Origin of the sequence: Verrucomicrobium sp. BvORR034, assembly GCF_000739635.1 — a bacterium.
Taxonomy (GTDB): Bacteria; Verrucomicrobiota; Verrucomicrobiia; order Verrucomicrobiales; family Verrucomicrobiaceae; genus Verrucomicrobium.
Genome location: NZ_BATQ01000155.1, coordinates 1 through 57671, shown reverse-complemented (window position 1 = coordinate 57671; position 57671 = coordinate 1). Strand labels below are relative to the sequence as shown.

General features: G+C 62.1%; 39 protein-coding genes and 1 pseudogene (1 of these 40 running past the window's edge). 29 read left to right on the top strand and 11 right to left on the bottom strand.

Annotated elements, in window-relative coordinates:
• Together BV034_RS27600 and BV034_RS27595 are read left to right on the top strand one after the other, a co-directional pair.
• Positions 1-535: the 3' portion of a PQQ-binding-like beta-propeller repeat protein gene (locus BV034_RS27600; protein ID WP_050030181.1), read on the top strand. 716 nt of this gene lie to the left of the window's left edge; 535 of the gene's 1251 nt are visible here — the last part of the coding sequence; the start codon falls outside the window, past its left edge; its stop codon occupies positions 533-535.
• Between the two features lie 93 nt (positions 536-628).
• A complete protein-coding gene (locus tag BV034_RS27595; protein ID WP_050030180.1) occupies positions 629-1912 on the top strand; it encodes a PQQ-binding-like beta-propeller repeat protein in 1284 nt (427 codons plus the stop codon).
• A gap of 359 nt (positions 1913-2271) precedes the next feature.
• Here BV034_RS27595 and BV034_RS27590 read toward each other — a convergent pair whose 3' ends face one another.
• The gene (locus BV034_RS27590; RefSeq protein WP_050030179.1) at positions 2272-3054 is read right to left on the bottom strand and encodes an AraC family transcriptional regulator; all 783 of its coding nucleotides are present in this window, start codon (positions 3052-3054) and stop codon (positions 2272-2274) included.
• Positions 3055-3213: 159 nt separating this feature from the next.
• On the opposite strand from BV034_RS27590, the gene BV034_RS27585 reads away from it, so the two are divergent.
• The 5 genes from BV034_RS27585 (at position 3214) to BV034_RS27565 (ending at position 8433) form a co-directional block, all read left to right on the top strand.
• Positions 3214-4350, top strand: a complete 1137-nt coding sequence (locus BV034_RS27585) for a DegT/DnrJ/EryC1/StrS family aminotransferase (RefSeq protein WP_050030178.1) — start codon at positions 3214-3216, stop codon at positions 4348-4350.
• A complete protein-coding gene (locus BV034_RS27580) occupies positions 4347-5477 on the top strand; it encodes a glycosyltransferase (protein ID WP_081888156.1) in 1131 nt (376 codons plus the stop codon). The genes BV034_RS27585 and BV034_RS27580 overlap by 4 nt, the downstream gene beginning before the upstream one ends.
• Positions 5474-6685, top strand: a complete 1212-nt coding sequence (locus tag BV034_RS27575) for a hypothetical protein (protein WP_050030176.1) — start codon at positions 5474-5476, stop codon at positions 6683-6685. The genes BV034_RS27580 and BV034_RS27575 overlap by 4 nt, the downstream gene beginning before the upstream one ends.
• 4 nt (positions 6686-6689) lie before the next feature.
• Entirely contained in the window at positions 6690-7472 is a 783-nt protein-coding gene (locus tag BV034_RS27570; protein ID WP_050030175.1) for an amidohydrolase family protein, read from the top strand.
• Between the two features lie 547 nt (positions 7473-8019).
• On the top strand, positions 8020-8433 hold the full coding sequence (locus tag BV034_RS27565) for an SMI1/KNR4 family protein (protein ID WP_050030174.1): 414 nt from the start codon (positions 8020-8022) through the stop codon (positions 8431-8433).
• Positions 8434-8972: 539 nt separating this feature from the next.
• Here BV034_RS27565 and BV034_RS27560 read toward each other — a convergent pair.
• The 6 genes from BV034_RS27560 to BV034_RS27535 form a co-directional block, all read right to left on the bottom strand.
• A complete protein-coding gene (locus tag BV034_RS27560) occupies positions 8973-10220 on the bottom strand; it encodes an FAD-dependent oxidoreductase (protein ID WP_050030173.1) in 1248 nt (415 codons plus the stop codon).
• A gap of 36 nt (positions 10221-10256) precedes the next feature.
• Positions 10257-11738 carry a peptide MFS transporter gene (locus tag BV034_RS27555; RefSeq protein ID WP_050030172.1) on the bottom strand — a complete coding sequence of 494 codons (1482 nt, stop codon included), beginning with the start codon at positions 11736-11738 and terminating at the stop codon, positions 10257-10259.
• Positions 11739-11923: 185 nt separating this feature from the next.
• Positions 11924-14251, bottom strand: a complete 2328-nt coding sequence (locus tag BV034_RS27550) for a prolyl oligopeptidase family serine peptidase (RefSeq protein WP_050030171.1) — start codon at positions 14249-14251, stop codon at positions 11924-11926.
• Positions 14252-14365: 114 nt separating this feature from the next.
• Positions 14366-15304: a proline racemase family protein gene (locus tag BV034_RS27545; RefSeq protein WP_050030170.1), complete on the bottom strand. Its 939-nt coding sequence runs from the start codon at positions 15302-15304 to the stop codon at positions 14366-14368.
• Complete coding sequence (locus tag BV034_RS27540) at positions 15301-16614, bottom strand: aminopeptidase P family protein (RefSeq protein WP_050030169.1); 1314 nt, start codon at positions 16612-16614, stop codon at positions 15301-15303. The genes BV034_RS27545 and BV034_RS27540 overlap by 4 nt, the downstream gene beginning before the upstream one ends.
• Positions 16615-16653: 39 nt before the next feature.
• Positions 16654-17562 (bottom strand): dihydrodipicolinate synthase family protein, encoded by a 909-nt coding sequence (locus tag BV034_RS27535; protein ID WP_050030168.1) that lies wholly within the window; start codon positions 17560-17562, stop codon positions 16654-16656.
• Between the two features lie 120 nt (positions 17563-17682).
• Between BV034_RS27535 and BV034_RS27530 the strand changes: the two genes are divergently transcribed.
• Complete coding sequence (locus tag BV034_RS27530) at positions 17683-19062, top strand: L-serine ammonia-lyase (protein ID WP_050030167.1); 1380 nt, start codon at positions 17683-17685, stop codon at positions 19060-19062.
• Between the two features lie 309 nt (positions 19063-19371).
• Here the strand turns inward: BV034_RS27530 and BV034_RS27525 are convergent, their stop codons facing one another.
• Both BV034_RS27525 and BV034_RS27520 read right to left on the bottom strand, forming a co-directional pair.
• Positions 19372-23550, bottom strand: coding sequence for a choice-of-anchor D domain-containing protein (locus BV034_RS27525; RefSeq protein ID WP_050030166.1), 4179 nt, complete (start codon positions 23548-23550; stop codon positions 19372-19374).
• 402 nt (positions 23551-23952) lie between these two features.
• Complete coding sequence (locus BV034_RS27520; RefSeq protein ID WP_050030165.1) at positions 23953-25782, bottom strand: NPCBM/NEW2 domain-containing protein; 1830 nt, start codon at positions 25780-25782, stop codon at positions 23953-23955.
• A gap of 223 nt (positions 25783-26005) precedes the next feature.
• Here BV034_RS27520 and BV034_RS27515 point away from each other — a divergent pair, with 223 nt between their 5' ends.
• From BV034_RS27515 to BV034_RS27505, 3 genes are all read left to right on the top strand, one after another.
• Positions 26006-26518 carry a DUF1801 domain-containing protein gene (locus BV034_RS27515; protein ID WP_050030164.1) on the top strand — a complete coding sequence of 171 codons (513 nt, stop codon included), beginning with the start codon at positions 26006-26008 and terminating at the stop codon, positions 26516-26518.
• Positions 26519-27011: 493 nt separating this feature from the next.
• Complete coding sequence (locus BV034_RS27510; RefSeq protein ID WP_050030163.1) at positions 27012-27371, top strand: YciI family protein; 360 nt, start codon at positions 27012-27014, stop codon at positions 27369-27371.
• Between the two features lie 45 nt (positions 27372-27416).
• Positions 27417-27800 carry a hypothetical protein gene (locus BV034_RS27505; protein WP_050030162.1) on the top strand — a complete coding sequence of 128 codons (384 nt, stop codon included), beginning with the start codon at positions 27417-27419 and terminating at the stop codon, positions 27798-27800.
• Between the two features lie 541 nt (positions 27801-28341).
• Here the strand turns inward: BV034_RS27505 and BV034_RS27500 are convergent.
• Positions 28342-29553, bottom strand: coding sequence for a serine hydrolase domain-containing protein (locus BV034_RS27500; protein ID WP_050030161.1), 1212 nt, complete (start codon positions 29551-29553; stop codon positions 28342-28344).
• A gap of 374 nt (positions 29554-29927) precedes the next feature.
• On the opposite strand from BV034_RS27500, the gene nuoD reads away from it, so the two are divergent.
• The 3 genes from nuoD to nuoF are packed head-to-tail and all read left to right on the top strand — an operon-like array spanning position 29928 to position 33115.
• On the top strand, positions 29928-31187 hold the full coding sequence (nuoD, locus tag BV034_RS27495; protein ID WP_050030160.1) for an NADH dehydrogenase (quinone) subunit D: 1260 nt from the start codon (positions 29928-29930) through the stop codon (positions 31185-31187).
• A gap of 36 nt (positions 31188-31223) precedes the next feature.
• The gene (locus BV034_RS27490) at positions 31224-31724 is read left to right on the top strand and encodes an NAD(P)H-dependent oxidoreductase subunit E (protein WP_038165559.1); all 501 of its coding nucleotides are present in this window, start codon (positions 31224-31226) and stop codon (positions 31722-31724) included.
• Positions 31724-33115 (top strand): NADH-quinone oxidoreductase subunit NuoF, encoded by a 1392-nt coding sequence (gene nuoF / locus BV034_RS27485; protein ID WP_050030159.1) that lies wholly within the window; start codon positions 31724-31726, stop codon positions 33113-33115. Before BV034_RS27490 ends, nuoF begins: the two co-directional genes overlap by 1 nt.
• A 1765-nt stretch (positions 33116-34880) precedes the next feature.
• Here nuoF and BV034_RS27480 read toward each other — a convergent pair.
• Entirely contained in the window at positions 34881-35456 is a 576-nt protein-coding gene (locus tag BV034_RS27480; RefSeq protein ID WP_050030158.1) for a sigma-70 family RNA polymerase sigma factor, read from the bottom strand.
• Positions 35457-35608: 152 nt separating this feature from the next.
• Between BV034_RS27480 and BV034_RS27475 the strand changes: the two genes are divergently transcribed.
• The 15 genes and pseudogenes from BV034_RS27475 to BV034_RS27405 form a co-directional block, all read left to right on the top strand.
• The gene (locus BV034_RS27475; RefSeq protein ID WP_050030157.1) at positions 35609-36349 is read left to right on the top strand and encodes a helix-turn-helix domain-containing protein; all 741 of its coding nucleotides are present in this window, start codon (positions 35609-35611) and stop codon (positions 36347-36349) included.
• 134 nt (positions 36350-36483) lie between these two features.
• Entirely contained in the window at positions 36484-36957 is a 474-nt protein-coding gene (locus tag BV034_RS27470) for a type III secretion system chaperone (protein ID WP_050030156.1), read from the top strand.
• 62 nt (positions 36958-37019) lie between these two features.
• The gene (locus BV034_RS27465; RefSeq protein ID WP_050030155.1) at positions 37020-39290 is read left to right on the top strand and encodes a protein kinase; all 2271 of its coding nucleotides are present in this window, start codon (positions 37020-37022) and stop codon (positions 39288-39290) included.
• A 483-nt stretch (positions 39291-39773) separates the two neighbouring features.
• On the top strand, positions 39774-42053 hold the full coding sequence (locus tag BV034_RS27460; protein WP_050030154.1) for a protein kinase: 2280 nt from the start codon (positions 39774-39776) through the stop codon (positions 42051-42053).
• A gap of 154 nt (positions 42054-42207) precedes the next feature.
• Positions 42208-44559 carry a hypothetical protein gene (locus BV034_RS27455; RefSeq protein ID WP_265593543.1) on the top strand — a complete coding sequence of 784 codons (2352 nt, stop codon included), beginning with the start codon at positions 42208-42210 and terminating at the stop codon, positions 44557-44559.
• 816 nt (positions 44560-45375) lie between these two features.
• The gene (locus tag BV034_RS27450) at positions 45376-47106 is read left to right on the top strand and encodes a molybdopterin-dependent oxidoreductase (RefSeq protein ID WP_050030152.1); all 1731 of its coding nucleotides are present in this window, start codon (positions 45376-45378) and stop codon (positions 47104-47106) included.
• 3 nt (positions 47107-47109) lie between these two features.
• On the top strand, positions 47110-48303 hold the full coding sequence (locus BV034_RS27445; RefSeq protein ID WP_050030151.1) for a complex I subunit 1 family protein: 1194 nt from the start codon (positions 47110-47112) through the stop codon (positions 48301-48303).
• A gap of 28 nt (positions 48304-48331) precedes the next feature.
• The gene (locus BV034_RS27440; RefSeq protein ID WP_050030150.1) at positions 48332-48865 is read left to right on the top strand and encodes an NADH-quinone oxidoreductase subunit I; all 534 of its coding nucleotides are present in this window, start codon (positions 48332-48334) and stop codon (positions 48863-48865) included.
• A 71-nt stretch (positions 48866-48936) separates the two neighbouring features.
• Positions 48937-49500, top strand: a complete 564-nt coding sequence (locus BV034_RS27435; protein ID WP_050030149.1) for an NADH-quinone oxidoreductase subunit J — start codon at positions 48937-48939, stop codon at positions 49498-49500.
• Positions 49501-49541: 41 nt separating this feature from the next.
• Entirely contained in the window at positions 49542-49859 is a 318-nt protein-coding gene (nuoK, locus tag BV034_RS27430) for an NADH-quinone oxidoreductase subunit NuoK (RefSeq protein WP_050030148.1), read from the top strand.
• A gap of 42 nt (positions 49860-49901) precedes the next feature.
• A complete protein-coding gene (gene nuoL / locus BV034_RS27425; RefSeq protein ID WP_050030147.1) occupies positions 49902-51755 on the top strand; it encodes an NADH-quinone oxidoreductase subunit L in 1854 nt (617 codons plus the stop codon).
• Between the two features lie 39 nt (positions 51756-51794).
• Complete coding sequence (locus BV034_RS27420; protein ID WP_063768920.1) at positions 51795-53279, top strand: NADH-quinone oxidoreductase subunit M; 1485 nt, start codon at positions 51795-51797, stop codon at positions 53277-53279.
• An 11-nt stretch (positions 53280-53290) separates the two neighbouring features.
• Positions 53291-54757 carry an NADH-quinone oxidoreductase subunit N gene (locus BV034_RS27415; protein WP_050030146.1) on the top strand — a complete coding sequence of 489 codons (1467 nt, stop codon included), beginning with the start codon at positions 53291-53293 and terminating at the stop codon, positions 54755-54757.
• Between the two features lie 759 nt (positions 54758-55516).
• Entirely contained in the window at positions 55517-57028 is a 1512-nt protein-coding gene (gene trpE / locus BV034_RS27410) for an anthranilate synthase component I (protein ID WP_050030145.1), read from the top strand.
• 160 nt (positions 57029-57188) lie between these two features.
• Positions 57189-57671: pseudogene (locus BV034_RS27405) on the top strand (hypothetical protein); the annotation flags it as partial.

The window sequence follows — 57671 nt, the reverse complement described above, 5'->3', positions numbered from 1 at the left end:
CAAGGACGGCTCGCTGCTCTGGAAGGTCGCCTTCCCCGGGAAGACGGCCGTGATTCCTACGCCAATCTACGATGCAGGGCAGGTCTATGTGGCCGCCGGCTATGGCGTCGGTTGCAAGTCCGTGAAGCTCGGCAGTGGCGAGCCCGAGTTCCTGTATGAGAACACCAACATGGTGAACCACCACGGCGGCGTCATCCTGGTGGGCGACTACCTCTACGGCCACTCCGACAAAGGTGGCTGGACCTGCCAGAACTTCAAGACCGGCGAGGTCCAGTGGGCCGAGCGCGGCAAGCTGGGCAAAGGTGCCATCCATTGCGCAGATGGCATGCTCTACCTCCTGGAGGAAAACTCCGGCAACGTGGTGCTCATCGAAGCCTCCCCGAACGGGTGGAATGAGAAAGGCCGCTTCCAGCTCGGACCCCAGACCTCCCAGCGCAACCCCAAGGGCAAGATCTGGACCCATCCCGTCGTCAGCGGTGGCAAGCTCTACCTGCGCGATCAGGAGCTGATCCATTGCTATGATGTGAAGGGATAAGGGAAGAGGGCCAAGGGATAAGCATGACAAGTGAGCGGGGGAGGGCGCGGGCGGTTTTGTGGAGGGCCTGAACCTTTTGTGACCTCTCGAACCATGAAAACACCGCGCTTCCTCCGCTCTCTGACCGCCAGCCTTGTGCTGGCGGGTTCTTCGCTCCCGCTGGTTCAGGTTCACGGTGCCAACTGGCCCTCCTGGCGGGGGCCCGCCGGGGATGGCGTCACGGAGGAGACCGGGCTGCCCATCACCTGGAGCGCCACCTCCGCCAATGTGAAGTGGAAGGTGCCCCTCCCGGACCGGGGCAACTCCACCCCCGTGGTCTGGGGGGACAAGGTCTTCCTCACCCAGTCAGGGCCGGGTGGTCGCCGCGAACTCCTTTGCCTGGATCGCAAGACGGGCAAGGTGCTCTGGCAGGAGGGCGTGACTTTCAACGAACCCGAGGCCACCCACGCCACCAATCCCTACTGCTCCGCCTCGCCCGTCACGGATGGCGAGCGGATCGTGGTCTCCTTTGGCTCCGCCGGGCTGTATGCCTATGACTTCGCCGGGAAGGAGCTCTGGCACCGTACGGATCTCGGGAAACAACATCACATCTGGGGCAATGCCTCCTCACCCGTGCTGGCGGGGGACCGGGTGTTCTTCAACATCGGCCCGGGCGAAAACACCGCGCTCCTCTGCGTGGACAAGAAGACCGGCAAGACCCTCTGGGAGCACAAGGAACCCGGCGGTGCCTCGGGCGAGGAGGGGAACAAAAAATGGATCGGCTCCTGGAGTGATCCGCTGCTGCGGAAGGTCGGCAGCCACTACGAGCTTATCATGACCTACCCGGGGCGCGCCTGCGCGTTCGATCCCATGACGGGCAAGGAGCTCTGGACCTGTGCGGGGCTGAACCCGCTGGTGTACAATTCACCCCTCTACTCCGAGGCCGATGGCATCGTCGTGGGCATGGGCGGGTTCAACGGCATGGCCCTGGCCGTGAAGGCGGGCGGCAGCGGGGATGTCTCCGCCACCCACCGCCTCTGGCATCTGCCCAAGGTCAGCCAGCGCATCGGCAGCGGCGTCCTGTACGAGGGGCGTCACTACATCCTCAGCGATGGCGGCATCGCTGAGTGCCGGGACATCAAGACCGGTGAGATGGTCTGGAGCGAGCGCCTCAAAGGCCCCGGTCCCAGCGGGCAAAACTGGTCCTCTCTCGTCCGCAGCGGCGATCTCCTCTACGCCGTGAACCAGGGCGGCGACTGCTTCATCTTCAAGGCCGCCCCCAAGTTTGAGCTGGTTTCCACGAACTCCCTCGGCGAGCGCGTCATCGCCTCCATCGCCGTGTCAGACGGGGAGTTGTTTATTCGTGGCTACAAGAATCTTTGGTGTATAGGCCGGTGAGCCCGTGAGCCAGTGCGTCAGTTGGCAGTGCGTCAGTGGTCAAGGTGTTGGGCGATCAAACTAGACGAAGACGTCCATCACCTTGCGGATGCTGGAAACTGTTCGTAGTACAAACTTTAGTTTGCTCAGGACGCACTGCCCAGCACGACTGCACATCACAAACAGATGCGTGACTCCTGACAGTGTGGGGGGGCGCCCGAAGCTCATTCCTGAAGGGAATGTCTATTCCAGCCCAGACGAGGGACGAGCCGCCACCCTGGGTACCCCGAGCCACGGCATCTCGGGTGGGAAAGCCGGACCCATTCTCCCTCACCCCCGACATTCTACGGAACCGACGACGACTCGCGCCGCCCCAAGCCCTAACCACCCACCACCTTCCTCGCCCTGAACGCCCCCGGCGGGAGTCCCGTCATCCTGCGGAAATGCCGGGTGAACGCGCTCTGATCACAAAAGCCCGTGGCAATGGCGATGTCCGTGAGGCTGTCATCCGTCTGCGCCAGCAGGTGCAGCGCTTCATCCAGGCGGATCTTCATGATGAGCTGGCGTGGAGTGATATGAAACAACCGCTCCACCATCTGGCCGAAGTGGTGAGGCGTGAGCCCGCTGAATCCGGCCAGTTCCTCCACGGTGGGTGGATTGGCCAGATGCGCCTGCACATGGTCCAGCACCGCGGCCAGCTCCGGGAACCCACGGGCCGCTTCGCCTTTGGCATGGGTTTCCACATCGCGGGAGACTCCCATGATGCCGGCGGGCTGCCCGGTCTTATGATCGGTCAGGGGGTACTTGTTGGTCAGGCACCAGCCACGCCGGCCGCTCGGGTACAGGTGCAGCTCCAGCTGGTCCAGCAGCGGCTTGCCCGTCTGCACCACGCGCTCGTCCTGTTTCTCATACCGGGTGGCCAGGGCGGAGGGGAAGAGCTCGCCCGGGCGACGGCCCAGCAGAGCCGCCTTGTGCGCGAACCCGCACCTCTCCACCAGCGTGCGGTTCACACATCGATACCGCCCTTGGGGATCTTTGATGAAGAAGACGAGGTTGGGCAGGTCGTCAAAGAGACGCTCCAGTGGCAGCGCCACCGCCTGATCCACGGCGCCCACGCCAGCCAGCGTGGCCAGAAAGGGGGGCGGGACGGAATCGGTGGGCATGGCCGTATGGTAGCGGTGGGCCTGTCGTGGACAAGTGGGATGAGAGATCTTCGCACCGGGAGAGGCATCCTCCCAAAATTTCAAACTTTCGGCTTTGTCGCGGGGGCGGACCCGCGCAAACTGCGTTCATTCTCCCGAGGAAGACTTTTCAGGATCTGCATGGCCACCTCCGTCCCACCTTCCGCCGGATTCCCCGTCACGGTCAGCATGCTGCCTCCTTTGGAGCGTTTTGTGACGGAGCTGCAGGACATCTGGGACAGCCACCGCCTGACCAACGCAGGGCCGAAAGTGCAGGCCTTTGAATCCGCCCTTCGCGACCGGCTGGGCACCTCCCATTGTTTGACCTTTTGCAACGGTGGGGCAGCCCTCCTGGCGGGGATCGCGGCGCTGAAGCTGGAGGGGGAGGTGGTGACCACGCCTTTCACGTTTCCCGGCACCACGCACTGTCTCGCGCTCAACCGTCTGACGCCCGTCTTCGCGGATGTGGATCCCGTCACCTACAATCTGGATCCTGCGGCCATTGAGGCGGCCATCACCCCGCGGGCCTCGGCCATTCTGGCGGTGCATGTCTTTGGGAACCCCTGCGATGTCGAGGCCATTGAGGAGATCGCCTGCCGCCGCGGGCTGAAGGTGATCTATGACGGCGCGCATGCATTCGGAGTCCGGGTGCGAGGAAAAAACCTCGCAGACTACGGGGATGTGCAGATGTTCAGCTTCAACGCCACCAAGCTCCTGACCACCGGCGAGGGCGGCTGTCTGGTGTACAAGGATGCCACCTTGGAGGATGACCTGCGGCGGCTGAGGCGCTGGGGCATGCTGGAGGAGGGGGATGTCACCATGCCCGGGGCCAACGCCATGCTCTCGGAAATCCATGCCGCACTCGGCATCTGCAACCTGGAGCAGCTCGAGGAAGAAAGGCGGCAGCGGCAGCAGGTGGTTGCGGCCTACCGGGAGCATCTGGCCGGGCTGCGCGGTGTGGAGCTTCCCTCTGAACCGTCAGAGGTGGAGCCGGCGCTCACCTACTTTGTCGTCCGCATCACGCCGGAGTTTGGCTGCAGCCGGGATGCGCTCTTGCAGCGGCTCCGGGATCAGGGCGTGCTGGCCCGGCGGTATTTCTATCCGTTGTGCAGCCGCCTCCCGTGCTACTCCCATCTGCCGGGGGCGGAACCAGGGGCCACGCCCCAGGCCGTCCGCATCGCGGAGGAGGTTATTTCCTTGCCGCTGTACGGAGGCCTCGGCAGCGCAGGGGCGGAACAGGTCTGCCAGATCATCGCCACCGCCCAAGCTGACCGATGATGTTGCGCGTCTCCGTCATCATCCCGAGTTACAATCACGAGGCCTTCGTGGCAGAGAGCGTCCAGAGTGTACTGGACCAGACCGGCGTGGAGGTGGAGGTCATCGTCTGTGATGACGCGTCCACGGACCGCTCGGTTTCAATTCTGCAGGGCATTCGCGATCCTCGGCTGAAGCTCCTCGTGCATCGCCAGAACCTCGGGGCATCCTCTGCGGCCCGGCATGCCCTGGCGGCCGCCACCGGGGACTACGTGGCCCGGCTGGGCTCTGACGATGTCTGCCTGCCAGGCAGGCTGGCGCTACAGGCGGCCTTTCTACAGGCGCATCCGGAGGTGGGCAGCGTGCTCGGCCAGCCGGAGTTCATCGATGACCAGAGCCAGCCCATGGCACCGCCGCCCCTTTTTGACGGTCTGTTTGCCAGGGAGAATCGTCCCCGCGAGGCGTGGTTGCAGCGGTTCTTCGCACACGGGAACTGCTTCTGCATGCCCACCTCCATGTTCCGCCGGGCGGAGGCCATCCTCGTGGATCCGCCGCGGGACACCTTCCGCCATCTGCCGGACTTCGAGTACTGGGTGCGCTACTGCCTGAAGGCGGAGGTCCACATCCTGCCCGACAAGGTGACGGGATTCCGACTGCGGACGGATAATGGCAACCTCTCCGCCCCCGGCCCGGAAAAGGAGGCGGAAAAGGTGATGGAGGAGCTGGCGGTGCTTAGGCATTTCATCGAACCCGAGGGGCTGTTGGCCATGGGCCTGCCTCCGGATGCCGCGGGGAGGCTGGACCTCGCCGAGCGCGCGATGACAACGGGCCGGCCGGCTCACCGTCTCTTCGCCCTGCTCACCGCAGTGGAGGCGGACTTCACGCGTCATGATGATGCGGCAAGGGAGGCGCTCGTGCTGCGGGCCAATGCCCTGCTGCGGGGCAGTGATGCGATCGAGATGTTGGAGCGCGCCCGGTTGCAGGCGGGCAATGCGGCCCTGCGACGCTCGCGGGACAAGGGGCGGGAGAAACGCGTGCGGCTGGAGGCGGAGCTGGCCAGGTGGCGCGAATCCTGGGCGGGCCGGCTGCTGGGGCGGTGGATGGGTCCGCACCGGAATGAGGAGTCAACGAACAAGGAGGGGCGGCCATGAAGATTCTCCTGCTGGGAGCCGCCCGTCACCAGGTGCCCGCCGTCGAGGCCGCCTTGCGGGAGGGGATGGAGGTCTTCACCGCTGACAATGTTCCCTCGAACCCAGGCCACCGGCTGGCGTACCGGAGCTTTGATGTCAGCGCGGCCGATCCCGATGCCATCACCCGGCTGGCGGAGGAACTCCGCGTCGATGGGGTGCTCGGCTTTGCCTCGGAGGTGTGCGCCCGCACGGCCGCACGGGTGGCGGCGCGACTTGGCCTGCCGGGCTCTCCTCTGGAGGCCGTCGAGACCTTGTCCTTCAAGGACGCCTTTCGGCAGCGCACGCAGTCGGCCGGTTTGCAATCGCTTGCGTGGCGGTGCTACCGGCCGGAGGAGGTGGAACTCGCGGCGGCTTGGGCGGGTGGTTTCCCGTCAGGGGTCGTGGTGAAGCCGGTGGACAGCAGCGGAGGTCGCGGGGTGACGGTTCATCCCGCTCACTTTCGCCCCGCCTTCGAACGGGCAGCCGCCGCCTCCCGGGAGGGGCGCGTGGTGGTGGAGGAGCGGGTGGTGCCAGCGGGTGGCCAGTTCGGGGGCGATGGGTGGGTGGAACAGGGCCGTTTGAAGTTTCTGCACTGCTTTGACAACGACACCCTGCCTGCTCCGGAAAACGGGGCGGCCATCCAGGAGACGTTTCCCTGCGGACGCGACGGGGCGTCGCTGGAACGCATGAGGCAACATCTTGAAGCTCTGATGCAGTCGTGCGGCTACACCTGTGGACCCTTCAACTTTGACGGTTGTTTCCTTGAGGACGGCCGTCCGTTTGTGTTTGAGATCGGCCCGCGCAACGGAGGCAACTTCATCCCTCACCAGATCCAGCAGCAGACAGGCGTGGATCTGACCATGGCCGCGGTCCGGTCCGCGGTGGACCCGGGGTTAGAGTTGCCGGTGCCTGGGCGGGGTGAAGGTGGGGAGCAGCGTTTCCATGCGACATGGGTGGTGCATGCCCGCCAGGCCGGCATCTTGAGGGGAGTGAAGCTGGCGCAAGAACTGGACCCGTATGTCCAGGAATTGATTCATTATGTCTTACCGGGTGCGCCCGTGCGCGCCTTTGCCACCTCAGGCGATGCGCTGGGCATGCTGCTGCTTCAGTTTCCCACCCGCGAGTCAATGCTTCGGCTGATGGCGCAAATGCCCGCCTTGTGCCAGATTGAACTGGATCCCCCTCCCTGAGCCAATGAGTGAACTCCTCGCAGACTCCCTGGCGCATGCGACTCTGGATGGCACCTGGATGGGGAAGCCCGCCGGAGCCTCGTTTGCAGCGCTTGATGCCGCGCTGGAAGAGCACGACTACGCCTTTGCCTGCGCCGTGGGCATGTGGGGCATGGACGGATATGATCCAGAAGCCTTTGCCGCGGCCTGCCAGCCTTATCCGCGCCTGGTTCCCGTGGCGGGTTTCAAGCCGCAGCATCGGCAGACATTGCGTGCCGACCTTTTGCGCCTGCGGGAATTGGGATACCGGGGCATCAAGCTGCACCCGCGTTTTTCAAAGCTGGACATCGCGGACCCCTTGATTGGGGAGACCATGGAGATTGCCGGGCAGTTGGGGTTGGTGGTCTTCTGGTGCACCTTCCTGCATACCACGATCAATGAGTGGCAGGAGGCCGATCCGCTGTTGACGCTGGTCCGGCAGTTGAAGGCTGCGCCCACGGCCCGCGTGATCCTGCTTCACGGCGGCGATGCGGACTTGTTGCGGTACATGCAACTGGTGCGGTTCAATGACCGGTTGCTGCTGGACCTTTCCCACACCATTGCCAAGTACCCCGGCAGTTCACTGGAGGCGGATGTCCAGTATCTCTTCCGCCACTTTGACCAGCGCTTGTGTTTGGGGACCGACTGGCCGCAGTTTTCCCATGCGCAGCTCAGGGAACTCTATGAGCGCTTTGCGGAGGGCCTGCCCCTGGAGAAACGCGTGAACATCGCGCATGGGAACCTGGCGCGGTTCTTGGGGGTAGGGTAGGTGGCACAGGCGTCCCGCCTGTGGGTGTTACCGGCATCTTGCCGGTTGGGTTTGGTGTTTTGTCAGTGATTTAGGTTCGAGGTAAATGAGTGATCGAATTCGGATGAACTGAGCCGACTAAAGTCGGTACTCCAACCCTGTTGGCGGAACAAAGGGGTTGGGGCCGCATGCAGGACGGCGAAGCTTGTTCATTGGGTTCTGCGCGCCCCAGACCAGGGAGCGGCGGTTTGTGCTTCAAGCACAACCGCCGAGGGGTGACCGGAGCCCTGGCCCGCCATCCATCCCCCAAACGTCATGAAGCCAAACCGCTTCGGCCTTCTGCGTTGCCCCCGCACTTGCCAGAGCGGCCAGGAAGTTGGGTGGGGTGGGGGCGGCGGGCATGGGGTGAAAAAACATGGGGTGATGCGCGCAGAAAAGCGAAATTCAGATCACTGTCGTCTGGAAGCGAGGGCCTTGCGGGGGCGATCCGGTTGATGGGAGGATAAACTGACTTTGTCTCATCGAGTTGCTGACAGCATCCGCAGACGTAGCTATTGGATTGTTTTTTATGATCACATTGCAAGGCTCCAATCCCCCGCCATCCCCGGACGAAATTGCCGCATTCGAAAGGGCGATTGGCCTGCCGTTGCCTCCAAGTTATCGCGAGTTTTTGAAGCGAAGCAACGGAGGCATGCCGCCTGCCGAGCATTGTATCTGGCGGGATGCAGAGCGTGGACTCTCGGTTTATGTTCAGTACTTTTTTCCCCTCGCTGACACAGAGTCCAATCTGTTGAAGGAATCGTCCACATTCCCTGCTGAACTTGAGTCTTATCTTCTGCCTATTTGTCTGGAAGGAAGCGGCTCCTATCTGCTTCTTGATCTTCGCACCGGTGCAGTGCTGCTGTGGGATGCCGATTTCGGAGAAATCCATCCTATGACCAGGAGTGTGGATACTTTGCTGGAAGCCTGTACCTCAGATTGAATGATCAACACGTGTACGCTTGTTGGGTTCTCGAGCTGATCCTGCTTCCCCACCTGTTGCGAGACCTTAGCACGAGCAACTCAGAGAATGTGGAAGAACCGTCCCGGTTCTTGTACCCGCCCCCGCATGTAGCAATCCCAAGAGCCGTGATGTCTCTTCTACGTTGCGACATTGGCCAGGGCGAGTTGGTCGTAGCGGGAGAAAGAGTCGGTGATGACCTTGTGAGTCAGGGGCAGGTTCCTGCGTGCTGTTCTCGGCATCTTGCCGAGAACGGCAGTCAGCGTGTTGCCGCTTGAGGTGCATTCGCTCACTCACCCAGATCCGCTGCAATCCCCTGACCGGGCGGGACGCCCGCACCACGCACCGACGAGACGCCGGTGTCACTTCGGCACGCCACACCCATACCGGCCAAGCGTCCCCCTTCTGACGTACTGACGTACTGACGCACTGCCCACTGACGCACTGCGCTCCGGAGCCACCAACAGCCAACCACCCCCGACTCCCTGACCGCTCTCCCACACCCAAACACCCATCACCGACTACCGGTCAGGAGACAACATCTCGAACCGATCAAACCCCGCGGGCTCCCGGTCCACGAGGCGTCCCACGATGTCCCCGGTAACGGGAGCGAGGCTGAGCCCCATCATGCCGTGACCGGTGGCGATGACGAGATTGTCCGCCGCCCGGGTGCGGCCGAGATAAGGCAGGCCGTCGGGCGGGCAGGGGCGGTAGCCGTACCAGGGTTGCACCTCGTTGAAGTGTTCGCGCCGGAACTTGGGGTAATATTGGGGCACGGCCTTCAGGATGCCCTCGATGCGGCGCTGGTTCACCGTTTCATTCATGCCAGCGATCTCCATGGTGCCGCCGATGCGCAAGGTGCTGCCCATGGGGGTCACGGCCACACGGGCCTCGGTGAAGATGGCGCAGATCCGCGGCAGTTCCACGGGGTCGGGCAGGGTGAGGCTGTAGCCCTTGCCCGCCTGCATGGAGAGGCGCAGACCCAGGTCGCGCACGAGTCCCGGGGACCACGCGCCCCCGGCCAGCACGAACTCGTCCCCCGCGATCTCGTCGCCGGTGGAGGTGAGGGCCGTGGCGAGGCGACCGTCTGATGATTTCCTGAACCCCGTGGCCTGCACCTCATCCAGCACGCTCCCACCCGCGGCCCGGATCAGTCGCAGCACCGTCGCCACATACCGATCTGGCTGGAGGTGGCAGTCCTGCGGGAAATACACGCTGCCCGCGATGTCCATAGTCACCGCCGGGTCCAGCGCCGCCGTGGCCGTGGCATCCAGCACCTCCGCCGGGAGGCCCAGGGCGCGGGCCTTCTCCGCCGTGTGAGCTTCCTCGTCCAGGCCATGCTGCGTTTTGCAGAGCATCAGGAGGCCCTTCTTCACCAGGCCAAAGTCTTCTTTCTCCGCCAGCTCCGCATACAGTCCACGACTGGCCAGGCTCAGGTCCCGCAGCAGCGGGGCGCTCTGCTCCACATGTCTCTGGGTGCTGGCCCGCCAGAACTTTATTCCCCAGGCGATCAGGTCCCAGTCCAGCCGCGGTTTGATGTAAAACGGCGACTCCGGGCTCAGCATCCACTTCAGACCCATCGCCACCATGCCGGGGGCGGCCAGGGGCACAAAGTGGCTCGGCACCACCATGCCCGCATTTCCCAGTGAGGCACCGCGTCGTGCGGGATCGCCCTCTACAACCGTGACCCGGTGGCCGCGCTTCAGGCAGGCCAGCGCGCTGCTCAGACCGATGACGCCGCCGCCGATGATGACAATGTGCCGGGACATGGGAGGGAGAGGGAAGAGGGAAGAGGAAAGAACGAGCTAACTGACCCCTGCGGTCCACTTCCGGAACGGGCGGGCCAGCAGCATCAGGATCACTGCGCCGAGGCCGGAGGTGATGGCCACCTGGAGGAAGACACGGGGCATGGCATCGGGAGACTCGTGATCCGTCGCCGCACCCGCCAGCAGGCCGGCCAGGAGATTGCCCATGGCCGTGGCGAGGAACCAGATGCCCATGCACTGGGTGGTGAGCCGCGCCGGGGCGAGCTTGGTGACGTAACTGAGACCCACGGGGCTGAGCGCCAGCTCCCCCCAGGTGAGCAGGAGGTAGGTGCCCAGCAGCCAGACCGGCAGCACCTTCCCCTGGGCCAGAGCGATCTGCGCCGCGAACTGCAGCACCACAAAGCCCAAGCCCAGCAGCAGCAGGCCGGAGGCGAACTTGGTGGCCACGGAGGGGAACCATCCGCGCCGCGCCAGCGCCAGCCACAGCCAGGAAAACGCCGGGGCAAAGAGAATGACAAAAACGGGGTTGATGGACTGGAACCAGCCGGTGGGGATCTCCGTGCCGAACATGTGCCGGTCCGTGAACCGCTCTGCAAAAAGGTTCATGGAAGAACCTGCCTGCTCAAACCCCGACCAGAACAGAGCGGAGGCCACAAAGAGAATGGCCAGCACGCCCAGCCGCTTCTTCTCGTCGCCGGTCAGTCCGGCAAAGGCAAAAGCCCAGGCAAACCATGCCACGGCCATGCCGCCCAGCACCAGGCTGGTGTATGTGGCCACGCGGACGGGATCAATGGGCAGCACCCCTGCCAACGCCAGCCCTGCCACGAGCATCACGACCCCGAGGGCGATCGCCACCGCCATCCAGTGACGTCTGGGGGTGGAACTGGGATGGGCAGGGCGCACTCCGGCATCCCCCATGTGATGCTGGGTGAGCACATACTGGATGACCCCGGCAATCATGCCCACGCCCGCGGCAGCAAAGCCCCAATGCCAGTCCCACTTCTCCCCCAGCCAGCCACAGATCATGGGACCTAGGAAACCACCCACATTCACCCCCATGTAGAAAAGAGTGAAGCCCGCATCCCGTCGTGCACCGCCTTCAGGATAGAGCTGGCCCACCAGGGAGCTGGCGCACGGCTTCAGCAGCGCGGTGCCCATCACCACCAGCAGCAGCCCGGCGAAGAACGTCTGGTTTCCGGGAACAGCCAGACAGAGGTGGCCTGCCGCAATGATGATGCCACCATACAGGACGGCCTTTCGAGGGGACATCAGACGATCCGCCAGCCAGCCACCCGGCAGAGCCACCAGATAGACCCCGCAGACATAGAGCCCATAGATGGCCGCCGCCGCCTTGTCCGGCAGCCCCATGCCGCCCTCCACCGGCAGGGCGGTCATATACAGGATCAGCAGCGCCCGCATCCCGTAGTAGCTCATCCGCTCCCACATCTCCGTGAAGAAGAGCGTGTAGATGCCGCGGGGGTGGCGGAGCGAAGCGGAGCCGGTGGGTGGGTTGGATGTCATGGGAGCGGCGGCCTTTGGGTGCCAGTGGGCAGTGGGCAGTTGTCAGTGGGCAAGGTGTTGGAACCAGAGTCCTAAAGGGGATGAGATTCAGCTTCCGGATGCTTGGATGTTGAAGATTCCCGCAGCCCAGGGTTTCCGTTTCATGACTGCCACAGCAGGCTTGGGACCGAATTGATGCTCCATTCCTAATTCTTCTCCGCTCCCAGCCAGCGCACAAAAAACTCCGCCCTCCTCCGGCTCGCATACGGCGTCTCGGCCGCGCCATGCCCCGTGTTGGTCATGATGAGCAGGTCGTAGTCCTTGTCCGCCCGTTGCAGGGCGTTCGCCACCTGCATCGTGGAGGCCGGGTCCACGTTCTTGTCCAGCTCACCCACCACCAGCATGAGGTGCCCTTGCAGCTTGCCAGCGTCCTCCACATTGGAGTTGAGTTTGTAGCTGTCATCCACTGGCCAGCCCAGCCACTGCTCGTTCCACCAGATCTTGTCCATGCGGTTGTCATGGCAACCGCAGTCCGCCACGGCGGCCTTGTAGAAGTCGTGATGATCCAGCAGTGCCCGCACGGCGCTTTGTCCCCCGGCGGAGCCTCCGTAGATGCCCACGCGATTCAGATCCATCCAGGGCCGGGTGGAGGCGGCTGCTTTCATCCAGGCGATGCGGTCAGGGAAGCCAGCGTCTTTGAGATTCTTCCAGCTCACGTCGTGGAAAACCTTCCCGCGGTGGTTCGTGCCCATGCCATCCGCCTGCACGATGACAAAGCCCATCTGCGCCAGCGTTTGCTGCCGGAGCAGGCGACCAAATTCCTTGGGCGCAAAGCTTCCGTGCGGCCCGGCATAGATCTCTTCCAGCACCGGATAGGTCTTGGCGGCATCGTGGCCCGCCGGCTTGACGATGATGCCGTGGATGTCCGTCTTGCCATCGCGTCCCTTGGCCACAAACCGCTCCGGCAGGGTCCAGCCCGTGGCCAGCAGGGCAGAGATGTCCGCCCGCTCCAGTTCCTTGATCAGAGTGCCGTCGGCACTGCGGCGCAGCTCCGTCACCGGCGGCTGGTCCGCGCGCGACCAGGTGTCGATGAAACAAGCCCGATCCGGTGAGAAGGTGATCCTGTGCGTGCCGTCGCCTTCCGTCAGTTTCACAAAGCCCGTGCCATCCAGATTCACCCGGTAGAGATGGAGGTGATAAGGATCCTCCTCTGGCCGCACGCCTCCGGCCATGAACCATATCTGGCGTTTCACGGCATCCACATGCTCCACCTTCCGCACCACCCAGGGACCCTTGGTCACCTGAAGCTTGGGCTGGCCCGTCGCTGCGTCATAGAGCCACAGGTGGCACCAGCCATCCCGCTCGCTGGTCCAGAGCAGCTCGCCCGTGCCGTCCAGCCACTCGCGGTAGGTCTTGTTCGTGTAGTCGATGAAGGTCTTGCTCGTCTCCTCCACCACGGTGCGCACGGCACCGGTGGCGGCGTTGACGGCGAGAATGCGGTAAAGCTGGTGGCCCCGCTGGTTGTAGTTGAAGTAGAACTCATCCCCTTTGGCCGACCAGCGGACATCGAGGTCCGGGCCTTCGGCAAAGGGATTGGGAAACAACGCATTGTCCGGCACCATGGCGCGGCGCTCTGCCACCTGCACCAGCACCGGGCGCGGGCGGGGCAGTTCATCGCCAGGCTTCAGGTAGTCCAGCGTCTGCACCTTCGGCTGCAACTGGTCCGATGGCGAAGACTGGACGATGCGCACCTTGCGCCCTGGGATCTCATGCTGCCGCATGAAGACCACATGCCGTGAGTCCGGTGACCACTCCACGGGTCCGCTGCAGCGTGTCTTGTCCATCGCAGGCAGTTCCAGGGCGGAGGCCTCATTGTTGTCCAGATTCACCAGGAAGGGCTGGTCATCGCGGAACTCCAGCCGCCACTTCTTGTCGGGGGAGAGACGTGGATCCTCGCGCTTCTCCGTCTTGGGATCCTTGGGCGGTTCTCCCGTGCCATCCACGGCCACCTCCAGCGTGCCCTCACGGGCCTCGAAGGCACGCAGCGGCTTGCCCAGCGAGTTCACCACCACCCAGACGTGGCCCGCAAACGTCTCCATCTCCCGGTCATCGCCAGCCTGGATGCGGCCGTAGCTGCGCCGCTGCCCGTCGAAGTCGCTCCAGAAGAGCTCGACCGGATCCTTTGTATGATTCAGAACGCGGAGCCGGGCTTTGGGACCCGTGCTGCGGGTGGCCCGCATCACCGGCAGGTCCACATCGCTGCCGTCTGTCGGCAGGCTCAGCTCCTCAAGGGTCGCCGCCCGTTTCACGGTCCCGGTGATGGAATCCACCAGCACGTACTCCCGGGTTGTCGGCCCCGTGTTCACACTGTACCAGAACTTGCGCCCATCCTCCAGCCAGTGCGGGCGGACCTCTGCGCGGAAGATGGTGTTCTCTGTGCGAGAGGCCAGAGCGCGTGCCTCAGGGTAGTCCAGCGGAGCCGCGGCGCAAAGCTGCGGCAGCAGGAGGGTGAGGAAAAGAATTGTGGGGTGCATCGGAGAGATCAGTACGTCGGTGCGTCAGTAGGCAAGGCGTTGGGAACGAAGTTGTACGGAGTACAGGCTTCAGCCTGCGTTTGGCTCATAACTCATAACTCTTAACCCCTCCCCTCAAATGATACCCCAGCAGAAGGGGTCGGCGGTGTCGAGTAAAAGCGTGGCCTCAGCACACACATGCGCGGTGCCGCTAAGACGCGGCAGGAGGGTGCCCGCCTCGCGGTCCAGCCAGGTGTAGGAGGCGGTGAAGGTGCTGCCGATGATGCTTTCCTGAACCCAGGGTGTCCCGGGCTCCAGCAGCCCCCGTGTGGCCAGGCTGGCCAGCTTCGCACTGGTGCCCGTGCCGCAAGGGGAGCGGTCATACGCTCCGCCGGGACAGAGCACGAAGTTCCGTGAGTTGCCGCCCGACTGCGGCGGGCCGAAGAGCTCCACGTGATCCACTTCGGGGTGACCCTGCGCATTCACCGCCTGACGGATGTTTCCTGAAACTTCCAGCAGGCGCGGGATGTTGGCGCGGGAAAGTTCCTCCCCATGCCGGGTGACGAGGAAAAACCAGTTCCCGCCCCAGGCCACATCCCCCGTCACCTCACCGAGGCCGGGTACTTCCACCGTCACATCTTGCGCCTTCAGATACGCTGGCACATTCGTGAGACTGGCCCGGTGGCCGCCCTCCCAGTGTGCCTGCACCATCCCGGCTGGGGTCTCGAGGCTGAGTGGTCCGGGCTGGATGCGACCCAGATGGCCGAGCGTGATGATCACCCCCAGGGTGCCGTGGCCGCACATGCCCAGATAGCCCACGTTGTTGAAAAAGATCATCCCGGCCGTGCACGTGGGATCGCTGGGGGGCACCAGCAGCGCGCCCACGATCACATCGTTGCCGCGGGGTTCATTCACCACCGCGCGACGGAAGGCATCCTGCGTCTCGCGAAACACCACAAGCTGTTCCGCCACAGTGCCGCCGCCCAGGTCTGGACCGCCGCTGATGACGGTACGGGTGGGCTCGCCTCCCGTGTGGGAGTCGATGACCTGCACGCGTTGAAGCGGTGCATTCATCGAGGGCGCTTCCCTCCCTTGGCATTCCGGTTCATGAGCTCCTCGATCGCCTCGGCCTCCATCGGGATGTCATGCATCAGGCTCTGGGCGCCGTCGTCGGTGATGAGCAGCGTGTCCTCCAACCGCACGGCGAGCCCTTCCTCTTTGATGTAGATCGCCGGCTCACAGGTCATGACCCAGCCGGGTTGCAGGGGCGCATCCACGGGCTGCGCGTCATGCACATCCAGGCCGATGGGGTGCCCCACGCCGTGCATGAAGTATTTCCCTAGAGCCTTCTTCTCCGGACCCTGCGCACGCACCTGTTTCATGGTGATGAGCTTCAGGTCCACCAGTTCCTTCTGCACGGCTTCCTGGGCAAAGGTCCGCCAGTCCTTGGCCAGCAGCCCCGGCTTCAAGGCGGCCGCGCAGGCGGTGTAGGCGCGGAACACGGCGTCATACACCTGCCGCTGGCGCGGGGTGAAGCGACCGCTCACAGGGATCGTGCGCGTCATGTCGGAGTTGTAGTTGCAGTACGAGGAGCCAACATCCAGCAGAAGCAGCTCGCCCTCCTGGCAGGTGTCGCTGTTCTGGATGTAGTGCAGCCCCAGCGCATTCGCCCCGCAGGCGATGATCGGGCTGTAGGCGAACTTCGCCCCTTGCGAGATGAATTCGTGGGCGAACTCCGCCTCCACCTGGTTCTCCGTCACGCCGGGGCGGACAAAGCGGGCCACGCGGTCGAACCCGTCGCGCGTGATCGTGCAGGCCTTCCGGATGAGCGTGACCTCGTCTGCTGACTTGACCGTGCGCAACTGGTGCAGCAGCCGCGCCAGCCGGTGGCAGGTGTGCAGCGGGTAGCTCTCCCGCGTCTCTTTCACAAACCGGGCCTCCCGTGTCTCCACCACCACCTGGGCGCGCGGATGTTCGTTGGCATTCAGATAAACACCCTCTGCCTCGCACATGAGGGCGTGGAAGATGCCGGGAAAGGCCCCCAGCCATTCCACCCTGGCGATGCCGCTGATCCGGGTGGCCTCCTCCTTGCCCAGCTTGGCTCCTTCCCAGATCTGCACATGCTCGGTGGGCTCCCTCAGGAAGAGGATCTCACGATTCTTCTCCTCATGGGCACTGGGAAACAACACCAGGATGGATTCCTCCTGCTCCACCCCCGTGAGATAGAACAGGTCCGCGCCCGGGTGCAGCACCAGTGAGCCGTCCGCATTCGTGGGCAGCACATCGTTGTTGTTCACCACCGCCAGGCAGTTGGGCTGCATCAGCGCGGCAAGCCGCGCCCGGTGATCGACAAAAAGCCTGGAATCAATGGGAGCGTGTCGCATGGCTTCAATCCTGAATTTATGACTTGTGATTCAGCAGGGTTATCCGGCCGAAGGTCGGCTGGCAATGCCATCGTGGATGACCTTGAGCACCGCTTCACGTTCGGCACCGGTCAGGGGCAGGCGCGGGGCGCGGGTCCACTCCTTGCCCAGGCCGCATTCCTGCACACAGAGCTTGATGTATTGCACGAACTTGATGTGCACATCCAGGTGCAGCAGCGGGGTGAACCAGCGGTAGATGGCCACGGCCTCCTGCCACTTCCCAGCCTGCATCAGCTCCCAGAGCCGCTGGTTTTCTTTCGGGAAGGCGATCCCGGTCCCGGCCACCCAGCCATCGATGCCGAGCACAGCGGATTCCAGCGCCAGATCATCCACCCCGGTGAAGATGGCATAGCGGTCCCCCACAGTGTTGCGCAGGTCCGTGATGCGGCGGGTGTTGCCGGAGCTCTCCTTCAGCGCCACGAAGTTCTTCGTGTCCGCCAGTGTGGCGAACATCTCCGGCGTGATGTCGTTCCCGTAGCTGATCGGGTTGTTGTAGATCATGATGGGCAGCCCGGTCGCTGCGGCCACGGTCCGGAAGTGGGTCAGCGTCTCCTCAGGATCTGGCGTCTTGTAGCACATGGCCGGCATGAGCATGAAGCCATCTACCCCGGCGGCTTCACAGTCGCGGGCAAAGGCGGTGGCGTCCGCCGTGCTGGTTTCCGCCACCCCGCTCACCACGGGGATGCGGCCCTTCACCGCCCCCACCATCTCCTTCATCACCAACCGCTTCTCCGCAGAGGTGAGCATCTGGTTTTCCCCCAGGGAGCCCAGAAAGATCAGGCCGCGGATGCCACTCTGAATCAGCACCTCCGCATGGGTGGCGGTGGCATCCAGGTCGAGGGACCCATCGCGGTGCATCTGTGTGGTGATGGCCGGAAAGACGCCGGTCCAAGGGTGGGAGGTACTCATCGTTCACCATTCTAGGAGAGGTGCGGCCGTTGATCTTGTCTGATTTCCCCGGGCAAAGTGGTATTTTTTCACAATCACTTCGCCGGATGCGGTCATAGACTTTGGAACCGACCACTTTCCATGAGCCTATCCGTCCTCGACATGTTCACCATCGGCATCGGGCCGAGCAGTTCCCACACCGTGGGTCCCATGAGGGCGGGGTGTCGCTTTGCCCAGCGACTGGCGGAGGCCGGGCTGCAGTCGCAAACCGCCCGGGTGGAAGCCCATCTGTACGGATCCCTGGCGCTCACCGGCAAGGGGCATGGCACGGACAAGGCCGTCCTCCTGGGTCTGGAAGGGGAGCTGCCCGAGAGCGTGGATGTGGACGAGGTGCCCTTTCGCCTGGAGCGCATCCGCCGGGAACGGACGCTGAAAGTGGGTGGCAGCCTTGAGGTCCCCTTTGAGGAAAAGCGGGACCTGTTGTTTCATCGATTGGAAAGCCTGCCCGCCCATCCCAACGGTCTCCGCTTTGTGGCGTACGATGCGGAGGGCGACGAGCTCCTGTCGAAGGTGTACTACAGCATCGGAGGTGGGTTCGTGGTGCCGGAGGGTGCGGCCCAGCGGGATGAACTGCCCTCCACAGAGGTGGTGCTGCCGCATCCGTATCGCAGTGGGACTGAACTCCTGGACCTCTGTGCCAGGACCGGTCTCTCTGTTAGCGGCCTGACCCTGGCGAACGAATCCGCCTTCCGGCCCGAGTCAGACACCCGTGCCGCCCTGCTGAAAGTCTGGGCTGCCATGCAGGCGTGTGTGAAACGGGGGAGCCGCAGTGAAGGAATCCTCCCCGGTGGATTGAAGGTGCCGCGCCGTGCGCCCAAGTTGTTTCAAGAACTCTCTGACCGGCCTGAAGCCGCCCTGCAGGATCCGCTCGTCGCGCTGGACTGGGTGAGCCTCTGGGCCATGGCTGTGAACGAGGAAAACGCTGCCGGGGGCCGCGTGGTGACCGCCCCCACAAATGGCGCGGCCGGCATCGTGCCTGCGGTGTTGCACTATCTCGTGCGCGTGCACCGTGTGAAGGACGAAGACACCATCGTGCGCTTCCTGCTCACTGCCGGGGCCATCGCCATTTTGTACAAGCTCAACGCCTCCATCTCCGGCGCTGAGGTGGGTTGCCAGGGGGAAGTCGGAGTGGCCTGTTCCATGGCCGCCGGCGCCCTCTGCGAGGCCATGGGCGGCACCCCAGCCCAGGTGGAAAACGCCGCCGAGATCGGCATGGAGCACAACCTCGGCCTCACCTGCGATCCCATCGGCGGCCTCGTGCAGATCCCCTGCATCGAGCGCAATGCCATGGGCTCAGTGAAAGCCATCCACGCCGCCCGCCTCGCCCTGCGTGGTGATGGAAAACACACCGTGTCCCTGGACAAGGTCATCGCCACCATGCGCCAGACCGGCGCCGACATGAGCAGCAAGTACAAGGAAACTTCCCGTGGCGGGCTCGCGGTGAATGTGACGGAGTGTTGAACGCGCTACGCGCTGAGACACCAGACTGCCAGACGCCAGACATCAGACCTGAGGCAGGGGTGACACGGGCTTCCAGCCTGTGCGTGCCACCGGCGTCCCGCCGGTTCAGTTCAATGGCCGATTGATTTCCTCCCTCAACCAGCAGCCCCGAAATCCTCCGTATTGGGGAGCGCACGCATCCTGCGTGCTGTTCCCGGCATCTTACCGGGAACTTCAGGAGACGGGAGCGAAGGAATGACACGTTGGCTCCCTGTTCACCCCCGGCGGTTGTGCAAGCACAAACCGCCGCTCCTTGGGGCTGCTCGCTCATCAGTTCCCGCCACCGTTCACCGTCACTTTCATGAATCGCAGCTCTCCAGCCAGCGGGATCTTGTACTCATGCACGCCACCCGTCCCCGTATTTGACACTGGGGTCCACGAATTCGCCTCCAGCGTCGCGCTCGCCTGGGCTCCATAAGTCAACCCTGCGGCGACACCTGCCGCAGGCGGCGTGAAGCGGATCACCAGATGCTCACCTTCCACTACCGGCTCCGGGAGTTTGGCCGCTCCGTTGGTCGTGTTCCCAGATTTTGGATCCAGATCGAAGGCGAACTCCATCAGATTGAGAAGACCGTCCTTGTCGAAGTCGGCCAGATCGGCAGCGTCATCGGTGTTGTTGGTCGTGTTGAAGTGCTGATGCCGCCAGCCCTGCTGAGCCGTCACGCCCGTGCCGGACAGTTCCACGAGGAATGGGCTCTCATCCGGGTCATTGCTGGTGATCTGCAGGGTGGTCGTGCGTGTGCCCAGAGTGACCGGGATAAACCTGACGGTTACCACGGTGGATTGCACGCCCGTCAAGGTCGTGGCGGGAGAGGTCGTGATCACAAAATCGCCCTGCTGCCCGCCTGTGGTAGCAGCGCTCACATTCAGCGTGCCACCAATGGTGTTGCGCAGGGTGAATGACCGGGTCACCGGTGTGTTCTGCGCGGCCATACCAAAGTTGTAGAAGGCGCTCTCCGCCTGAAGGTCTGTCCCATTTGGCGCTTCCACGGCCAGTTCTGGCGCGCTGGAATCATAGGCCTGTACATGCTCCACAAGGCCGCTGCTGCCGTTGTAGCGCCCGCCCACCACCCGCGCGCGGGCGCGGATCAAGCCGGCGACCGGCATGGTAGCTCCAGTTATTTCCCATTCTCCATTGGCCGCCCGACTGCCCTGGCCCAGTCGTGTCCACGTCTGGCCCGAGGCGTCTGAGACATCAAACGTGACCGAATCTGCCTCCGGTGCCCCGCCGCCCCGCTTCCAGCGAATGGAGCTCTGGCTGGTGCGGTGCAGATGGTTGGTTGGGGTGTTGGTGACAAACAAGGCCATTCGCTGAGTGGGATGCCCGTCGTAGTTGATGAAGGGGCCGGCGGCGAGTGCATTGCCGGAGGATAGCAGGCAGAGATGCTCGACCCATTGGGACCCGGTGCCGGTGCCCTGATCAAAGGATGCGTCTTCGTCACCATTGACCAGCAATCGCCGCACTCTTGAGCCGCTGGGCGTCGGGTAGGTTTCGGGTCCCGACCAATTGTAGGGGGCGGGGCCGTTGCGCGCAGACAGGACTTTGCCATCGGCTTGCAGAGCTGCCGGAATCATTCCAGCCGATCCGCTGTGCGTGCGTTCAGCCAAGGCTCCATCTGCTGACCAAAGCATTAGGCTTCTTTCGCCTCCTCCTCCCGCAATCATTTTGCCATTGGGTCGCATCCCAAGGCCGCCTACCAGGAACTTCCCATCGGCTGTCAGGGGGATCATACCGATGAGTTGCCCATTTTCGGTAAACCGGAAAGCGTGAGGACGGGCCATGACGAGGGTAGGCGTGCCGGTAGGATAGGCGTAGTACATTCTTCCCGCCACCACCAAAGAGTTGTCTGGCGCGATGCCGATGGTGTTGATTTCTCCAGTGAATGTCACGGGGCGGCCCTCACGATTGAAGAGGAATGTCGTGTCGTCTCCACCGTTAGGCAGGAGACGACGAACTCCAAGGTCATTGGCACCTCCCACGAGAATCTTGCCATCCGCGAGTGCTCGCAGAACATTCACAGGTTTCGTGATGGTGGGTGCATGGAAGGTGAGGTCAACTGCTCCATTTGGCAGGAGGCGCACCAGTTTGGATCTACTGGTTCCATTGAACGAATCGAAGGCACCTCCCACGAGAATCTTGCCATCATCAAGCACTGCCACGCAGTACACGCCGTTCACATTGGGGCCGGTGCCTATATCAAAGGTCGAGTCCACATTGCCAGCAGCATCCATGCGGAGAAGTCGACGGGACGAGCTCACATCGTTTTCACCCCCAATGAGGATCTTGCCATCCGGCTGTTCCGCCATGGCATGCACCGTGATGTCAGGAGGGGCCACAAAGTCGCGGTCCAGTTGGCCCGGATTGAGGAGCACCAACACGATGTCGTTGCCAGTACCGCCGTCGTACCGGATTTGCAGTTTCACCGGACTCGAGCCGTGGGTGGCGCTGTAGGCCGCATCCACAATGCTGCGATCGGGCAACCCTGTAAACTGTCCCACCGCGGGACTGTTGGAAGTGTTGTTTACCAGCACCAGCTCGGTGTTGGCGTTGGCATCCAGATCCACAATGATCGTGCCCAAGGCATTTCCTGTGGCGTCGAATCCTTCGGACTGAACGGCACCGCTTGTCGGATCAGTGAAAGTGCGATTCCAAGTGCTGGCGGTGGCGCTACCCGTCAGGGAGATGTCGAAGGATGATTCGTCTGCGTCATTGCTGGCAATGTGCAGGGCGGCGCTGTAGTTCCCCACGCTGGTGCGTTGGAGCCTCACGATGAACGTAGTGGCCTCCCCAGAGCTCAGTGCTGAGGCGGGCGGGGCTATGACTTGAAAGGCGCCAGCCTGTGAACCGGTGATGGAAGTGTTGATTCCTGTGAGCGTGCCGGGCCCCGTGTTGGCGATGGTGAAGCTTCGCGTCGTGGCGGTACCGGGAGCACCGTCTGTGAAACTTACCGTCGAGGCATTGTCCGCAACATTGCTGTCCTGTTGACTCACCGCGATTTCTGGGGAGGGGGTTCCCAAGGCGATGGTCTGCACATCATGATGACCAGCCCATGTTGCGCGCGCTTGGATCGCACCATTGCCAGCGGGGATGGTGCCGGACCACTCCCAGTAGCTCGATCCGTAGGACGGAAACACGGTGGAAGTTACCGAGCCTTGGGCATTAAGAAAATCAAATGCCACTCGGGATGGCGCACTGCTGGTGCCCGTGCGTGTCCAGCGCACTTTGCCAGCTAGCGGAATGCTGAGCTGTCGCGTGCCAGCTTCATTGAGCCGTCTTTGCACTCGTTCTGGGAACTCCCCCGCTACGACCAGTTTCCCATCGTGATGGAGCGCTAGGGCGGAGACATTCTGACCGGTGTTTCCGACGAAGGTGTTATCGCGCGTGCCATCGCTGTTGAAGCGCAAGAGATTCCCAGGCCAAGACACATCGGTCGGCAAGATTCCAGGAAGAGCGAGAACGTATTTGCCGTCGCTCTGGAGTGCAGCTTCCAAAAAATAGTACGGAGCACCAACAACGGGAAGGCTTGTGAAACTGGTGTCTCGCGCCCCGTCGGCGAGGAGTCGTGTGAGCTGAACGTAAGAGGTCTCGCTCTCATACCTCATGACTCCCACGGTAATCAATTTGCCATCGGGTTGGACCAGGACGTCCTGGATCTCGTTGTATGGATGGATCTCCAGCGCTGGAGCGAACGTGGTATCGAGAGATCCATCAGCGTTAAGGCGGCTGATGTTGGGGCCGGCTCCATAGGTAGATCCGGCATAGAAGGACTCGAAACTGCCCGCGACGATGATTTTGCCATTTGGTTGAAGAGCGAGTGACTTGATCGATCCACCATCAAAGAAGTAATCCCGATCAAAGCTGGTATCGAAAGCCCCGTTGGCGTTCAGCCTGCGTAGATAGGCCCTGCTGAAAAAGGTGTATTGCTCCACCTCACTGACGAGGATTTTCTTATCCGGACACAATAGGATCGAGACGTGACGTGTGTTTCCTGAGTCCCAGAGTCCGCGGAGGATGGGAGCTTGGAAAGTGGTATCGAGTCTCCCGTCGGGTAAGTAGCGGGTGACCGTGGGGCGGGGCGTTTCATTGGCAGAGGTGGAGAGGATGCCCGCTGCCAAGATTTTGCCATCACTCTGCACCGCCAGAGAGCTGACTTCGGCTCCCGGAAAGGTCTCAGGTTGAAAGGTGATATCCGGAGCGCCGTCAGCGTTCAAACGAAACAGGCCATGACGAACACGACCACTGACTAGAAACGATTTCCCAGCCAGGACGACTTTCCCGTCCGGCTGGATGGCCATGGTGGTCGGCGCTTGGTCAATCGTGAGACCGGAGCCAAAGCTTGGGTCGAGGTCTCCTGACGCTGCCATCATCGTCGCGCACCAAGCGCAGGCGATGGTGACGGTGGCAAACAGGGATAGACGCTGGAAGACGGAGGGAGTGGAGAGGTGCATGGGGGTGTGCAGGATGGCAGTCTAAGCAAAATCCCGACGACTGAAAATGGTTTTCGCCTTGTCGTGATGAGCGCCCCTATGCCTGCGATGCTCGTGACACAGTCCTCCAGCCTGTGCGTGCCACCGGCGTCCCGCCGGTTCAGTGCAATAGGCCAATGGATTTCCCTCCTCAACCAACACTCGCACCCCTGTGCCCTGGGGAGCGTACGCATCCTGCGTGCTGTTCCCGGCATCTTGCTGGGAACGTCAGGAGATGGGGTCGAAGGAATGCCGCGTTGCCTCTCCGCTCACCCCGGCGGTTGTGCCAGCACAAACCGCCGCTCCTGGGATGGCATCACTCCGGGCGGGGACTTCTCTCCCCCGACCTCAAGTCTTCTGTCTTTCGTCTTCCAGTCTTTGGTCTTACCTCTCGACCACCGGATCCAGCCACACGCCCCAGTCGGAGCCATTGCCATTGCCGCCATCGGTCACTTTGAACTCCAGCTTCTGCACGCCTTTCACCTCCACGTCGAACTCCACGGCGCTGCCGTCCTGCAGCTTGGGGCTGCGCCAGAGGGCGCGGCCGTCGCCGATGATGAGGCAGTTCACGGAGCCATCATGTCCCGTGGCGAGGCCGGCGACGCCTTTGACGCGGGTCCACTTGCCGCCCAGATCCCAGACATGCCGGGCAGGTGCGTGAGCATAGAGGCCGCGGGGGTAGAGGCGGCTACCGGCGATCAGCAAATTGTCTGGCGCGGGTAGGCGGTTGATCAAGGGGCGTCCATAGCCCACTTCGACCTCCAGAGTAGCAGCGTCAGAGAGTTGGCACACATTTCCGTCCACCTGCGAAGGGTGGGGACCTGCCTTGCCTTGCAGGGTATTCGCCAGCACCTGCGCGGTTTCCAGGATGCGGGGTTCCACGCTCTTGTTCGCCAGCTCATCCAGAGCCAGGCGCACGGCCACCTCTTGGCGGTCATTCACTGCTTTCATTAGCGGAGCCAGCGCTTCGACCGCATGCGTGGCGCTCAGGTCCACCCGGCCATCGGACTCCACATAGTAGGGAAAGGTCCGCTCTGCTCCGGGTGATGCAAAGGAGCTCATGGCCCCGTTTGCCTGGGCGGCTACAATTCCCAGCATCCCCGCGCGCCCGGGTTTCAGGGCATTACAGGCGAGGCTGAAGCGCCCTTCTTTATCCGGCACCGCGGTGCGCGTGGTGGCGTCATAGTTGCTGCCGCCTGCGGGGTCCATGTAGCCGATCACGGCATACACCGGCGGATCCGCCTCGACCCGGCCTGTAAAGGTGAAGGACTTGCCGTCTGCCGAGGGCGTGAGTTTCGCCTCGCTGATCACCGCGTTGGGTTTGACATCGAACCCCTTCACCGATCCGCAGAAGACGGGGTGGGAGGCGAGTCGCAGGGCCTCGCCGAGGGAGAGGAAAGTACCCTTGCCCTCCCCGCGCAGCTCCTCGCTGTACGTGTGATTTCCTGATCCCATGAGCGCTGTGCCCCAGAGGGCGGACTGGTCGGCCCGCGCCTTGTTGTGGGGCAGTCCCAGTGCATGGCCCACCTCATGGGCCACGCCGCCGATGAAGATGGTGTTGTAGCGGCCGTAGGAGATCTTGCCGTACTGCCCATCCTGAAGGAATGGCTCCTTGTCATCCAGCAGATCCAGGTCCAGCAGCGGGGAGTCCACCTGCCAGGCCGTGCCGTTGCGGTTGGTCCCGCCAGCGTAGTACGGGCTGTTCTGCGACATCGTCTGTTTGATCGGATCCCAGTTCGACATGTTGCAGAAGATCACGATCGTCTCCTTCTCCGCATCCAGTCCCGCCTTCTCCAGCACGGGCAGGCATTCCTTGCGGATCTTGCCCCCGCTCTGCACGGCGTAGTCGGAGTAGGGGGCATCCCCCTTCACAAGATGGATCTTCACCAGCCCATCCTGCTCATGTTGCAGCTTGATCGTGCGGGGGCCCAAGCCATTGCGCTCCATCTCCCGGGCGTAAAACCCCTGGATGTTCTCCAGGATTTTTGACAGGCGCTCGCGATATCGCGGAGCGGGCTCCCGATCGCGCGGCGTCCAGTACACCAGATGCAGGTAGCGCTCCTCCTTCTGTGGCTGGTCCGCCTGCCAGGTGTCCAGGATCTTGCGGGCTGCCGGGACCTGGGTGTCGATCTCCTCCTGCGGGGTGGCCGCAGTGAGGTTCAGACCAAGGCCGAGTCCGCAGAGGATGAGGAGGGGGCGCAGCGGGATAGACATCTGAGCAAATGGCCTGAGTTGCAGAACTGGGACGCGGTTGGGCGTCTTGGGAGGTGGAGAGGGGGCTGGTGAGACAGGATTAACAAGATTTTGAGAAGATTAACAAGATGGGAATCGGGGTGGGGATGCCGCTGGCTTTCTGGTAGCGCGTTGACGTGAACTTCCGCCTTGTGATTTATGAACTGAGCCCGCAAGATCTGCGGAAATCTCCAACTACCAGTCCATGGCCGAAAAACCCTCGAAAAAATCGGTGAAGGTCGCGAAGAAGACCGCCTCCGCCAAGCCCCGCAAGGCTGCCTCCAAGTCCGCCCCGCTCAAGCCGACGAACCCCGGAGAGGTGGTCTTGCTTTCAGGCGGCAATCCGCAAATTGCCAAGGGTGATGGCGATGCACCCGTAAAGGCCTACATCGCTGCCATGCCGGGTTGGAAGAGCGACCTCGGGCGTCGGCTTGATGCGATCATCGAGCGCACCGTCCCCGGGGTGTACAAGACCGTGAAATGGAACTCTCCCTTCTATGGTCTGGATGGGAAGACCTGGATTGTCGCTTACCATTGCTTTAACAAATACGTGAAAGTGACGTTCTTCCGCGGCCTCGCGTTAAACCCTGTGCCCCCCGGCACTTCCAAAAGCCAGGACACCCGATATCTCGATATCTACGAGGACAAGCCATTCGATGAGGCCCAGTTCGCTGATTGGGTGAAGCAGGCCAGTTTGTTGCCTGGAGAGAAGTTGTGAGTGGCGGGGTGAGGGGGGCATTTCTGAGACAGGATTAACAAGATTTTTGACAGATTTACAAGATGGGACGCAGGGGCAGGCGTCAGGGGGGCGCACGGCAGAGGGCCTGCTCAAACACCCTTCGTATCCTTACCCAACCTGATGGCTCACGCCGCCGTGCTTGCCCACTGGTCTTTGATCACCAACCACCCAGCGCCCATGTAGTTGTCGACGTGAGGAGGCACTAGCTGAAGCGTCTGCAAGCTTCGCCTTGTCGACGATGTCACCAAGTTCCCATAGACTCAGGCATTGCAGCGCAGCCCATCGTTGGAGAGAGTCTGGTGAAGCGCGTTCATCGCCTCCCCGGCCCCACATTTTTTTGATTCTTTTTCCCGAAATGTCGAAATGGGTCTGGGTGACCCGTCATCGATGCGGGGCGTCGACGGCACTGTCTGCGCTCCGACACTGATCCTTCCTGCAATCCAACCCGCCAACTCCAGTCGATTCCAACACTATGAAATACGCCCTGCTCGTGCACATGAACAAAGAGGCCGGTGACCAGTATGACGTTGCCAGCGCAAGGGCCGCCGGCATGGCGTATGGCGAGGCGTTGCGGGCTGCAGGCGTTTTTGTCGCCGGAGCAGGGCTGGATGCGCCAGAGAAGTCCACCATGGTCGCCATCCGGAACGGTCAACGCGAGGTGCATGATGGGCCCTATCCTGAGACCAAGGAATTCCTCGGCGGCTTCGTCGTGATCGATGTGCCCCAGCTTGATGAGGCGCTGGAGTGGGCCGCCCGCCATCCCTCTGCGGCCTTTGCCTGCATCGAAGTGCGGGCCTTGGCAGGCTCCTATTTCGCCACCGGTGGCAAGTAGCCCAGGGCCCGCCTCTTTGAACCTGCAACAAAAGGATCCCGCCTGATGAATTCTGTTCTGATCAGTTTCCTCGCGACCGCATTGATCTTTGGAGCCGCGGTTGCCGTGGGCTTCCGTTTGGCCCGTTCTCCCAAGCCGTATCCGGTCGGCTGGCTGGGGATTCACATCGTCCTGTTCTTCCTGGTCGCCATGGGCATCGGGGCTTGCATGAACGCCATTGAATCCGTCACCGGGAGCGCCACCATGTCCATTGGCACCATGGCGCTGTCATTCGCCGGGCCGCCCTTGATTGCCTTGTTCATCAGTGGCGTGGTCATGCTCTTTGGCAAAAAGAAGAGAAGGGCGTGGATTGTGGTCCACAAGGTCGCCATGTATCTTCTGGCGCTGTCAATCGGGGCCTCGGGCGTCTTCGCCGTGATGCGGTGGTGAGGGCGTGGCGTGGCGCGGTGGAGGGGACGTTGTAGAGACAGGACTAACAAGATTTCTGATGGATTAACAAGATGTGATGAGGTGTGGCTGGTCCGAGGGCTTGGTTCGTGGTCTAACGATCGGGTCGTTGTATGGCGTGGGCGGCCGTTGAGGGCGAGGAATCACTGACCTCGTTCTGCAGCGCTGCAGGCCTTCTGCAGGATGCTGGAAGCGAGTGCTTCCAAGGCCTTTGAATGAGATCGCATGCAGAAGCTTGGGGCAGCAAGATGTTGCCTCACAGCGGGGGCCTCCGAGCTTCGGGCGAGCCGCCCTTGCAGTAGGCGAGCCGCCTGCGCTCCCCAGAAGCCGCATCACTGTAGTTCGCCGGGAACATCGGATCGCTTGGCCGATGGCAGATTTCAATGTCGGTTGGCAATCGCGGGAGTCTGCCGGAAAAGCGCCAGCTGTCACGAGCGGTTACCACCCATAACACATTCACGGCTCACATGAATCAGTGGAAGTTCACCTCAGGTCTTGTGTCTTTCGTCTTCCCGTCTTCTGTCTACCGCTTCGCGGTCCCATAGACCTCCACCGCCGCCTTCTGCAAGGCGGCGCGCATGTCTGACTTGTCGGAGTTGGGCAAATTCGCCCGCTGGATCAGCAACACGATGCCCAGGCCCCGCGTGGGGTCGATCCAGGCCTGGGTGCCATAGGCGCCACCGTGGCCGAAACTGCCGGGGCTGAGGGCGGCGGTCACGCCCTGGGGTTCATTCACGATGTGGAAGCCCAGGCCCATGTGCATGCCATCGGAGAAGCTCACCTTCATGTCGCCCGTCTGGTTGGTGGTCATTTGCTTCAGCGTCTCCGTTTTCAAATAGCGCTTCCCGTCCAGCTCCCCGCCATTGAGAATCATGCGGTAGATGCGGGAGAGATCGCCAGCGGTGGAAAACAGACCGCCCGCTGCCAGGGCCATGCGTTTGCGATCGGAGAGGGGAGGGGTGAGATACTTCACCGTGGTCTCCTCCAGACCCGGACTCTTGTCCGCTTTGGGCTGGTAGGACTTGGCGATCCGCTCCATCTGGGCATCGGTGGGCCAGAAGGTCGTGTCCTTCATGCCCAGCGGCGTGAAGAAGCGCCCCTGCATGAACTCGGCATACGGCTGGCCGCTCACCACCTCAATGATCCGACCCAAGGTGTTGATGCCAGGGTTGCAATACTGCCACTTGCTCCCTGGCTCGAACTGGAGGGGACTGATGGCGTAGGTGAAGACCGCCTCTCTCAGCGAGAGCGCATCCAGCGCCTGGTCCTCCAGCGGGGACTTGCCCACCAAGCCGCTGGTGTGGGTGAACAGGTCCTTCACCGTGATGGGCCGGGCGGGCTTCTTCAGCACCACCTTGTCGGCGGATTTTTCGGCCACCAGCATCTGGCCTTTGAACTCTGGCAGGTATTTCGCCACCGGGGCATCCACTTCCACCTTGCCCTCTTCCACCAGCATCATCACACCCATCGCCGTCATCGGCTTGGTCATGGAGGCGATCCAGAACATCGCGTCCTCGGTCATCGGTTTCTTTGCGCTCAGGTCCGCTTCACCCACCGTCTCCAGCGACAGAACCTGATCCTTGTTCACCACCAGGGCCACCGCTCCAGAGATCGTCTGGTCCGCCACAAAGGGCCGGAGGCTGGCCGCAATGGGGGTGAGCGGCTTCTCGGCGTGGCAGGGCAGCCAGCTGACCGAGAGAGCAAGGAGGGGGAGGAGGAGGAAGTGCGGGCGCATCGTGCCAAGGATACGGGGCGGGAGGGGGAAACTTCAAAAGCCAAACTTCAAAGTTCAAACTTCAATGGAGTGATGGAGTGGGCGGCTCGGTTCCCTAGGGCGGCCCATGGACGTCGGAAGAACAAGCTTCACCGCTTTTAAGCGTTCAGGATGCGTCTCCCCGATTCCCCAAAAGCCGGGAACCGAGAGCGGCAGCCGAGGCTCCGTCTTGAATTTTGAAGTTTGGATTTTGAAGTTTCCTCCCAGAAGCCCCCCGTCACCCCTGACTCCCTCACCCGCGCTTGTGAAATTTTTCACAAATTAGGCTTGCCGCTGTCGCCAGTTCGCGCACTGTCCGTTTTAGTAGAGTAGTCCCAGACTTCCCGCCATCTCGCATGCCCACGACGGTCCAAGAAATCGAAGCGCCCGACAACGCAGCCAAGGCTGCGCAGTATGCTCAGGGTCACGAAGAAGCCGTGACGGACATGATCGGCGAGAAATTGGTGCTCAACATGGGCCCCTCCCACCCAGCCACCCACGGGGTGCTGCGTCTGGTGTTGGAGCTTGATGGTGAGATCATTACGAAGGCGGACCCGGACGTCGGTTACCTGCATCGCGGCGATGAAAAGATCGCTGAGAACATGCACTACAACCAGTTCGTCCCGTACACGGACCGCCTGGACTATCTGGCCCCTCTCGCCAACAACGTGGCCTACGCCATGGCGGTGGAGAAGCTCATGGGCTGGAAGCTGCCCGAGCGTGGCGAAGCCATCCGCGTGATCTGCTGTGAGATGGCCCGCATTTCCTCCCACCTCCTCGGGGTGGGCGTGTTCGCCATGGACGTGGGTGCCATGTCCGTCTTCCTCTACACCTTCACGGAGCGTGAGAAGATCTACAACCTGAGCGAGCAGCTCACCGGCGCCCGGTTCACCACCAGCTACACCCGCGTGGGTGGCCAGACGCGGGACATGAATGAGGCCTTCATCTCCGGCCTCAAGACCTTCCTCAAGGAGCTGCCCCCGGTCATCGATGAAATGGACGCGTTGCTCTCCCGCAACCGCATCTTCCTCGACCGTACCCAAGGCCTCGGCATCATCACCAAGGAGGACGCCCTGTCCTTCGGCATCTCCGGCCCGAACCTGCGCTGCACTGGCATCGATTTCGACATCCGGAAGGCGCACCCGTACCTCGGTTATGAGAAGTACGAGTTCGACATCCCGGTCGGCACCACAGGCGACAGCTACGACCGCTACCTCTGCCGCATGGAAGAGATGCGCCAGAGCATCCGCATCCTGAACCAGGTGCTCGCCGACCTGCCCGGCGGCCCGATCAACGTGGGCGACCCCAAGAATCGCCTGCCGAAGAAGGAAGGCGTGCTCATGAAGATGGAGGAGCTCATCCACCACTTCATCGTCGCCACTCAGGGCCTCGATGCCCCTGCTGGTGAGGTTTACTTCGGTGCGGAGAACCCCAAGGGCGAACTCGGTTTCTACATTTGCAGCAAGGGTGGCGGCGTCCCGTATCGCCTGAAGATCCGCAGCCCCTCCTTTGTGAACCTGAGCATCCTGCCCAAGATTCTGCCCGGGCACATGCTCAGTGACGTGCCCGCCATCCTTGGCAGCTTTGACTTCGTGATGGGCGAGTGTGACCGCTAAGCCCCTTTTTTCAGGACCGTACGTTCCCTTTCCCCTATGGCGTTAGAAGTGCCCGCAGCGTTGGAAGCCAAGATTGACGAGGTGATCACGCATTACCCCGTCTCAAAACGCAGTGCCGTGCTGCCTCTGCTTCATCTCATGCAACATGAGTACCGCTACATCACGGATGATGCGGTGAACTGGGTGGCGGCCAAGCTCGGCCTGCAGCCCATCCAGGTGCTGGAGGTGGTGACCTTCTACCCCGGCTTCCGCCAGAGCGCCCCGGGCAAGTTCCACATCCGCGTCTGCCGCACGCTCTCCTGCGCCATGGCGGGCAGCTATGAGTTGATGGAGTCCCTCTGCAAGGCGGCCGACATCGACCGCTCCCATGTGGACCACCACCACCCCATCGCCGTCAGTGCCGATGGGAAGTACAGCATCGAGTTCGCGGAATGTCTCGCGAGCTGCGGCTTCGGTCCCGTGTGCATGGTGGAAGACGATTTCCATGAATCCGTGAAGCCTGAGGCCGCGGCAGAACTTTTGAAGCAATATCAGTGATGAGCGCCGCCATTACCTACAAAGCCGGCAAGCAGCCCCACCCGCGGGAGCATCGCCTGATTTTCCGCAACATCGACCGCGAGGGGTTCAATCCCTCCATCGAGTGCTTCGTGGCGAACGGCGGATATGAGATGCTCAAGAAGGCCGTGGGCATGGAGCGCCAGGCCATCATTGACGAGGTCAAGAAATCCGGCCTGCGCGGTCGTGGCGGTGCGGGTTTCCCCACCGGCGTGAAGTGGGGGTTCATCCCACCCACGAACACGAAGCCCGTGTACCTCATCTGCAACGCAGACGAGTCCGAGCCCGGCACCTTCAAGGACCGCTACATCCTGCATCAGGATCCGCACCAGCTCATCGAGGGCATGGTCATTGCCTGCTTCGCCGTGAAGGCCACCCTGGCCTACATCTATGTTCGGGAGGAGTTTCCTGAAGCCGCGATCATCCTGGAGAAGGCGCTGGCAGAAGCCCGGGCGAACAACTTCCTGGGCAAGAACATCCTCGGCACCGGGTATGATCTGGACATCTTCGTGCACCGCGGTGCTGGAGCCTACATCTGCGGTGAAGAGACCGGCCTGATTGAGTCGCTGGAGGGCAAGCGCCCGTATCCGCGCATCAAGCCTCCGTATTTCCCTGCAGCGCTGGGCCTCTACATGTGCCCCACCATTGTGAACAACGTGGAGTCCCTCTGCCACGTGAAGCACATCCTGGAGATGGGCGGCGAGGAGTACGCCAAACTGGGTACCCCGAACAACACCGGTACCCGCATCCTCTGCGTGAGCGGTGACGTGCAGAAGCCGGGCTATTTTGAAGTGCAGGTCGGCAAGGTCACCATGGGTGAGGTCATCAACGACCTTTGCGGTGGCCTCAAGCCCGGCCGCAAGCTCAAGGCCATCATCCCCGGCGGATCGTCCGCCAAGGTGCTGCGTGCCGATGAAGTCTTCAAGCTGCGCGACGGACGCGAGCTGGGCATCATGGACATCCCGATGGACTTCGACACCATGGCCGCCTGCGGCTCCATGGCCGGATCCGGCGGGGTCATCATCATGGACGACAGCCGCTCCATGACCTGGGTGATCAACAACCTGAACAACTTCTACGCCCACGAATCCTGCGGCCAGTGCACGCCCTGCCGTGAAGGTTCCCTGTGGATGAAGAAGATCAGCGACCGCATCGTGGCCGGCGAAGCCAGCCCGTCCGACGTGGCTGAGCTGGAGCGCGTGGCCAACAACATCGAAGGCAAGACCATCTGCGCCTTTGGTGAAGCCTGCTCCTGGCCCACGCAGAGCTTCGTGAAGAAGTTCCGCGAGGAAATGATCGGCGATACCAAGCCGGATCTGGAACAAGCCGTCGTGAATCCCGAGACCATGCTCGCTGCGGCGGGGTTGAGGTAGGGGGCGGCGAAGTTTCAGGTTCAAGGTTTCAGTTGGGTCCGCGTGCAACGCGGGCCCATTTTTTTGGGATAGGGGCTCGGCGGCACTGGAGAGCGTCCCGACGCGTCGGGACTCGCCTGCTGCAAGGGCGGCCCGCCCGAAGCTGCACCCAAGATGTTGCGATCACGCAAAGGTGCTTTGTCTCCCAAGTCCCTCCGTTCGCCCTCGGCGGTTGTGCTTGAAGCACAAACCGCCGCTCCTTGGACAGGGGGGGGCCACCTATTTGCATTGGGGAGCGCACGCATCCCTGCGTGCTGTTCTCGGCATCCTGCTGCGAACCTGAGGAAACACGCCTAATACCGCTTGTCCCCTCGCAGCCGCGGAAGCGGTTCGTGCAAACTTTATGCTGCTTGCATGGAGTGGCCTTCGCCAGCGGGAGATTGCCCACCTCGTCCTGCCACGCCGAAGCCTTCTGCAAGATGCAGAAGGAGGCACGCTGGAAGCGCGCGCTCCCCACTGACATCAGAGCATCGCGGCGGGGAAGTTCGGCTGTGCTGCCATCAGAAGAAACTCGGGGACCGCACGCATCCCCTGCGTGCTGTTTCCGGCATCCTGCCGCGAACGTCAGGAGCCGATTGCAGGTTCGAGGAACCGTATCGCGCCCCGACTTACCCCCGACCCCAAGGAGCGGCGGTTTGTGCTTCAAGCACAACCGCCGGAGGGCAGCGGAGCCCAAGGCAACCCGTCGGCTTCAGCCGTTCGCCAGCCCCAGCGCCCCGCTCCGCTTCGGGCGAGCCAATCCCGCAGAAGGCGAGTCTCGACGCGTCGGGGCGCACCCCAGTGCCCCCTGACGCCATTCCCGCGACCACCCACGCAGACTTCGAGTGCCATGGGCCTACCACTCCGCGGTAGAATTGCCAACCCCGCCCACCATGGGTAGTCCTCGCTCCACTCGGCCGACCCATGGCTACGGATGGGCGAACCCTCCGGGTTCATGAACTGACTCGAAAAAGGCTCGGCCCACTGCGGTCTAACCAAGATCCGGGCACAAGCATCCGCAGGCTGAAGCCTGTACTCCGTACAGCTTCGAGCTCAACACCTTGACGCACCGACGCACCGACGCACCCGCGCCCTCAATGCTCGTGACTCCACATCCCACCTCCCACATTCGAAATCTCCCGAACCCGGAGGGTTCACCACGAATAGCCCCGGGTCGACCGAGTGAAGCGAGGGCTACCCGGGGACCTCTCCTGTTCACCTGCTACCGCGGAGCGGTAGACCCATCGTATTGCGAGCCCCTGGTGCCATTCCCGCGACCCACCCACGCAGACTTTGGGTGCCATGGGCCTACCGCTCCGCGGTAGAATTCCCAACCCACCCCACCATGGGTAGTCCTCGCTCAACTCGGCCGACCCATGGCTACGCATGGCGAACCCTCCGGGTTCATGAACTAACCTCATGCAGCATCTGGGGCGGAGTCTGCCCGTGCGCAACCGGGTCATGGAGCGGGCCGCAGGGGCCAGATTGAGCAAAATGTAGTCCCGAAAAATGGGGGGTGATGGCCCGCCAGCCCCCGCCGTTGCGAGAACGGCCACTCGCAGCTGCGGAACTTGGGCTAACTCGAAAAAGCCGCCCCTGCGCTCGCTGTGCCACCAAGCACCAAGCACGAAAACATCCGCAGGCTGAAGCCCGGACTCCGTACAACTTGGAGCCCAACACCTTGCCGCACTGACAACTGACAACTGACAACTGACAACTGACAACTGACAACTGACGCACCGGCATCCTACCGCCCCAACCTCTCCCCAATGTCACGCGCCAGCGTCGCCCGCAGGCGGAAGAGCCGGGCTCGCAGGGTGGAGAGCCTTATGCCCAACGCTGCGGCGTGATCCCGCAGCGGGATCCTGGAAAAATACCGGGCATGGAGCAACTGCCATTCTTCCAGGCTCAGCTGGTGCAGGCACGATGCCAGCGCCCCCATCTCCTCATCCAGTGACGGGGCGGGTTCCTCTCTCCAGTACTGGTCAATGCGGTCCATCAGCTCGTCATCCAGCAGCGTCACCTTGGAGTTTGCCAGCCGGCGGCGTTGATTCAGCACCAGATAGCGCGCGATCTGAAAAGCCCAGGCCTTGAAGTTGGAGCCGGGGGTGAAGCTCTCCCGTTTCTGCCAGAGCTTGAGCAGCGTTTCCTGGGCAAGGTCATCGGCCCCCTCATAGCCGGGCATCAAGGACCTCACATAGAGCCGGATGCTCGTGGCATTCCCGGCCAGCTCCTCATCAAAAGACGGTTGCACGAAGTCGAGGCCCGCAGGCAGATCAAACAGGGCAGCACTCGCGCCCGTGGTGTCTTCCAGCCCTTTCATAGGGACGGTGACAGGGCTGACGGTTCAGGTTCATCGAGACAAGGGGAGGGAGGGAGCGGCGCGAGAGGTGGATGCATGTCTGTGGGCGATTAAAACGATCCAACAGCGTGCTATTTTGTGGTCAAGCTGCCAAAAAATGTGATGATCCTGCCATGGGCGATCCAGCCTTACAGCTAACATTCTTTGCCAGCATGGCGGACCCGCAGGTCGTCCGACACCTCTTCGAGCACCTACCGGAGGTCTTCTTTTTTGCCAAGGATCGTCAGAGCCGCCTCATGGCTGCCAGCGTCAACATGCTGGAGCGCCTGGGCCTGAAGCGGGAGTCCGACATCGTCGGGCGGGTGGATGAAGACTTCTTTGACCCGCAGACCGCCCAGACCTTCCGGGAGGATGACCAGATCGTCTTCTCCAGTGGGAAGCCGCTCGTGAACCGCCTGGAGATGTGGTATGATGAGCAGCGTCGGCCGGCCTGGTTCCTCACCACCAAGATGCCCGTGCAGGGCAGGGATGGGAGCGTGGTCGGCCTGGTGGGCATCACCCGCCCCGATGCCGGCACCCGCTCATCGGCAACGACGGCCGAGGCTCGCAACATCCTCGCTTATCTGCAAAAACACACCGACCGCGTCCTGAGCACGGCCGAGGTGGCGAGGGCCTGCTCCATGTCCGAGCGCACCCTCTACCGCAGGGTTCAGGAATCACTCGGCGTGACCCCCTATGAGCTCATGATCCGCGTGCGCATCCAGAAGGCGGCGGAGGCCCTGGTGAAGACCCGCCTCCAGGTCATCGACGTGGCCGTGCGGCACGGATTTTGTGACCAGAGCACCTTCACCCAGCACTTCCGCAAGCGCATGGGCATGACGCCACTCCAGTTCAGGAAACAATACAAGGGGTAGCCCCGCCGCCGTGGTGGGGTAAAGGGTGAATTACAGTTTCTTGAGCCTGCGGTGTAACTTTTGCACCCAGCCCGTCAGAGTATGGGACGCACGGTGCCTCCATCGAACGCACCGCCATTTCCACCCTACTCTCCATGAACTTCGAAGACCTGCTCGACCTGACCGCCCAAGAACTTGGCCTGGAATCCCTTGCGCCTGCTGACACCGGCGTGGCCGCCCTCCGGGTGGATGACCAGCTTACCGTGCTCATGGAGAAGTCCCCCTTCAATCATGAGACCGTGGCCGTGTACGCCAGCCTGGGGAGCGCTCCCGCCAGCGGACGGGAGGCCTTTTTCGAGGTCCTGCTGGAGGCTCAACTCTTCGACAGTGAGGTCGCCCCGGGCACGTCCTTCGGCCTGCTGCGTGAGACGGGCGAGGTGTTTCTCAATCGCAGCTACGCGCTTGCCAATGCCTCAGCGGAGGAGTTTGTGGAAGTGTTGAACCAGTTTGTAAACTGGGCCGTGCACTGGAAACAGCGGCTGGCGGCTGGCGTGTCTGCCTCCGCCGGTGTCTCTGCGGCGGCCGAGATCGAGCCAGAGCCAGCCCTGGCCAATTTTGTCCGCATCTGAACCGTCGGCCCAGGCCTCTCCGGCCCTGTCCTCACTTTCACTCCAACTTTGACCTCATTTCCATGAACCGCACCACGTCCGTCGGCAACATCAACCTTCCCTTGGCGCCTCCACCCCAGCAGGACGGGGCCCAGATGGAGGTGATCCATCCGTCCATCGCCGCGAAAGTAAAACGGGAAGCCTTGGGGAAGGAGTCCATGACGCCGCTGCGTGAACGCGGCATCGAGCCGGATCAGACCATCAGCCGCGCAGGCATCAAGGCCCTGCTCAAGAAGACGCCCGAGGAGATGTCGAGCCGACGTCTGGCAAACTTCCTCAGCATCTTCCCCGGAAAAATGGGGCGCTCGGAATGGTCGGGCAGCAGTCACTTACAGGATATCAAGAAACTTGCCGACAAGTATCAGGAGCTGCCCTCGCATGCCCTGCATGAGAAGATGGAGGTGCTGGAGCAACTCGCCACCGCCCTGGACAACTACGGCAGTCAGGCGACCAAGGCACGTCTTGGAGATCGTATTGCGGGCCTGAAGGAGTTTGTGCGCGGAGAGATGCTCAACCTGAAGGCTCAGCAGCATGACCCTGGTTTGCAGGATTTGGGCCCGGGCCTCTATGGCCCCCGGGGCCTTCTTTCCGACACCTATGAGCCCTTTCTGCTCGCCGTGGAAATGGGCGACCAGGAAGCCCTCAACGGGATCGTGTCGGACATGACCAACCGGATCGTGGTCGTGCTGCAGGAACAAGGTGTGGATGGAGAAAAATTCGCCGCGAGCTCCGGCGCCAGGCTCAAGGAGCAACTTCTCAACGTGATCTTTGCCTCGCAGCCTCGGTCTGGCGAGGTGATGAACGGGGGCGATCACACCTGGGACATGGTGGAGAAAGCCATGGACCAGCTCTACTCGGGCGTGACGAATGGATTGAACGAGGGCCACGGTCGAGTTCGCACGGATGGCACCTTGGCTGTGGAGGAGACGCGCTATGTACCCCAAGGGGGCGTGGGAGCGAAGGACGTCCACGTCAGCGCTGGCGGGGCCTCGCTGGATGAAGGCGGCTTCGGCAGTGTCTTCATCTATGACGGTACGGATGGGAGCAAGATCGTCGTCAAGGAGCAGCTCGATGAGGGCGTGAGCCAGATGGTCGGGGACCAAAAGTTCGGGAAGCTCCAGGAGAAGGCGCACGATTCGCATCACGAGGCTTCGATCCACCGCCTGGCCCAGGGGGAAGAGGGGCACGAGAACCTGGTCCGCCTGGTGGGCACGATGCACAATGGCAAGAACACCACCATCTGCCTGGAGTACTGCCCGAACGGGAGCGTGCCCGGCATGGGCCGGAAGCTGTGGGACTCAGAGATGCTCTCGGGCCTCTCGCCGGACCAGCAGTCGCACGCCCGACGGCAGGCGATCGGCCTCATGAGCCGGGACATGGCCCGTGGTCTGAATCACATGCACCAGAACGGGGTGGGGCACCAGGACTTCAAGGGGGCGAACGTGTTCCTGGGCCGCGACGGCGTGGCGAAGGTGGGCGATCTGGGCTCATCGGTGAAGCTGCAGGAGGGCCGTTTTGAGGTTCCGACCAACTACCATTTTCCCGACGCCCCCGCCTACCTGGCGCCGGAGGTTCTGGAACTCACGAGTCTGCCGCCGCACCGGTCGCTGGTCCGCGCCTTTATGGACAAGGAGTGGATTGCCTCCTTTGATCTGGACAAGTTTGAGGAGGCTTATGCGCAGATCGGGCATCCCGGGCCCCAGGAAGTATTTCAGCGCATCAAAGGCACGCTCCAGGACATCCAGCAGCGGGCGGGGGAGGAGGGGAGCGACAAGGACACCCTGGTGCAGGAGTGGAACACGGCCGTCCGCAGCCTGGAGTCCATGGTCGCGGGAATCCGGAAGAGCGAAGGCATCACCACCGGTCAGGTTGTAGATGTCACCAAGGTGGACGTCTGGGCACTGGGCATCACCATGTGTGAGCTCGCTTACTCGGGTGACCACGGCAGCGGCTCGCCTTTTGAAGGCAGCAACTCCGGACGCACGGCGGCCAACATCACCGGGTATGCCCTAGACGGTACCAAGACCTTCACGCAATACCGCCTGGAGAAGTGGGCCCAGCAGCACCCGGACATCCTGCCACCCACCGACGAGCGACTCGACGCCCTGCTGGACAAGCTGCTGCACCACGACCCCGACCAGCGAATTTCCCTGGATCAGGCCCTTGAGGATCCCTATTTCCAGGAACTGGCGCTCGACAACCCGCAGGTGCGGGACTTCGTCCAGAAGCTGACCTCCAGCGGCAGCAGCAAGGTCGAGATTGAGGAGTCCGCCAAGCTCGTCGGCGCGCTTTGACGTGGATGCTCTTGCTCCGCCTGCGTAGGAACTCCACGCCAACGGCGTGATACATAAGAGCCCGGGGTCAGACCGCGAAGCGGTCGCCACCCCGGGTAGTGTCAAGAAAGGGAGGAACTCCAAGGGAGTTCAACAGACCGTCCAAATCACCGGAGGACGACTGTCCCGCATGCAGGGGACGCCTCAGGAATGGGGTGACGGTTTGTAGAACTCACTTCGGAGTTCCGGTGCGACTGCCCATGTACCCAGGGTGGCGGCTCGTGCCTCGCCTTACCCTGGGCTGCTTTGTATGACGCCCTTGGCGTCGAAGTCTTCGCCGAAAGTGATCTCCGATTCATTCCTATATTGGAAAAACCCCAGGCAATCCAAAGCGGCGCATCGGCATCTTTCTTGTAACTTTTTCATCCATGCAGCCAGAGTAGAAGGCATGCGGGCCTTCCCGGTCTCAAATTCATCCGCATCCGCATCCGCCCTGTCAATTCCATGAACCTGACGAACATCCAGAACACCCCCGTCACCCAGTTGGCTCCTATGGCCCGCCAGGTTGGGGTCACGCCAGACGCTGTGCATCCTTCAGTGGCGGCAAAGATCAAGGAAAAGGCTCTCGCCCGGGAGTCCATGCAGCCGCTGCGCGACCGGGAGCTCCGGCAGGATCAGGCCATCAGCCGGGCGGGCATCAAGGCCCTGCTCAAGAAGACGCCCGAGGAGATGTCCAGCCGGCGCATGGCCAGCTTTCTCAGCATCTTCCCCGGCAAGCTGGGGCGCACGGAGTGGAGCGGCAGCAGCCATCTGCAGGACATCAAGAAGCTGGCGGACACCTACCGGAAACTGCCGGATCATGCCTCCCAGGAGCGTCTGGAAGTGTTGCAGGAGCTCTCCACCGCGCTGGACAACTACGGCAGCCAGTCCGCCAAGGCGCGGCTCGGCGAGCGCATCGCGGGCCTCAAGGAGTTTGTCCGTGGCGAGATGATCAAGCTGAAGTCCCAGATGCAGGAGCCCGGCCTGAGCGATCTGGGACCTGAGATCTACGGGCAAAAGGGGATTCTCGCGGAGGATTACCAGGCCTTTGCCACTGCGGCCAAGGCGGGCAACCTGGAGGTGCTCGACGCCGTGGTGGGAGACATGACCAACCGCATCGTCGTGGAACTTCGAGACCAGGGTGTGGACGGCGAGAAGTTCGCCGGCAGCGCTGGCATCCGGCTCCGGGCCCAGCTCTGCCAGCAGATCATCAAGGCTGATCCAGAGCTGGGCGGGTTGATGAAGATGCCGAATCCCAATGAGGTGAAAAACCGGGTGAATCAGGCGCTGGACCGTCTCTATGCCGGCGTGGTAAATGGCTTGAACCCCGGCCACGGTTCCCAGGGCACCGGCAGCACCCTGCAGATTGGCACGCTCCGCCTGGTGCCCCATGGCACCGAGGGAATGAAGGATCGTCCCATCGCCTCGGGCGGCGCCTTCCTCGGCCGTGGCGGCTTCGGGAATGTCTATCTGTATGACGGCTCAGACGGCAGCAAGGTGGTCGTGAAGGTGCCCAAGGAAGCCGGCGAGACCGAGACCAGCCTCGACGAACGGGTGACGATCGAAGAGCGCGCGCAACTCTCCCATCGTGAGGCAGAGATGCATGCCCTGGTGCAGGGTGAGGACGGGCATGAGAACCTCATCGCGCTCAAGGGAGTCGTGCACAACGGCAAGAACACCACCCTCTGCATCGAGCATTGCCCAAATGGCGGGGTGGATGACCTGGGGGTGAAGCTGCAGGACCTGGATTCGCTTCAAGGGCTCACGCCAGATCAACAGGGGAAGGTGCGGCAGTTGACGGTGGGCCTCGTGATCCGGGACATGGCCCGGGGCCTGGCCCACATCCATGAGAAAGGTGTGGCCCATCTGGACTTCAAGGGCGGCAACGCCTTCATCGGAGGTGATGGGGTGGCCAAGGTGGGTGATCTCGGCACCGGGGTGCGGCAGCAGGACGGCCTCTATGAGTTGCCCATGAATCACCAGTATGTGGACAATCCCAGCTATCTCCCGCCGGAGATGCTGGAAGCGATGGCCCTGCCTCCCAAGGTCTCGCTCTCCCTCTGTGGTGCCAGGAAAATCCAGGCGCTCGACCTCGACGCCGTGGAGACGGCCTACGAGAAATTCAGCGATCCCGCTCCGGTCGAGGAGTTCCGCCGGATCAAGGACACGCTCCTCACGATCCAGACACAAATTCGCAATGGCGAAGGGGACGAGCGGACCCTGGCGGCGGAGTGGGAGCGCACCACGAAGCGGTTGGATGATCTGACCAGGGAGCTCGCCGCCATCCCGGGATCCTCCACCGGCAGGGTTCTGGATGTCAACAAAGTGGACGTCTGGGGACTCGGGCTCACCCTGTGTGAACTGGCCTATCCAGGCGGACCAGGGAAGAGCGGCTCACCCTTTGACGAGGGGGCGCTGGGCCAGACGGCCAAGACGGGCGATAACATCGCCCAGTATGGCAAAGACGGCGACAAGACCTTCACTGAATACCGTCTGGAGCGCTGGGAGAAGACTCACCCTGGCGTGCTGCCGCCCACCGACGAGCGACTCGATGCCCTGCTCGACAAGATGATGCACCGTGATCCCAATCAGCGCATCACCGTGGCCCAGGCCCTCGAGGATCCCTATTTCCAGGAACTGGTCCTCGACAACCCGCAGGTGCGCGAGTTTGTCCAGAAACTGACCTCCAGCGGCAGCAGCCGTGTCGAGATTGAGGAGTCCGCGAAGCTGGTCGCCCATCTCTGACCGCGCCGCCGGTCCGGCGGGTTTTGAGTGATTTCATAAAACCCGGCGTGGCCGCCGGGTCCGGGAGGGTTGTGCCAGGATGGCTCCTCCACCGCCTCTTTTTTCGAGCGGGTGCCAACGTCCTGGCGTGAACCCAAACCACAGCCCTCGGAACATGAATCCAAACTACAGCTACAAGTACAACAGCAACCGGAGCGTCACGGATCAACGCGTCATCAATCTGCGCAATGACAACGCCAACTATCGGCCGGAAATCGGTTGTATCACCCTCTTGAACGAGGGTGAGGCGCGGTCGCATCCCGTGATCCGGATCCTGCCGCCGCATGAGTATCACGGCACCTCGGAGGAGGTGATCATCCACCCCAGCATCGCCCAGCGATACCGGGACCGTGCGTTGAGCGTCTCCGGCATGCAGAAGAAGTACGACGACTATCAATTCACCGTGGACAAGGAGGTGGGAGGTTTTGGCATCCAGATTTTCCTGAAGAAGTCGAAGCTGGATCTGGTCGGAATCAAGCTCTCCAACCTGGGGGCCAAGATCTCGTCGAAGCTCGGCAAGGATGGCGGGAAGAGCAGGGAACTGGCAGAGCAGGTGTACCAGAAGTCCCGGGAGTTTAAGGAAATATCACCCCATGATCCGAAGGCCCGCCTGCGCTGCCTGCGTGAGCTTTGCAGCCTTCTGGAGGCGTATTCCGATAGCCTGCCCTCCGCTGTGGACCTGCGTAAGAAGGCGCAGGCCATGCTGGATTTTGCCATCGCGGCAGCGCTGGACCTGGAGTTTCAGCTTCAGTCGGTTGGCATTGAGGATCTCGGCAGTGCCTGGCTGGATGACGGCGGCTACTTGAACCAGAAGGACGGCATCGCGCTTCGCAACGCCATTTTTGAAGGCAATGAGGACGCGCTCAACAAGGTGATCGACGATGTGTTGCCCCGCATGTTTGTCGCCCTCGACGTGGGTGGGGCCACCTGGGAGAAGTTTGCCTCCTGCTCCTGCGCGAGTTTCAAGAAGGGCTTGCTGGAAAAACTGGATCCCAACGGGGACCTGACGGGTGATCACTTGCAGGGGGAGCGTCTGGCGATGGTGGACCGGGCGCTGAACCGGCTCTACGCCAGCATCGTCAACGGCCTGGCCTGTAAATCGACTCTCGCTCCAGAGGAGCTGGTGAACCTCTCGAGGTACAACATTGTTTCCCTGGATCGGGATGGATTCCCTGACATGGTTTCTCTGAGCGAATGCACTGCTGTGCGCCGCTGTCAGGACCAGGAGGGAAACGGCATTGTGGTGAAGGAGAGGATCCTTGCCCCGGAGAGCTCAGAAAAAGTGGCTGAGAACCTCGCCTGGGAGTCTTTCCACGAACTCATCATCCACTCCCAGGTTCCCAATCACGAGAATGTGGTCCGTCTCGTGGGCACCTATCACAATGGGGTGGGCAATGTGCTCTGCCTGGAGAACTGCTCTGGAGGCCGCGCCATCCATCTGATGGGCCAGGTGGATGGCCTGGTGGGAGGTCAGGGAACTCTGGCGGGGCTCTCTGATCGCAATAAGACTCTGCTGCGCCGCCGCGTGTTGCGCAGCGTCTTCCGTGATGCTTCCACTGGGCTGACGGCCATGCATTCCAGGGGCATCAGCCACGGCAACCCCTGCCTGGAGACCCTGTTCCTGAAAGATGGCGTGGTCAAAGTGGGCAACTTCAAGACGGGCCTGAGGAACATGGTAGGCTCGCAGACTTACCCTCTGTCCACGGACATGCGGTTTCCCCGTCGGGATGGCAGTGAGGACGTGCCCGAGCTTTCTCTCTTCCATCAGGAGCTCGGAAACCGACAGGAGCTTATCGAAGAGTTGAACCTCGGAATCAACGGCAGTCTCGGCCGGATTCAGGACCTGTGCCGGGGCTTGGGGGACGAAGGGGTGTTGGAAGAGTTGAGAGTCGCCCTTCCCAGGCTCGAAAAGCTTCAGCGAAAACTTCAGGAAGGGCGCGGGAAACACCACGCTGAGTTCTGGAAGGAGGAGTCGGCCAAGTTGATCCGTCTGGTCAATGCCTGTGTGGACCTGCCGCAGCGGACTGGTCAGGAGGTGAACCTGCTCAAGTCCGACGTCTGGATGCTGGGTGTGACCATGGCGGAGGCCTTCTTCCCCGGGCAGCAGGTGATTGGGAACACGGATGAGGAAACACAGCAAAACCTCCAGGCGCTCACTGATCGCAACGATCCCGAGCAAGCCGGGCTGGAACTCTTGCTTTCCAGCATGCTCCGGCGGACCCCAGAGCATCGTATCAGCATGGGAGAGGTGATGGATCACGACTTCTTCCGCTCCGAACCTGTGGGGGACGTCCGTGGCTTTGTTCGCGCCCTTCAGGATGGGGATGACGCAGATCCCCAGCAACTCACGAACCTGGCCAACAGCGTCATTCAAGACGTGCCGCTGAACCAGATCGTTCTCGGTCAGCAGTTCCAGCATCTCATTCCCAACGGCGGATTCGTCTTCGAGATCCCTAACGACATCTGAGGAGGCAGGTGACACAGGCGTCCCGCCGGTTCACCCCTGCGGCGTCGCTGCGGGTGTAGTCCGGTTGTCCCAACCGGCTCAGTCGCCACGGAGAAGCGCTGTCTTCTCCCCAATGAACCCTCTCCCTGGCCTGCCAGATCCGGCGTCCCTCCGGGACGCAAAAGGAGTTTGGATCCCGTAATCCGGTGGTTGTCACCACCGGCTACCATCCATCGTCCCTCCGGGACGGGCGCGCGGCCGTCGGCTCTGACGATTCCGTCGGTCGTATGCGCCACCTTACCCCTCCGTTGCCTGAGCCGGTTGAGACGACCAGACTACTCCTGTGGTGACGCTGCGGGCGTAGTCCGACCCGCTGCGCGGGAGACACAAGACTTGAAGACACAAGACAGAAGACCTGAGGCGATAGGTGGGTTGGGGCTGATAGTGAGACAGAGGATTAAGGAGCGGCGGATGGTGCGCATGCTCCAGGGATCATCCCCCATAACTGAACCGGCGGGACGCCGTTACCACGCACCGGCTGGAAGCCGGTGTCACTGGCTCCCTCAGTCCCGGAGGGATGTCGGACGGTAGCCGGTGGTGACAACCACCGGATCGCCCCATCCCCATACATTGCGTCCCGGAGGGACGCCGGATCGTGGCCCCCTGGCCCCCATCACTCCCTCCCGCCCCCAACACCTTGACCACTGACGCACTGCCCACTGCTTACTGGCTCCAGCCCACTGATTCACTGAACCGGGACCCGACTTTGTGAAAAATTTCACAAATTCAACTTGCTGGATGAGCCCTGAAACAAATAGTGGGGCGATACCACATTCCATGAGCAACACTGCCGTAACTGCCCCCGCTTCACCACCCGCCGTGGACTTGGTGAACGTGCAGGTCAATGGGGTCTGGCACAAGTTCCCCAAGGGGACGCGCATGATTGAAGCCTGCCGTCAGGTGGGGGCGCTGGTGCCGCACTACTGTTACCACCCCAAGCTCACGTCGCCCGGCAACTGCCGTATGTGCCTCGTGGAAATGGGGATGCCCCCGCGACCCACGCCAGGGCAGGAGCCGGAGAAAGATGAATTTGGGATGGCCAAGATCGGCTGGATGCCGCGTCCCGTCATCGCCTGTGCGAACACCGTGGCCGAAGGGCAGGGGATTCGCACCGAGGGCAAGCTGAGCGAGGAATGCCGCAAGGGGGTGATGGAGCTGCTGCTCATCAACCACCCGCTGGACTGCCCGATCTGCGACCAGGCGGGCGAATGCCGCCTTCAGGAATTCAGCGTCGAGCACGGCAATGGCGAGAGCCACTTCCGTGAAGAAAAGGTCAAGAAACCGAAGAATGTGGACATCGGGCCGCGCATCCGTCTGGACGACGAGCGCTGCATCATGTGCTCCCGTTGCATCCGGTTCACGGCGGAGATCGCGGATGATCCGGTTCTGGGCTTCACCGAGCGCGGCAGCTACACCACGCTCGCGGTCCACCCCGGCAAGCGCCTGGAGAACAACTACTCCCTCAACACTGTGGACATCTGTCCGGTGGGAGCGTTGACCTCGAATGACTTCCGCTTCCAGATGCGCGTCTGGTTCCTGAAGGAAACCAAGAGCCTCTGCACGAAGTGCGGCCGCGGTTGCAACATCGAGATCAGCAGCCGTCAGAACGAAGTTTACCGTCAGACGCCGCGGGAGAACAACGACGTGAACTCCACGTGGATGTGTGACCAGGGCCGCCTGGATTTCCACTTTGTGAACAGCGACTACCGCCTGACCCAGCCGCTGGTCAAGAAGAGCAACGGTCACCATCCCACCACGTGGAAGCTGGCCGTGAATCAGGTCGCCGAAGCCCTCCGGAGCGTGAAAGCCTCCGAGATCGCGGTGATCGCCTCCGGTCGCATGACCAACGAGGAGCTCTATCTCACGCACGCTCTCGTCAAATCCGCTGGCATCGAGAACTATGATGTCGTGCCCCGCACCGGCGGTGGCGACGACTACCTCCGCGCGGACGACCAGAACCCCAACAGCAACGGCGTACGCGCCATCTGGGGCACTGAACCGGGCGCCAAGCTCCCGCAAATCATCGCTGGCATCAACAGCGGGGCCATCAAGGTGGTGCTCGCCCTGGGTGAGAACCTCATCAAGGCGGGTCTGGAAAAGGCCGCTCTTGAGAAGCTGACTTTCCTGGCCTCCTCACACATTCTGGCCAACGCCACCGCTGAGCTTTCTCACGTGGTGCTTCCTGCGGCGAGCTACGCCGAGAAGCGTGGCAGCATGATCAACGTCACGGGTCGCCTTCAGCGCCTGAGCAAGGCCGTCAACTCGCCGGGCGAGGCCCGCGATGACTGGGAAATCCTGCGCGACATCATCCTCGCCTATGCTGGCTCCAACGGCATTCACAGCGTGGAAGACGTCTTCAAGCGCATGGCTGGTGACGTGGAAATTTTCAGTGGTCTGACGCTCGCCCGCATCGGCGAGCTGGGCGTGCAGGTCATGGAAACGGGCGAAAAAGTGCCTCTGCTGGAGCGGGAACGCGAGCGCAAGGCCAAAGGCATCATCGTGGGATAAGTCATGGGAAGCTTTCTGGACAGCATCAATCTCGCCTTCATCATCGCTGCGGCGGTGAAGATCGTTTTCTTCAGCTTCATGGTCATCCTGCCCATGGTCGCCTACTCAGTGTATGCTGAGCGGCGCGTGAGCGCGATCATTCAGGACCGTGTGGGGCCCAACCGCACCGGCATCCCGCTCACGCTCTTCGGCGGGAAGAAGGACATTGCTCTGGCGGGCCTCATCCAGCCGCTGGCGGACGGTTTGAAATTCTTCCTCAAGGAAGACTTCACTCCCGCACACGTAAAGAAATTCTACTACTGGCTCGCACCCGCGCTGGTCATGGTCCCGGCCATGATGACCGCCGCCGTGGTGCCCTTCGGCAGTGAGCTCGACCTCGGCTGGCTGGCCAAGCTGGGCGTGGAAGGTGCCTGGCTGCACAAGCCCATCAAGCTGGTCATTGCCGACCTCAACGTAGGCCCGCTCTACATCTTCGCCATCGCCTCCCTCGGAGTGTACGGCATCGTGCTCGCAGGTTGGTCCTCGAACTCGAAGTATCCCTTCCTCGGCGGTGTGCGCAGCACGTCCCAGATGATCTCCTATGAGATCGCGCTTGGCCTTTCCATCATCCCCGTGCTCATGATCTTCGGAGACCTGAACCTCTCCAAGATCGCCCAGTACCAGGACAAGAACGGCTGGCTCCTCCTCCCCCTCTGGGGTGAAGGGCTCACCTTCAAGCGTCTGGTTCTCTGGATCCCCATTTTCATCTCCTTCATCATCTTCGTGGTCGCCATGTTCGCGGAGACCAACCGCGCCCCGTTCGACCTTCCAGAGTGCGAAACGGAACTCGTGGCCGGTTATCACACGGAGTACAGCTCCATGAAGTTCGCCCTCTTCTTCATGGGCGAGTACGCGGCCATGATCATCGGGTCGGGTCTCGCGGTCACTCTCTTCCTCGGCGGCTGGAGCATTCCGTTCGGGGCTCCGCTAGGTCTAGGCTATGTGGAAGGGGCCACTCCCATCTGGCTCGGCCTGCTGCACATCGGCTGCTTCCTCGCCAAGGTTGTCTGCTTCATCATCTTCTTCATCTGGGTGCGCTGGACCCTGCCCCGCTTCCGCTATGACCAGCTCATGAAGCTGGGCTGGCTGGTCATGTTTGAACTGGCGCTCGCCAACGTGATTCTCACTGCCGCGCTCATCGTGTGGCTCCCGAACTGATTTTTCTGACCTGATTCCCTAACGCCCTATGGCAACGGTTGTTGTACAACGCCCCAAACTCAAATGGCACGAGAAGTGGTTCATCTCCACGCTCGCCAAGGGCCTGCTCATCACGCTCGGTCACGCCATTGCCATTCTCAGGGGCAAGAAGAAGGTCACCATGCAGTATCCCGAGGAAAAGTGGGATGCGAACCTGCCTGACCACTATCGCGGTGCTCCCGCCCTGGTGACAGACGAACACGGCCGTGAGCGCTGCGTGAGCTGCCAGCTCTGTGAATTCATCTGCCCCCCGCGCGCCATCACCATCATCCCAGAGGAGATCCCCTCCACGGATCCTTGGGCCAAGGTGGAAAAGCGCCCGCGCCTCTTCAATATCGACATGATCCGCTGCATCTACTGCGGCATGTGTGAAGAAGTCTGCCCCGAGCAGGCCATCTTCCTGCGCAAGGACTACGCCATCACGGGCTTGAGCCGTGCGGAAATGGTCCACGACAAGACGAAGCTCTACGAAATCGGCGGCGTGCGTGAAGGCCTCGTCAACAAGTGGAACGAGCTGAAGTAGACCCGTCCAGTCCCGCCCCGAATTTTCTCCCTGTCTCCCGACCGCATTCGCATCATTCCTGCTCGCATCTCATGCCCGCCGTTCTGTTTTACCTCTTCTCTGCGCTCACCCTGGTCTTTGGCCTGATGGTGGTGGTGTTGCGGAACCCGGTGGCGAGCGCGCTCTCCCTGGTCATGAGCTTCGCGGGCCTCGCGGCGCTGTTCATCAGCCTTGACGCTTATTTCATCGGTATCATCCAGATCCTGGTGTACGCCGGTGCGGTGATGGTGCTGTTCCTCTTCATCATCATGCTCCTGGACATCAAGGCGGAGGCGCTCAAGAAGGTGAACGCCTTCTCCGTAGTGGGCGGGGCCCTGCTGGCCATCGTTTTCATCGTGCAGCTCGGCATGATCCTGGGCGGCCTTGAAGCCGGCAAGAAGACCGTCGCCGATGTTCCGATCCACTTTGAAGCTGCGGCTGAGACCCAGAAACTCCCGACCATCAAAGACGACCTCGCCAAGAAGTCTCTGCCAGACACGAAGCTCGTCGGCATGGCCCTTTTCCACCGCTATCCCTTCCAGATCCAGTTGATGGGGGCGCTCCTGCTCGTTGGCACCATCGGGGTCGTCATCCTGAGCAAGCGTGAAGTGAACTAGCCTGGTCAACCGAGCAAACTGATTCCTGCCGAGAGCCTCCCATGGTCACCCTCAACCACTATCTCCTTGTCAGCGGCCTGCTGTTCTCGATCGGCCTTGTGGGCGTCGTGGTACGCCGCAACATCCTGACCATCTACATGTGCCTGGAGATGATGCTGAGCGCGGCCAACCTCACGCTGGTGGCCTTCTCCCGTTTCCGCCTTGTTGAAGGCCTGCCGGACTACAATGCGCAGGCGCTCGTTTTCTTCACGATCACTGTGGCCGCCGCTGAGGTGGCCGTGGGTCTGGCCATCATTGTGGCGCTCTTCCGGGCACGCCAGAGTGTGGACATCACCGCTGTGGAGAAGCTCAAGGGCTAACCTGCCCCGCCCAAGGTCATTTTCTTTTCTCATATCGTCACGATGGAACCCATTTCACTGACAGGAACCGTGTTGCTGCTGCCGCTGGCTTCGGCGCTGGTCATCATGCTGTTCCACGGCCTGCTCAAAAATGTGGCGCATCTGGTCTCGACCGGCGTGTCCATCATCATGTTCGGCTGCGCGCTCATCTTCCTGGGCGCGGAAGATCAGCCCAACGGTCTGCTTTTGTATGAGTACCTGAAGGTGGGCACCTTCACCGCCGACATCGGGTTCGTGGTGGATACGCAGAGCCGCGGCATGCTCTTCATCGTGACCTTCATCGGCATGCTGGTCCACATCTACTCGCTCGGGTACATGAAGGATGACGATGCCCGCGCCCGCTATTTCGGCGCGCTCTCACTCTTCATGTTCTCCATGAACGGCATTGTTCTGGCGGACAACCTGGTGATGATGTTCATCTTCTGGGAGCTGGTCGGCGTCAGTTCCTACCTGCTCATCGGCCACTGGTTCAAGAAACCTGAGGCTGCTGATGCTGCGAAGAAGGCCTTCCTTACGAACCGCGTGGGCGACTTCGGCTTCATGGCGGGCATCCTCATCCTGTTCGGGCTGACTGGCCACGTCTCCATAGCCCAGCTTCAGGGCTCGATGGAAAGCGGCGCGCTCAATCACATCCGGGACAACTACGAGTGGATCATCACTCTGGCGGGTCTTGGCTTGTTCCTCGGTGCCATGGGCAAGAGCGCGCAGGCTCCCTTGCACGTCTGGCTGCCAGACGCCATGGAAGGCCCCACGCCCGTGTCCGCCCTCATCCACGCCGCCACCATGGTGGCCGCAGGGGTGTACATGCTGGTGCGCGTTTATTTCATCATCGGTGCCTCGCATGTCACCGGTGACATTATTGCCTGGATCGGGGGAATCACCGCACTGATGGCGGCCCTCATGGCCACCCAGCAGAGCGACATCAAGAAGATCCTCGCCTACTCCACGCTGTCCCAGCTCGGCTACATGGTCATGGCTGTGGGTCTGGGCGGACCGAAAGAGGGGATGTTCCATCTTTACACGCACGCCTTCTTCAAGGCGATGCTGTTCCTAGGCTCCGGCGCGGTCATCTACGCCTGCCATCATGAGCAGAACATCTGGAAGATGGGTGGTCTGTACAAGAAGATGCCGGTCACGTTTTGGACCTTCGCCATCGGCACTGCCGCTCTTATGGGCGTGCCGCTCATGGCCGGTTTCTGGAGCAAGGAAGGCATCCTCGCGGTGGCCTACCCTGAGCATGGCCACGGCAATGGCATCCTTTTTGGCATGGCCGTCCTCACTGCCACGCTCACAGCGTTCTACATGACCCGTCTGGTCGTCGTTGCCTTCTTCGGCAAAGCTCGTGGCAAGGATGCGGATCACGCTCATGAAGCTCCGCTCGTGATGATCCTGCCGTTGGTCGTTCTGGCTTTCCCCTCCGTTTTGGCGGGTTATCACTTCTTGGCAGAGCCGCTTCAAGCGCTCGTGCCAAATCATCATGAGGGCGCTGGTGCCAAGGTCGTGATGGGCTGCTCGCTGGTGGCCGTCATCGTCGGCTTCCTCGCCGCCACCCGCCTCTACCGGAACGCGGACAAGGACCCGGTGAACATCCCGCTCTTCGCCAACAAGTTCTACATCGACGAGTTCTACGCCGGTCTCGTGAAGTATGGTCAGGACCGTTTTGCCTGGTTGGTCACCGCTCTGGAAAGAATCTTCGTGGACGGTCTGACCGTGCGCCTCCCAGCGGCGCTGGCCAGCGGACTGGGAAGCTGGATGCGCGGTCTGCAGTCCGGCAGTCTTCAGGCCTACACCTTCGTGCTTGGTCTGGGCATTGTCGTCGTGGTGTACCTGGCGGTGTTCTTTTCCACGAAGCCCTGAGTCCCAAGCCTTTAAGCGAAGCCCTTTTTACTCAAGACTGTGAGCCTGCTCGAAATCATCATCCTGCTGCCCCTGCTGGCCGCGCTGGTCACCTGGCTGGGTTCGCCCGCTCGGATTACGGCGCTGGCGGCGTCGCTACTGAACCTGGTGCTGGTGGGCTGGGCCTTCCTGAACTACCAGTCGCTGCATGGTGCAGATGGCGCCATGGCCTTCCGCCATGCTCGCACCGTCCTCACCAGCCCGCACATCCAGTTCGCCGTTGGGGCAGATGGCTTGAGCCTCACCATGGCGCTGCTCACCGTGCTGGTGACGCTGGCTGCACTCTGGAGCCTGGTGGACAAGGAACGCATCTACTACACCTCCACCTTGCTGATTGCCTCCGGTGCTCTCGGGGCCTTCCTCTGCACGGATATTTTCTTCCTGTACGCCTTCCACGAACTGGCGCTCATCCCTACCTTCCTCATGATCGCCCTCTTCGGCCATGGGGACAAGAAGGACGCTGCCTGGCGCATCACCATCTACCTTGGTGTGGGCAGCCTGATCCTCCTGGCAGGATTGTTGGGCGTGGTCTGGTATTGCAGCCCGGAGAAGGGGAAGCTCACGTTTGACCTTCTCGCGCTCAAGCCACTGGCCGCCGATGCTCCTTACGCGAAATACGCTGCTGCAAACTTCTTTGTCCTGCTGGTTGGCTTCGGTACCCTGGTCAGCCTCTTCCCGTTCCATAGCTGGGCGGCTCCGGCCTATGCCGCCGCGCCCACACCGATCGCCATGATGCACGCTGGCGTGCTCAAGAAGTTCGGTCTCTACGGTCTCATCCGCATCGCCCTGCCGCTCCTCCCGACTGGGGCAAACACCCCCTGGGTGCAGCACGCGCTGCTCTACATGCTGCTGGGCAACATCCTCGTCATGGGCTTTGTGACGCTGCATCAGCGCCGCTTGGACGGGCTCCTGGCCAACTCGAGCGTGATGCACATGGGCTACATCTTCCTGGGTCTGGCCTCTGGCAACGCTCTGGGGCAGAACGGTGCCGTCCTCCTCATGTTCGCCCACGGCATTTCCGTGGCCCTGCTCTTCATGCTCTGCGGCCGCCTGCGCAATCAGCTCGGCACACTGGAGTTCGACAAGCTCGGTGGTCTGGCGGCCAATGCTCCTTTCCTGAGCCTGATTTTCGGTGTGGGTGCCTTCGCCTCCATCGGTCTGCCCGGTCTGGCCAACTTCGCGGGTGAGGTGCTCATCTTCCTCTCCACCTTCAAGAACTTCCAGGCCAGCGAAGGCTTCACCTTCCTGCAGATCACGACCATCCTGTCCCTCTGGGGTGTGGTCATCAGCGCCGTGTACATGCTGCGCGCCTACCGCAAGATCTTCTTTGGCCAGCCTTCCGCCGGCCATTTCATGAGCGATCCGTCGCTGTTGCAGCGCGTCCCCATGTTCCTCCTTGCCGCCGTGCTCTTGGTGGTGGGGCTCTATCCTGCCATTCTTTTGAACGTCGTTCAGGTCTCCTTGGCGGCGACCGGTTTGAAGTGAAGTAAACTGCCATGTCTCCCTTGTCCCTCGAACTCGGTCTCGGCTTGCTCGGCCTCGTGCTCCTGCTGGTGGAGTCCTTTGCCAGCGTGCCCCGCAAGCTCATTGCCTACGCGGCCATTGGCGGACTGCTGGCGGCCTTGGCCGTCATCGTGAGCGGTGCCGCCGGCAGCGTCCCGGACTCGCTCAAGGAGTTCTACGTGGTGGATCCCCTGGCGCTCTTCTACAAGGGCTTCGCCATCATCGCCACCCTGGCCACCATCATCCTCTCCCTGGAGTACGCCCCGATCATCCACCAGTTCGTGGCCACCCACCCGGAGCGCACCAAGGAAGCGGGCCTGGGCGAGTTCTACAGCCTGCCGCTCTTTGTCTGCGTGGGCATGATGGTCATGGCCTCCGCTGTGGATCTGATCACGATCTTCGTCGCGCTGGAACTGGTGACCGTGAGCTTCTATGTCTTGGTCGCTTTCATGCGCCGCAGCGCCGCCTCCCTGGAAGCCGGGGTGAAGTACCTCATCCTGGGCGCTCTCAGCACTGGTCTGCTGGTTTACGGAATGTCCTGGCTCTACGGCATGACCGGTGAGCTTTCGCTTTCCGGCGTTGCTTACAAGTTGGCCCATTGGGAAGGCAATTCCGCTCCCATCCTCTTCGCTGTCGGGCTCATGCTGGCTGGCCTCGCATTCAAGGTCGGTGCTGTCCCGTTCCACATCTGGATTCCAGACGTCTATCAAGGTGCCCCCACTCCGGTTACCGCCTTCCTTTCCGTTGGCTCCAAGGCCGCCGGGTTCGTGGTACTGACCCGCATCGTGGGCACTTTCCTGACACCCGGTTCGGTCGTTGCTGGTCCAGTCATTCAGATCCTGCTCATCCTCGGTGGTGCCACCATCCTGCTCGGCAACCTGGCTGCCATCGCGCAGACCAACTTCAAGCGCCTGCTGGGCTACTCCAGCATCGCCCACGCCGGTTATCTCCTCGTCGCCCTCGCCTGCATCCACACGGGTGGTTTGAAGATGACCTCCGGTGAAGTTGCCGCCTTCTACCTGGCCACCTATCTGCCGATGACCTTTGTCTGCTTCCTGATCCTCAGCGCCATGCGCGCCAAGGGTTACGGTGAAGACATCGCCTCGCTCAAAGGCCTCGGCCGCGCCAACCCCACCCTGGGGCTCGCTCTCGCCATCGCCCTGGCTTCCTTGGCGGGTCTGCCCCTCACCGCAGGGTTCATGGGCAAGTTCTTCGTGATCTTCGCCACCGTGCTGGAAGGGTACTACACCTACCTCGCCATCGCCGTGATCGGCGCCGCCACCGGCTTCTTCTACTACTTCAAGGTCATCTTGGCCGTTTACTCCAAGCCAGACGGCCCGTCCGAAGGCCCCACCCCCGATCTCGGCCTGCTCTCCAAAGTCAGCCTCGCCGTCTTCGTTGCCGCCATCCTCGTGGTGGGCGTGTATCCAGACCTGATCCGGTTTGCGTTGGTGAAATGAAGTGACCGGTGGAGTTTTCAGTTTTCAGAGAAGGGGAGCGCCGCTCCCCTTTTTTGTGCCCGGATTCCCCAGTGCCACCGGCTTCCAGCCGGTGCGTGGTACCGGCGTCCCGCCGGTTCAGTTTGCGAGCGAGAATCACACGGTTTCGCCACCTCTCTCAAGGAGTGGCGGTTTGTGCTTGCACAACCGCCGAGCGTCAACGGAGCCCCCGTGCCCGTACCAAACGACCGACGTTGATAGCACCTCGTCCGAGCCTGAACCGATGAAACGCCAGTAGCACGCAGCACCGGCTGGCAGCCGGTGTCACAAATACACCTGCGGCATCTCAGCAGGCATAGTCTGGATGTGCCAGCACGCTGCGCGGGAGACACAAGACTTGAAGACCTGACGTGGTGGGGGAGTCGACGCCAGCTGTGGGGTAGGGGATGGCTAGGTGCAGCAGGCCTGAGCCTTCCAGCGTCCCTCCGGGACGCGAAGCGTTTGGAAGGCGTCAAACCCGGTGGTTGTCACCACCGGCTAGCGTCCACCGTCCCTCCGGGACGAACGCCCGACGCCCCGACGCACCAAGTACCAAGTACCAAGTACCAAGTACCAAGTACCAAGTACCAAACCCCCCGCAAGCCCCCAGACCATCTCGCACCCCTCCTCCCCCAACACCTTGACCACTGACGCACTGCCTACTGCCCACTGAAACTTGCACGCTTCCCCAGCCGGGTACACAATACCGACCCTCTGCGTTCGTGCTCAAACCCCGCTCCTATGCTCACCCCGTATCTCCAACCCGATCTCGCGACTTTCAAGGCACGTGCCGCTCATGGCAATCTCGTGCCGGTCTGGGTGGAGCTGGCGGCTGACTACGAGACGCCGCTCTCGGCGTTCCAGCGCATTCACGACGGGCGTCATGCCTTCCTGCTGGAGTCGGCCGAGCTGACCCAGCATTCGGGCCGCTACTCGCTGCTGGGCAGTGATCCTCGCCTGGTCTTCACCGCCCGCGGGCGGGAGATCACCATTGAGGAGAAGGGGGCCACCCGCACCTACACGGCAGAGGGCGACCCGCTCAAGGAGCTGGAGGACATCATGGCCGCGTTCAAGCCGGCCATGCCGCCACCCTCACCGGTCTTTCACGGCGGGGCCGTCGGTTACCTCAGCTATGACATGGTGCGTTTCTTCGAACCCACCCTGCCTCCGCCGCCCAAGGACGAGCTGGGCGTGCCGGACATGGTGTTCATGATCGCGGACACGGTCATCATCTTTGACCACAAGCACCGCAAGCTCACCATCGTGGCCAATGTGTTCATGCCCGACCACGCGACGCCTGAGGTCGCGTATGCATGGGCGAACACCCGCATCCACGAGCTGGTGGCCAAGCTCGAGGCCCCACTTCAGGTGCGCACCCTCCAGGCGTTCGCGCCGGAGGGAGGAAACAACGTGCCCGCGCCCAGCGGCAACACCACCCAGGCCGAGTACGAGGCCATGGTGCTGGCGGGCAAGGAGTACATCAAGGCGGGGGACATCTTCCAGTTCGTGCCCTCCCAGCGGTTCGAGACCGAATACACAGGAAGCCCGGTGGACCTCTACAGGGCCCTGCGTCATGTGAACCCCTCGCCGTACATGTTCTGCCTCAACTTCCCGGACGGCTTCTCCCTCGTGGGCAGCTCTCCGGAGGTGCATGTGAAGTGCATCGGCGGCAAGATCGAGATCCGCCCCATCGCCGGCACGCGCTGGAGAGGGGCCACTCCGGCCGAGGACGATGCGCTGGCGGCGGAGCTGCTGGCTGATCCCAAAGAGCGGGCGGAGCATATCATGCTGGTGGACCTGGCCCGCAACGACGTGGGCCGCGTCTCCGAGTACGGCACGGTTCGAGTAAACGAACTGATGGTGATCGAGCGCTACTCCCACGTCATGCACATCGTGTCCAACGTGGAGGGCACGCTCTCCCCGGAGCGCAGCGCCTATGATGTCATGCGCGCCACCTTCCCGGCGGGCACCGTGAGCGGTTCGCCGAAAGTACGCGCCATGGAGATCATCAACGAGGTGGAGAAGAGCAAACGCTGCGCCTATGCGGGTGCCGTGGGCTACTTCGGGTTCGATGGAACACTCGACAGCTGCATCGCGCTGCGCACGTGCGTGCTGAAGGACGGCAAGGCCTATGTGCAGGCCGGTGCCGGAGTGGTGGCTGATTCTGATCCCACTTATGAATATCAGGAAACCTTGAATAAAGCGCGAGGCATGCTTCGAGGACTCCAGAGGGCCAAAGAACTGTCGGCCTGAAAATTAATTACAACCAGCAGGGGGCTCGGAACGTTTATTCCATTGCCCGGTCATCGTGGGCGAGTTGAAGAAAATTTTATAACAAATCTGGCTTCAGGGATTGCACCCCGGAGCCCGGACATGGTAAAATCACCTTTACGCCCGACCCCCTGCGGAAATCATGATTAGCAAACAGTTGACCCAACCGTTAATTTGTTCGCTGGTGGCCCTTGCCGCGTCAGCCACATTTGCCCAAACGCAAACGCTGACACCGGTGGCCGCCAATATCACCAGTGAAAGTGCCTCATTGGGAGCGCTTTCCGTATCGCGTCAGACGCTGGAGTCCCAGACGGCTCCTCCGGCTTTCGCCCCCCTGCCGCGGGTGTTCGCGCCCACGCTGCCCCGGACGACCTACACCCGCTATCCGTGGAAAACGGACATCGTGGCCACGGTATTCTGGGTAGGGGAGCTCCCCACGGAGAACAACCCGACGCCCAACACGGCGAGTTCCTGGGACACCCAGTGGACGGCTAATTTCGGCGGATACGACGATCCCGATCCCTCACGCCGGGCTCCGGACTACCGCCCCGCGGGCTTCGTGCCCAAGCAGAACCCGTTCTACGTGGCGCTGCCTTATAACGACTGTATTGACTACAAAACGACC

Excerpts from the sequence above, each read along its gene's own strand:
- BV034_RS27595 (WP_050030180.1), top strand. The coding sequence starts at position 629 with ATGAAAACACCGCGCTTCCTCCGCTCTCTGACCGCCAGCCTTGTGCTG.
- BV034_RS27590 (WP_050030179.1), bottom strand. The coding sequence starts at position 3,054 with ATGCCCACCGATTCCGTCCCGCCCCCCTTTCTGGCCACGCTGGCTGGC.
- BV034_RS27585 (WP_050030178.1), top strand. The coding sequence starts at position 3,214 with ATGGCCACCTCCGTCCCACCTTCCGCCGGATTCCCCGTCACGGTCAGC.
- BV034_RS27580 (WP_081888156.1), top strand. The coding sequence starts at position 4,347 with ATGATGTTGCGCGTCTCCGTCATCATCCCGAGTTACAATCACGAGGCC.
- BV034_RS27575 (WP_050030176.1), top strand. The coding sequence starts at position 5,474 with ATGAAGATTCTCCTGCTGGGAGCCGCCCGTCACCAGGTGCCCGCCGTC.
- BV034_RS27570 (WP_050030175.1), top strand. The coding sequence starts at position 6,690 with ATGAGTGAACTCCTCGCAGACTCCCTGGCGCATGCGACTCTGGATGGC.
- BV034_RS27565 (WP_050030174.1), top strand. The coding sequence starts at position 8,020 with ATGATCACATTGCAAGGCTCCAATCCCCCGCCATCCCCGGACGAAATT.
- BV034_RS27560 (WP_050030173.1), bottom strand. The coding sequence starts at position 10,220 with ATGTCCCGGCACATTGTCATCATCGGCGGCGGCGTCATCGGTCTGAGC.
- BV034_RS27555 (WP_050030172.1), bottom strand. The coding sequence starts at position 11,738 with ATGACATCCAACCCACCCACCGGCTCCGCTTCGCTCCGCCACCCCCGC.
- BV034_RS27550 (WP_050030171.1), bottom strand. The coding sequence starts at position 14,251 with ATGCACCCCACAATTCTTTTCCTCACCCTCCTGCTGCCGCAGCTTTGC.
- BV034_RS27545 (WP_050030170.1), bottom strand. The coding sequence starts at position 15,304 with ATGAATGCACCGCTTCAACGCGTGCAGGTCATCGACTCCCACACGGGA.
- BV034_RS27540 (WP_050030169.1), bottom strand. The coding sequence starts at position 16,614 with ATGCGACACGCTCCCATTGATTCCAGGCTTTTTGTCGATCACCGGGCG.
- BV034_RS27535 (WP_050030168.1), bottom strand. The coding sequence starts at position 17,562 with ATGAGTACCTCCCACCCTTGGACCGGCGTCTTTCCGGCCATCACCACA.
- BV034_RS27530 (WP_050030167.1), top strand. The coding sequence starts at position 17,683 with ATGAGCCTATCCGTCCTCGACATGTTCACCATCGGCATCGGGCCGAGC.
- BV034_RS27525 (WP_050030166.1), bottom strand. The coding sequence starts at position 23,550 with ATGCACCTCTCCACTCCCTCCGTCTTCCAGCGTCTATCCCTGTTTGCC.
- BV034_RS27520 (WP_050030165.1), bottom strand. The coding sequence starts at position 25,782 with ATGTCTATCCCGCTGCGCCCCCTCCTCATCCTCTGCGGACTCGGCCTT.
- BV034_RS27515 (WP_050030164.1), top strand. The coding sequence starts at position 26,006 with ATGGCCGAAAAACCCTCGAAAAAATCGGTGAAGGTCGCGAAGAAGACC.
- BV034_RS27510 (WP_050030163.1), top strand. The coding sequence starts at position 27,012 with ATGAAATACGCCCTGCTCGTGCACATGAACAAAGAGGCCGGTGACCAG.
- BV034_RS27505 (WP_050030162.1), top strand. The coding sequence starts at position 27,417 with ATGAATTCTGTTCTGATCAGTTTCCTCGCGACCGCATTGATCTTTGGA.
- BV034_RS27500 (WP_050030161.1), bottom strand. The coding sequence starts at position 29,553 with ATGCGCCCGCACTTCCTCCTCCTCCCCCTCCTTGCTCTCTCGGTCAGC.
- nuoD (WP_050030160.1), top strand. The coding sequence starts at position 29,928 with ATGCCCACGACGGTCCAAGAAATCGAAGCGCCCGACAACGCAGCCAAG.
- BV034_RS27490 (WP_038165559.1), top strand. The coding sequence starts at position 31,224 with ATGGCGTTAGAAGTGCCCGCAGCGTTGGAAGCCAAGATTGACGAGGTG.
- nuoF (WP_050030159.1), top strand. The coding sequence starts at position 31,724 with ATGAGCGCCGCCATTACCTACAAAGCCGGCAAGCAGCCCCACCCGCGG.
- BV034_RS27480 (WP_050030158.1), bottom strand. The coding sequence starts at position 35,456 with ATGAAAGGGCTGGAAGACACCACGGGCGCGAGTGCTGCCCTGTTTGAT.
- BV034_RS27475 (WP_050030157.1), top strand. The coding sequence starts at position 35,609 with ATGGGCGATCCAGCCTTACAGCTAACATTCTTTGCCAGCATGGCGGAC.
- BV034_RS27470 (WP_050030156.1), top strand. The coding sequence starts at position 36,484 with ATGAACTTCGAAGACCTGCTCGACCTGACCGCCCAAGAACTTGGCCTG.
- BV034_RS27465 (WP_050030155.1), top strand. The coding sequence starts at position 37,020 with ATGAACCGCACCACGTCCGTCGGCAACATCAACCTTCCCTTGGCGCCT.
- BV034_RS27460 (WP_050030154.1), top strand. The coding sequence starts at position 39,774 with ATGAACCTGACGAACATCCAGAACACCCCCGTCACCCAGTTGGCTCCT.
- BV034_RS27455 (WP_265593543.1), top strand. The coding sequence starts at position 42,208 with ATGAATCCAAACTACAGCTACAAGTACAACAGCAACCGGAGCGTCACG.
- BV034_RS27450 (WP_050030152.1), top strand. The coding sequence starts at position 45,376 with ATGAGCAACACTGCCGTAACTGCCCCCGCTTCACCACCCGCCGTGGAC.
- BV034_RS27445 (WP_050030151.1), top strand. The coding sequence starts at position 47,110 with ATGGGAAGCTTTCTGGACAGCATCAATCTCGCCTTCATCATCGCTGCG.
- BV034_RS27440 (WP_050030150.1), top strand. The coding sequence starts at position 48,332 with ATGGCAACGGTTGTTGTACAACGCCCCAAACTCAAATGGCACGAGAAG.
- BV034_RS27435 (WP_050030149.1), top strand. The coding sequence starts at position 48,937 with ATGCCCGCCGTTCTGTTTTACCTCTTCTCTGCGCTCACCCTGGTCTTT.
- nuoK (WP_050030148.1), top strand. The coding sequence starts at position 49,542 with ATGGTCACCCTCAACCACTATCTCCTTGTCAGCGGCCTGCTGTTCTCG.
- nuoL (WP_050030147.1), top strand. The coding sequence starts at position 49,902 with ATGGAACCCATTTCACTGACAGGAACCGTGTTGCTGCTGCCGCTGGCT.
- BV034_RS27415 (WP_050030146.1), top strand. The coding sequence starts at position 53,291 with ATGTCTCCCTTGTCCCTCGAACTCGGTCTCGGCTTGCTCGGCCTCGTG.
- trpE (WP_050030145.1), top strand. The coding sequence starts at position 55,517 with ATGCTCACCCCGTATCTCCAACCCGATCTCGCGACTTTCAAGGCACGT.